The following is a 55,118-nucleotide window of genomic DNA, read 5'->3' as shown; positions in this document are numbered from 1 at the left end:
GGGCAATTCCGAACGGTGGAGTCGAGTGGTTCACAGCGGTGGTACCGACCTCGCATACTGCCAAGACCATAGGCGCGGCAAATGGCCCGCAGTGGAAGGCGACCTTCACCGGCGAAGTCGCCGTCAAGGCGCGCGCTGCCTATTCCACGGCAAACGGTCTCGTCTCCGCTGTCGGCATTAGCCAGGAAATCGGCTGGCCGGCGCTGGTCAACACCGGGTCGGACGTTCCGGGCAGCTACAGCGTCATCATGCAGACGCCAGCGCCGGCCGACGGCTATATTACAGCGGTCGAAGTTGGCGCTGGCGCCGGCGCTGCGCTCATTCATGTAGTGGACTATCTCGGCGGGTTGGTGGTCAACGTCCTAAGCACATATGCAGTGATGCTGATCAACGGGGTCGCCCATATTCCGCTGGGTATCCCAATCCCAGCCGGCAAATATCCGGCGATCAGCGGCGGCGCCTACAAGTTTCAAAACAGCGTCAACCCGCAAGGCATCCCGGCATGGATCAAGGCAGGCGCACTGTCGCTTGGCGCGACCGTAGCATCGTCCGCCCAGCATCGATATGAGCTTCGCTTTACGATCAAAACCGGTCTGCTCGCCGATGCCGACCGCGCCTTGACCCGGGGCGGCGGTAATGACGGCATGAATCTGCTGGCTGGCGCAGATCCGAATGGCGTCGTTGATGCGACCGCGCTGTTTGCGTCGGCGACCGCCGCTCATCCTAATCCCTATGTGCCGCCTGGGAATTTCGCTTTGACGGCCATTCCTGCATCTGGCGACGGTTTTTGGGGACCTGGTAAGCCGGCCGTCAACGGTAAGCGCTTCTTCATTCCGCGCCAGCCGTCGCTGCAAAATCTTTATGACGGCTTTCGCGCGAAGATGGCCGAACATATTGCCAACAACGATGTGTTCTGCCTGATCGCCGATAGCATCGGCCTTTGGGCACTTGCCAGCGACGGGCCGAAACACTGGTTCAACCTGGTTACCCGCTTTGCCAATATCGGCATTGCCGACGATGAACCGGGCATGACTGCTTTGCGGCCAAGCTCTACCTACGTTCCGACCTTCTATGGCGTCACTGTCGCCGGCAGCGTGTCGACAGGGTCGCGCGGGCCGATCGGCGAGAGCATCATCCTAGCGGCCGGCGCGACCCTGTCGTTCACCGGCGCCTATGAACAGGTCGACGTCCACTACACCCAGGACGCAGCCCAGGGCTCACTTGCCTTTGCCTTCGACGGCGGCGCGGCCTATAAAACCGTCAATTGCGCCGGCGCCCTGGCGCTTGACCGATATTCGGGGCCGTCGCTCACCGCGCAGGCGGCAAGCGGCAATTACACTCTTACGGCTGTCGGCGGTCCTGTCGAGATTACCGGGCTCATCAGGCTTGGCGTCAAGGCGGCCGGCTCGCGTCCGCGCCTGCGCACCTTGCGCGCGGCACACGGCAGCTATGCCTTCTCGTCATTCAACACTGCGCGTCTTACATCGGCCGCCGCTCAATGCGGCTACGCCGGCGGCAAGATCGTGCCCATCCTGGCGCTCGGCATCAATGACAGCTTTGGCACGCCGCCAGCCACGATATCGGCAAACATCGCAACAATCATCAACGCGCTGGAAGCGGCCGCTGCACCGCGTATCCTTGTCATGCCGCCGACGCGGCCTTCGGCGGCATGGGATGCAAGCTACACCGGCGGCCGAACTTATGACGCCGCTCTCGGCGCAATCCGACAGACCTACAGGTCCCGGAACGTGCTGACCATCCCGATCGACGGCTTCGATTACATCAACTCTGGGAACTACCAAGAGGGGTTGCATTTCAACGATGCCGGCCATGACGGCAATGCGCTGCGCTTCATCGAACAAGTTGCGGAGCGGGGATAGCCCAATGCCATCTGCTATTCAGCACAAGGGCGAAATCGGCACGCAGCCGCGAAATCCCGGTTCCTGACGGCGACATTGAGGGTCTCATTGAGGTCTGGGCAGGCGGCGCCGTAGTCGACGCTGGACGCCGTTCGCAGGCAATGGCAGGATGAGGTCGGCGGGGGCTATCCTTGGAGGATTGTCCCATGGCGCATGCCGGCAGCATCATCGACATCTATGATGACTATTACGCCGATGGAAAAGTAGCCGCAAAACGGGACATAGCTTCGAACCAGTCGGTCGGGCACATCGAAGCGATCATTCAAGGCCAGTTCTTCGACAGGATTCTTGACATCGGGGCGGGCGAAGGTGCGGTGCTGGATAAGCTGAACAGGAAGGGGCTCGGTAAGAAGCTTGGCGCCGTCGAGATTTCGAAGAGCGGCGTCGAGGCTATCAAGGCAAGAAAAATCGCCAAACTGGCCAGCATCGACGTATTCGACGGCTATCACATCCCTCATCCCGACAAGTCGTTCGATCTCGGGCTTGCCATTCACGTCGTCGAACACGTCGAACACGAACGGATGTTTCTCAGGGAGGCGGCTCGGGTCTGCAAGAAGCTGTATATCGAAGTGCCTTTGGAGCATACGCGAGATCTCAGCAAGGCCATTCGGATGTCAGGGCCGTATGGGCATATCAACTTCTACACAACCCAAACGTTTGAAAACCTTCTCAAAACGTCCGGGCTGAAGGTCGAACGGCTAAAGGTTTTTGCGCACGACCTCGCCTATGAACAGCACCTGGCTGGCGAAAAAAAAGGATGGGTAAAACACAGACTGCGGACCGAATTTCTCAGGTTTGCACCCAAGATGGCGATGCGCAGCATGGCCTACATGGCCGGAGCTCTGTGCTTAAGTCGCTGATCTAGCGGCAGCGCCGCCGATTTGCTTTGCAGGATTACCGCCAACCATACTAAAGGGCGGCACGTCTTTTGTGACGACAGACCCCGCACCAACGACCGATCCCTTGCCGATCGTTACGCCCTTGAGAATGATGACGTTGAAGCCGATAAAGACGCTGTCTTCAATCTTCACTGGCGCAATGGTGATCTTTGACCAGTCCTTTTTTCTCTGATGCCAGTCGGCGATATCTTCCTTGCGGTCTTGCCAACCCGTCGCGTGTGAGTTGTGATCGACGACTGTGGTACCCCAACTAATGATCACGTCATCCCCGATTTCGATCCTCTCAGCCGCGACGAGGTGGCTCTTGCCGATATAGGATCTTTTTCCCACGGTGATCTTTGCATCAGCGCGATCGAAGGAAAAGACGCCGTTGATGATGCATTCTTCGCCGATAGCATGCTTGCCTCGCCGCAAACTGCGGACGCTCCGCAAACTTAGCTTCGTCGCGGGACCGGAGTTGATGCCGGCTAGGCGGTAGAGGAATGATGGAACGAATGGCATATCAGTTACGGTCGAAGTGCGGCTTGGACAACCTCTCAGCGAAAGGCTGCGATTGCTCAAAGAATCTGAAATGCTTCCAATGTTGGTGTACCCCTTCGAAGAATGCCGGCGCCGCGTCTTCGAGGTCAGTATCAAGGATTATGGGTGGGATTAGTTGCCCTTCGGCTAACTGAACCGACAGCCGAAGTTGGCTGTTCGCAATAAGCAGGTCAGTCTCCATCATCCATGCGACTCCTCACGGCCTAGCTATTGCGACAAGCGGCGGCGGTTTGCAAGCTTGCAAACGCGCGTGTCCGCCAGTCTGGAGGCCATTTGAAAATCGCCGAAAAGTTCGTCAGAAGAATTGCTCTGCGAGGGCCGCTCGGGATGCTGTGCGCACCAACAATGGCACAGCAGGCCGACCAGAAATCCTACAACTGGGCGGTATTTCGGAATTGTCAGGGTTCATCGCCGACGCAGACCCACCGCGCCGGCGGGCTACCGTCTGCTGTCCTGCGGCTTCTGGTGAGGGTCCTGGCTTTTCGACCACCAGACAAAATACAGCGAGCCCATCTTCATCACAGGCACGCGGCGGTCGCGTTCCCTGGCCCGCAACTCACGATAGGTCTTCATCTTCAGAGTGCCGCCAGGCAACCTGATACGCACTGCCATCGGTTCAACTCCCGTTGTGCAACGCAGCAATTGTGTGCAATGCGGTAAGTAGAGACCTTCCGTTGCGGAAGAGTCAACAGCAGGATCATCAACTTATTTTGCGAGCTGCGGAGGCTTCGCGGTGCCAGGCGGGCAGGGCCGGCCGAAGGAGCTTCATCCTGGCGACTGATCATCAATCAGGCGCTGGCGGTTCGACCACCAGGTGAAATAGATCCGGCCGATCTTGACGACGGGTATGCGGCGGGCGCGTTCGCGGTCGCGCAATTCGCGGTACACCTTCACCTTCAGTGTGCCGCCAGGCATCCTGATACGCACCGCCATCGATTCCGCCACCCCATTGTGCAATGCAGCATCAGAGACCTTCCGCTGCGGAAGAGTCAATGCCTGCCCGCTGACTATTTCTGGGACTAGTCGAGCGGTCTTGAGGTTTGGGCGCACGCGGCGGTTCCCGATCCCGCACGGAGGCGTCCATTGCCCAGTCGGCATCGTCTGGTGCGCGGGCTATTTCCTGGGCGAGGATTTTCTGGGCGAGGATGGGCGATCGGACACGCCGCTCGGCCACCAGATAACGAAGTAATTGCCGACCTGCCAAACCGGCACCTCGCGGTTCTGCTCGCGGCGGCGCAGCTCGTCCCTTTTCTTGATCTTCAAAGTCCCGCCTGGAAGCCTGATTCTTATCGTCACGTGTCCTCCCGTACCCGCTACAGGTACGAACGATAGACGGGAACAGTTTCATCCCGGCTAAGCAATTTCATCCAGGTCGAGCAATTTCGGGCGCGGTAGACGCAGGAACCGGGACCGGAGTGAGATCGCCGGAACCGGCTTCATTTGAAGAAATCCGCAATGCCGTTGATGGCCAGCACCGCATAGACGATCGGTCCGGCGATAAACGCACAATAGAGACAAAGGATCGCCGCCAGCACCAGCAGCAACGGCTTGTCGCGAGCGACGGCGCGGAGCTCGGACTTCACCGACCAGCGCGCCGCAGCGGTTTGTTCATCATCAGACATGTGCACCATCCCGCGGCCATTTCACACGGCGGGTCGAAAACATCAACCTTCCTTGCCACATCGGCGCGGGCTGCCGCCAAATTCTGCTTTGCCGCCGCGCATCTGCTTTTTCAATCTCAAAACCTTGCCCGCGAGGGCGGAAAGGACTGCCCATGGACATGACGTTCAGGGGCGCCGCCAGGCGCCTCGATGATATAGACTTGCCGAAACTCGGTGCCCGGATCGGCGTCGGCGAGGACGAGATGCACGCGTTCCTCGATGTCGAGACCAGCGGGCATGGCTTCGACGCCGTTGGCCGGCCGGTCATCCTGTTCGAACCGCACGTCTTCTACCGCAACCTGTCGGGTGCCAAGCGGGCACAAGCGGTAGCCGCCGGCCTCGCTTATCCGAAGTGGGGCGCAAAGCCCTATCCCAGGGATAGCTACCCACGGCTCAGGGCAGCTTGTGCGATCGACGAAACCGCGGCGCTCAAATCCGCTTCGTGGGGCTTGGGCCAGGTTCTCGGCGAGAACTTCAAGGCCGCCGGCTTTCTTACCGTGCAGGCGATGGCCGAGGCGATGATGGCGGACGAGGCGCTGCAACTCGGCGCGGCGATCGACTTCATCGTCGAGAAGCGGCTCGACGACAATCTGCGCAATCATGACTGGTCGGGATTCGCCAAGGGCTACAACGGCGCCGGCTATCGCAAGAACGCCTACGATACCAGGCTTGCCGAGGCCTATCGCAAATGGTCGCGTATCAAGGACACGCCCTGGCCGTCTGCCGGTCCGGTGTCGTCCGCGGTCGTCCCTGCAGTCCCGCCAGAGCCCGCTAAGCCAATTGCCGTTGCACAAGCGACCGCTACGCCCTCCGTGCCTCCCGTGGCTGTCGCCAGGCCCGGCTTCTGGGCAGCGCTGATCGCCGCCATCCTCAAATTATCAGCCATCCTCAAACTGTCTGGAAGGAAATGACATGTGGACCCGGATCAAGAGCTTCTTCCGCGACAGCGAGACAATATTCTGGGCGCGGCTTCAGGCGGCCATCGGCGTCATCGCGACTATCGTCACCTATGTCGACCCGCAGGTTCTTTCGCCGGTCGTTCCGGGGGAATGGTTCCCCTGGTTTCTTGTGATCAACGGCGTTTTGACCGAGTTCCTGCGCCGCCGCCGCGCGGAGGACCTGTGATGACAGCGCTTCTCAGCATTCTCAGCGCCATCATCGGCAACAAGGTCGTCATGACGGTATTCGCTGCCGTGGCGGGCGGCATCGGCCTTTACGTTGCCGGCGGCATCAACCGGGCGAGGAAGGAGGCGGTCAAACAGGCAGAGGCAAAAGTCGCGGCCGCCGAGGATCGCCTGGAAATGAGGCGCGAGGCCGCCGCCGAAGAGCGCAAGGCCGCCGGCATGGCCGATGCGGCAGCAAGAGCGGAGGCTGAGAAATGGGCAAAGCGCTGATCCTCTGCGTGGTGCTCGCCGGCTGCACGACAACCGCGCCGGCCGGCAATCCGCGCCAGGTCTGGTGCGACCACAACCAGCCGCGCCGGCCATCCTCCCCGGTCGTTGCCGCCATGAGCCGGCCCGAGCTCGACGAGATGAACGCCTTCAACGGGCAGGGCGCCAGATGGTGCGGGTGGACGCCATGATGCACGAATTGCTCGACGTCCTGGGCATCAAGGCGCCGGTGTTGGTCGCCGGCCTGTCCGGCGGCATTTTGCGGGCCTTGTCGCGCCACCGCTACAAGGTCCGCGAAATGGTGGCCTCGCCGATCTGCGGCGCGCTGGCGGCGGCTTATCTGACGCTGCCGGTCGTGCATTATTTCCGCGCCGCCGGCCTGCCCATTCCTTCTCCGGACGACGACACCACGACGCTGGCCGCGGCTTTTCTGATCGGCGTCTCGGCGATGTGGATCTCGGACATCGTCTTCGAGGTTATCGTGCGCCGGTTCGGGCCGGTGAAGGAGGAATAAGCCGCCCAAGCCCGACGAAATAGTGACGTTCAGTTGGAGCCCGCCGCGCCGAAAGGTGCGGCGGGCTTTTTGCATTTTTGCTCGCATTCTGTACGATCTTTCTTTCGCGACAGGGCGGCTCGATCCGGCGCTGCCGACCAAGATGCGCGTTAAGCATGGGAGATGGTGTCATGCTTGCCAAGGTCCAGACACAAGCGGCAGTCCTGACAGCCGGGGCGCTTCTGTTTGCCGCAACGGCCGACGCGCGGCCGGACAGCCGCGCGATGACATGCGAACAGACGCAGCTTCTGATCCAGAGGCATCGCTCTGTCGTGCTCACCACCGGCCAGAACACCTACGACCGTTACGTCCGCCAATTCGGCAATGAATGCGACTGGCCGCAGGTGCCGCGCGCCGCGTATATCAAGACGCGTGACGGTCAATGTCTGGTCTATCGCTGCCAGGAGCCGCTCTTCGACCTCCCGAATTGAAAACAGGCGGCGGCTCATTCCTCGTCGAAAGGGCCACCTTCGCGTGCGAGATCGCGCGAAATGACACGTTCATCCGTATCGTCCGGCAAGGCCTCGTCGCTGTCCTGGTAAGCGTTATCGTCGTCCTCCTCCGGCAGTTCGCCGCTCTTCTCGACGTCATAGCGAATATCGCCGTTTTGCGGCACGCCGTCAGGGAGGATTCTCCCGCTCCGGATGGCATCCCAGTCCTGCTGCTGGATCGTCGGGCTCTCCGTCTCGTCGTCGGTTCGTTCTTTGCTGCGCGGTTCCATCGCCGGTTCTCCATAATGTCAGCGGCCCTGAATTGGCTCAGTGGTTGAACTCATAAGTCTGGCAGCCGGTTCCGGGCCGCTGCGGTCCGCGCGCATTGCCGCACGACGGAACCAATCGCGCCGGCCCGCCTTCACATTCAGAAGATACTGGCGCGAAAGGAGCTCGACATGAGACCGCTCATTTTCTTGCCGTACATGTTAGGTGCGCTGCTGCTGGCGGTGCCGGCGGCCGCGCAGCCGGGCGAACAGGCGCAATCCGACCGCTGCAAAGTCGAGCCGCCGGACCAGAACAGCCAGCAGCAGAAGCCGGCCGGCAACAATTTGTCCGATACGCTCGAGCCATGCGGTGGGGTCCTGAAGCCCCCGCCAACGGGCGATCAGGGCATGGCGGCGCCACCGCCGGATGAGGGCAAGACCCCGGTGATCAAGCCCGGCGAGGTGCCGCCACAGCCGCCAAAGCAGTAGCAGCGACGAGCGGCAACTTCGCGCCGCTCGCGCCGGCAGGTTTGTTGCACTCGCTGAGGAACATTAGCTTGTCCTAAATGTTATTTCAGACGCAGTAGATATCACCCCCCTCCGGTATCGCTGCTGATCGGGAAACCGATCGGCCCGCGTCTTGCGACGCGGGCCACCGCAAGCTCATTCGCAGTCCATTCGCCGCATCGCGCGGGCACTTCACCGCTGTTCGATTAGCCGCCACTTACGGAACAACAAGGTGGCGTGGGCGTTTGCCTAGAGGGTTCGCCGCTTCGACCGGAATGCCGCGTCGCAATTGTAAGGGCGAGGCCCGTAACAACAGGAGTAGACGATGAAAATCCACCTTGTTCCTGCTGCGGCGGGATTGGCGTTGCTTGCCGGCGTCGGCGTGGCCACCGCGGACCAGGTGATTGTCACGCCCAAACAGCAGACGGTCATCCGCGAATACGTCCACAAGCACCCGCTGGCGTCGATCAGTCTTCTGGGGGTGGAGCTCAATATCGGTTCCACGTTGCCCGATACGGTCGAGCTGCAACCGATCGATGTTCCAGACGTGCGGTACAGATACGTCGTCGTCGGCAATCGCACCGTGCTCGTCGACCCAGACACCCGCAAGATCGTGCAGGTCATCGAGTGATCGGCGTTGCCAAACCGCGAACCGGATTTGGAAGGTCATGGCCTAAATTATCAAATGAGAGCTCCATCCCGAGGGATCGGGATGGAGCCGCTGTCGTCTCGAAACAAGGAAAGGAGCCATTCCCATGCTGCCGCATGTCGAGCCGGTCAACGTGGCCGCAGCCGTCGACAAACTGCTTGCTGAACGAGGCGATGGCCTGCTGTCGATGAAGGCGGCGATAGCACTGTTGCGCGAACGCACCGGAACCGAGCGCTCGGACGCGGACCTTGAAGGGCTGATCATCAAGAAGGCGGCGCTCCTCGGGGTCGCCGTCCTGTGTGACAGAGAGGTTCAATGACGGTGTCGCCTGCCGCTCAAGACGCCGGTCGAAATTTCAGCTAGAACAAGGTTGCTTACGCATCAACCGAGCCGACGGAGGTATCAGTGACGGACAGGCAGGAACGGATTCGCCAGCGAGCACACGCGATCTGGGAACAGGCAGGCAGGCCCGACGGGGCGCATCAGCAGCATTGGGATCAGGCTACCGCCGAAATCGACGCAGAAACCGCCGCGCCGGAGACCGCCAGCCGACCGAAGCCGAAAGCACGCCAGCCTAAGCCGGCCGCCAGCAAGGACGGAAGCAAATCCAAGGCGCGACCACGTAAAGCGTGAACGCAAGCGGATTTGATTCCAACGCTGGATCTCGCGGGTGGTCGGCCCATACATCGTTCCATGATCGGCAGCAAAACCAGTCCTGACCGGTCCTGCTGCCGCAAGCCCGCGATGGCGAGCCCGATTGGCGCGGCTAACTACTTACCGCAATTGTTGTCGTTGACAGTCGGTGAAACCGTCCCGGCAGGCTTGTTGGATGCATCGGGTTGAGCTCCTTGCGGGGTTGCAGGGCAGTTTTCATCCGCATTGGAGTTCATGGTACCCGTCGTGCCCATCGTGCTGCGGGTCGTGCCAGGGTCAATACCGTTCGGCTTGGGCTGGACGACGATGCTCTTCTCGCTGCCAGGCGCATTGTTGTCCGACCCGGCGTTCTGGGCCATCGCCGCGGTCGCCAGACCGGCTGCAAGTATGGAAGCTGTCACGATTTTCGTAAGCATGTTGATCTCCATCATTGGGTTATCATCATGTGGCGACTACAGAAAAAACAACCCGGGTGATGGAAAGGTTCCGGCAAAAATGACGCAGCACAGTGAAGCAAACCCGCGCAGCGCGGATCTTCTCGGCCCCCCTTGTTCTATTACCGTAGGTAGGTTTGATGTTGTGGTTTGCTGATTAGGAATTCGCCTTCTTTGGCCGCCGACCGTCGCAACGTTCGTCTGTTGCGGCGCCATCAGCTGAGTCTCGCATCGCTTCAATCGGTAGAGGCCATCCCAAGTAAAACTTTCGGAAAATTTCACTACAAATTTCACGCGGCTGTTATTTGAAAATATACCATGAGGCCAGCGAGCTGATCGGCAACGAAACCGATCATCTTCTTGCAAATTAGTAGGTATGCAACCGGCGACGTCGCGGGCTGTTCAGCGCAACTACAGCAAGGAGAGTGTTATGACCACCTTAATCAAAACAATCACCGATGCGGTGGCAGGCAGCGCAGTTATTTTCATGCTCTCGATGCCCGTGAATGCCGCGGACGGAATTGCCGTTGGTGTTGGAACATCCATCGGCGGCAACGGCGGCATCAAAGCCGGCCTCGGCGCGACGGTTGGCGGTCGCGGCGGCATCAACGCCGGTGCCGGCGCGACGGTTGGCGGCAGCGGCGGCATCAAGGCAGGCCTCGGTGCGTCGTTGGGCGGCAGTAGCGGCATCAACGCCGGTGCCGGCGCGACGGTTGGCGGTTCCAGCGGAATCGCGGCGGGCGCCGGCGCATCGGTCGGGGGCAGAAGCGGCATCAACGCCGGTGCCGGCGCGACGATCGGCGGTTCCGGTGGCATTGCTGCCGGCGCGGGGGTAGGTATCGGCAGCGGCGTTAGGGCTGGCGCGGGGGTCGGGATCGGCAGCGGCATCAATGTCGGCGCCGGTGTCGGGATCGGTGGTGGCACCAATCCGAGCAATCCGTCCAACCCGGGCAGTCCGTCCAATCCCAGCAATCCCAGCAACCCCAGCAATCCCAGCTTGCCCCAGGTCGTTGCCGACATGTCGGGCGACAAGTTGGCCAGGATGAAGAAGCGCTGCGTTGACGTGCTCAGCAGCGAAGGCACTTACGACAGCGATCTGCGCCAATTGTGCCTGCTGATCGCCCGCCGCTAAGGCGAATACATCGGATGAATGTCGGACCGGGCCGAGAGGCCTTCGTCCACCAAAGCTCCAGCAGTCCAAAGCCCGCCATTGCGGCGGGCTTTTTTCCGAGCACGTGGCGGCAGCATGGCGGGGCTCACACGCGCTCAGTGTGTTTGACGGCCAGGATCCGGCGAAGCGGACGCTTCGTCTTCCAGGGAGTCCCAACCCGCGGCGGGGCTGCTTTGCATCAGCTGAGGGCACGCAAACTCCGCCAGATCGGTTTCCGCGAAGCCGTCGAACTCGATAGCCGCCCCGTAGAGCTGGGCTGCTTGCATGACGAGCCATTCGATGTCCTCGCGCGCAACATTCTCGGCGAGGTTCTGCAGTCGCGCGGCTTCGGCGACAGCAGTCAGATTGATGGCAATCCCGGACCGCAATACAGCCCGAACTCGGGAACTGACGTCCTCGTGCAGGCGAACCGAAAATCCGTAGCGCATGGAAAACCTTCCCTTCAGGAGCGGTTTGTCCCTCATGTTCCACGATGCGCCCAGGATTCGCGATTGGCAAGCGAAATTCCTTAAAAACTCATTTCATGTCAAATAGTTAGCGTATTTTGTTGATTGCCTATCTGACGCTTGATCCGCTTCATCTGACTTCTGCATGACTCGCTGATCCGAAGGCCTTGACGCATTCTGCTCACGTACCTAACTCTACAGAAAATTAGGAACACACTAACTCAGCTGCATTTAGGCTGGTGTGACAGGAGGCCGAGATGTCCGAACTGGAACGCCCGGAACGATTGCAGATCATGCTGACCGTCGATGAACTGGCGGCGTTGGAGAACTGGCGCTTCGACAAGCACATGCCGAGCCGGTCGGCCGCGGTACGTGAGCTTTTGAGGCGAGGTCTCACAGCCGATGGTTTCCTGACGGCGGCGCATGGGACCAAGTCGCGCGATTTCGGCATTCTGCCGCATTCTGCAGATGGTGACCGCAGCGCGGCCGACGGACCGTCCCAGAAGGAATAGCGCCGAAGGAATAGCGCCGTTTCCGCCGCGGATCGCCCGCTCTGCGACCGTGCTTCGCGTCTCTCTTGCTTCGCGATGAGCTGTGAACGTCTGGTCTGCTGACGGCTGCGAAGTAGAAGAGATCCAAAGCTCTGTCTTGCCAGACGCTCCGTAATCAGGGAGTGCTTGATCGGCATAGTGCGCGCTCGGGAATATTGCCGATGACGCTGGAATTGACGGCCGGCGACCAGTCGATGCTGCATGGCGAGCAAGGCTCGGCAGCGGCTGCCGCCATGACGATCCTGGTTGCCTTTTCGAAGGCGGTCGGCGCGCGCAAGTTGCTGGACATTGCCGGTGCCCATATCGACGGCTGCCTCTATCACGGCCAGGCCAGCCTCGATTTCGTCGAAAGGCTGATCGAGGGCAGCGGCCGCGTTCGGGTGCCGACGACGCTGAATGTCGGTTCGTTCGACCTCATCCATCCCGGATTGGTGAAGATGCCGGTGTCGCAAGAAACGCCGGCGCGACGCCTGATGAAGGCGCATCTGGAACTCGGCTGCCAGGCGACCTTCACCTGCGCACCCTATCAGACCCGGTTCCGGCCAAGATTCGGCGAGCAGATCGCCTGGGGTGAATCCAACGCCATCGTCTTTGCCAATTCGGTGATCGGCGCGCGGACCAACCGCTATGGCGATTTTATCGATTTGTGCTGCGCAATGACCGGGCGCGCGCCGGCATGGGGGCTGCATCTGAGTGAAAATCGACGAGGCCAGGTCCTGTTCGAGCTGACTGACGCTGCTTTCGAGCCAAGCGACGCTCTGTTTGTCGGCGTCGGGCTGATCATCGGGCAAAGGGCTGGCGACCGCATCCCTGTCATATCGGGCCTGCCGCAGCCGCGCGACGAGGACCAATTGAAGGCGCTGGGGGCGGCGGCGGCAACGACGGGTGCCGTGGCGCTGTTTCATGCCGTCGGCATCACGCCGGAGGCGGAGACGCCGGATGAGGCGTTGCACGGCCTGGCACCGGAGGAAAAAATCCGGATCTCTCGCGCTGACATCCACCATGCGCTGGCCAGGCTGTCGAGCGTCCCCGACGGCGTGCAACTTGCAGCCGTGTCGTTAGGCACGCCGCATTTCTCCCATGAAGAGTGGATGCGCCTGTTGCCGCTGCTGCGCGAAGTCGGTCCAGGCAAAGGTGTCCCAATCTATGTCAACACAGGGCGCGCGACGCTGACACGGCTGCAGGACGAAGGCGCACTGGCCGGCATGGAAGCCTTCGGCCTTGTCCCGGTCACCGACACCTGCACCTATGTCACGTCGATCCTCGAGCGTCTCGATGGCGTGGTGATGACCAATTCGGGCAAATGGGCGCATTACGCACCTGGCAATATCGGTGTCTCGGTGGCCTTCGGTGACATGGAAGACTGCGTCCGCTCGGCTGCGGCCGGCCGCGTCGTGCGAGGCGCGCCATGAAGACGCCGGCCAGAACCGGTACATTCCACCTTTCCGGCTCGGCACAAGGCCCAGCGCTGGTGCTTTCGCAGGCGCTCAGCTTCTGGGGCGGGATCGACGTCGAAACGGGCGACATCATCGACCATTCGCATCCGGACCTGGGCGGCAATATCGCCCGCAAGATCCTGGTGATGCCGAGCGGGCGAGGGTCGTCGTCCTCGTCTTCGGTTCTGGCCGAAGCGATCCGCAGAGGCACGGCGCCGGCCGGCATTATCCTGGAGCGGCCGGACCCGATCCTTGCCGTCGGCGCCATCGTTGCCGAATTCCTCTACGAAATCAGCATGCCGCTGGTTGTCTGCGACGTGTCAGGCATTGTCTCCGGCGACCGGATCGCAATCGGTCTGGGCGAAGATGCGCAAGCGATGGTGAGCAAGCTCTAGCCGGCCATCAGTCCCACCGCGCCCCGCCGCCAGTAGGCTGCCGCCAGTGTTTCGTTGCGGCCGAGCGCCAGCGTGCCGCGCCAGTGTTCGCGCACCGTCGTGGCGGCTGCCGCTTCGGCCGCAAACCAGCCGAATGCCGAACCGGTCGGCCATGCGACTGACCGGATGGCGCGCGCCAGCCTGTCGTCGAGTCCGGCTGGCACCCCATTTCTCGGCAGCCAGTGCACCTCTATTCCGGTTGCGTTGTCAACGACCTGCCGTTCGCCATCGTCGGCGATCTCTATGAAGGCCACGCCTTTGGTCTCGGCGGGCAGAGTCTCCAGCATGCGAGCCAGCGCCGGCAGGCCGGTTTCGTCGGCGCCCATGAGATACCAGGACGCCGGTCGCACCCGACGGCCGACCGGCCCCATCATGCCGATCTTCATGCCGGGCGCCGCCTGCATGGCCCAGCGGGCGCCGACGCTGTCGCCGGGGTGGATGAGGAAGTCGACCTCGATGATGCCCATTTCGACGTCGAGGGCCCGGATGGTGTAGACGCGCGCTGCCGGGCGCCTGTCGTCCGAGGGCCATCCCGGGAGGCCATTGCTGCCGAGCACGGGCCAGAGCGGATCGGGGACGTCCCTGGTCGGAAACAGCATGCGGATATGCATGCCGCCGAATTTCGCAAAACGAGAGAGATCCTCGCCGGCGAAGCGGATGCGGCGCATATGCCGCGTCAGGTCGCCGACCTGGGTGACGACCATCTCACGGAACTGCGCGAGGCGGGTTTCTTCGGCGAGATCGCCGGTCCAGACGATCTCGGGACTTTCTTCCTTGGCATATACCTCTACGGCGGTGGCCAGCAGGTCCTTGATGCGGGCCAGCCCATCGCGGTCGGCGGCGTTGGCCCGCATCACCAGCCGCTCCATGTCAAGGGACGCGTCGCCGAAGGCGAAGCGGAAGTCGAGCCGCTGCCCCTCCCGCGAGGCATCGGCATCGAAGCTCTGCAGCCTGTCGCTGATGCGGTCGATGTAATGCGGCAGGTTGCGCAGGTTCAAGCGCGCTTCGCAGGCCAGTCCGCTCACTGAAGCTTCCCTCATTCTCAACCTCCGATCCTGCCTGTGAGCGCCACCTTGAAGGTGCGGCCCTTGCCCTGTTCCGTCGCCGCCGTCGTCGACCAGGCGCTTTGCGGGTCGGTGTAGGCGGTGTTGAAGACGTTATCGACGCTGAAATCGAGCTTGGCGTAGTCGTTGATGCGCCAGTTGGCAAAGACGTTGACCAGGTCGAAGCCGTCATCGACCACGACCGGCGCGTCGGGATTGGTGCGGCTTGTCCGGGTGATCTTGCCGACGCCGAGATATTGCGCACCGACGGTGAGCTGGTCTTCCAGCATGTGGAAGCCGACGGTCGCCGAGAAGCGGTCGAGCGGCGTGTTGTTCAGCGTCTGGCCGGAATAGACGCCGCTGACGACCTTGGCGTCGATCAGGGCGCCGGCGAGGTTCGCGAACCCCCAGCCATAGTCGTAGACGGCTTCGGCCTCGACGCCCTTCAGCCGCGCGTCGCCGATGTTGATCGCCATGCGCGGCAAAACGGTGAGGTCGACGTCGATGTAGTCTTCGACGGCGGTGTGGAAGACGTTGACCTTGGCACGAAACAGGTCGCCCGCGGCCAGCACATCGTCATATCTCAGATTGATCCCGGCTTCCCAGTTCTTCGCCGTTTCGGGCTGCAGAAGCAGGTTAGGCTGGTAGCTGTCGCCGCCGCCATGCGCGCCGCCGCCGCGATAGACGTCCTGCAGGCCTGGTGCCCGGTAGCCTTCCGAATAGGTGCCGTAGAGCTGGAAGCCATCCAACGGCGTCACGCCGACGGTGAGGCGAGGCGACCAGCGATCGCCCGAAATCGAGGCTTCCGCCGGCGGCACGGTCTTCGTTTTGCCGTCGAGCTGGTAGCCGTCATAGCGCATGGCGGCGATGAGCTGCAGCCAGTCGCTGTAGTCGCCCTGCCATTGCAGGAAGCCGCCATAACCCTGCTGCTCGCCCGAAGCGAAATGCGCGGCCTCCGACGTGGCCTCCAGATAGTAGTAGTCGAGACCGTAGGTGAGGGTATGTACCAACTCCCAGGCGTCGAAACGCGAGGAGTTCTTCAGGTTGAAGCCGGTCGTGGCGACGTCGTAATAGCGGAAGTTGCCGATCGCCGTTGCCGGCCAGACCTGCGTCTGCTCGGCGCGCGTGCGGTTGTGGTATGCGTTGACACTGAGGTCGATCAGTTCGTTGTCGTCCGGCCTCCACATATAAGCAGCCGTGTAGGTCTGGTTGGTCGTGTCGGTGTCGTAGCGGCTCAGCGTTGGCGAGGTCGAGCCGCTCGATCCGGTGATCTGGTCATTGTAGCGCTGCAGGATCGCGCCGAGCTTGAGCTCGTGGCCGTCGGCCGGCCGCAGGGTCGCCTTCATATAGCCGCTGGTGATGCTCTCGCCGGTCCATGGCACGGCGTCGCCATTGCCATCGGTGTAGCTGTCGCGGTCGCGATGAATGAGATTGCCGATGATGTCGGCGTCGTCGCTGAAACGGTAGGCGCCGGTGGTGCTGGTGGTGAAGCCGTCGCCATTATCCTCATTGCCCAGCTTCTCGCTCAGCGCCCAGCGCTCCTCCTGCTTGAGGAAATCGCCGGCATCCCTGGTTTCGAAGGAGACAACGCCGCCGATGCCGCCCGAGCCATAGGCGTTCGAGACCGGGCCGCGAATGACGGTCGCTTCCTTGATTAGTTCCGGCTCGACATAGAACGAGCCCGAGCCGTGGCCGACGCGCCAGTAATCCTGGCGGGCGCCGTCGAGCGTCAGCACCACGCGGCCATATTGTTCGAGGCCGCGAATGTTGATGGCGGTTGCCGGATCGTCGCCGTTCATCGAAGCGGCAACGCCGGGCGCGGTGCGGAACATGTCGGCGGCGGTGTCAGGCTGGATGCGTTCGAGCTCTTCCTGATCGACGGCGCTGATGGCGGCCATCGATTCGATGATCGCCGTCTTGATCATCGTCGCCGAGATGGTGATCAGGTCGAGCACGGTCGGCTCGTTCTGCCCAGTTCTAGCCTGCTGGGCGACCTTGACCGGCCGATCGGCCTTGGCGGCGGCGCCGTTCTTCTCCGGCTCCTGCGCGGCGGCCAGCGGCGCGGCACACAGGCCGAGCGCGAAGGCGAGCGCGGTGCTCGCCATCAAGGTCTTGTTGCTTGTCTGTTTCATGCGTGCAGCCCCGGGAAAAGCAAAGATTGCTGGCGGCGGCCGTTGGCCCTGGCTGGCATGATGGAGAAGCCTCGACACACGGGCCGGGCAGGGATACTTATTAAAACATGACGATAATAGTCAATTTAATTTTGCAGGTCTGAGCCTGATCGAAGATTCTCGGTCGGACCCTTGATCTGGCCGCCAAAATCTCGCCCGAGCGATTATGAATTTGTGACGCACCCGTGCTTCTTCACCTGGTTCAGATCTCCGGGATGCTTTCCCTGAAGATCACTTGCAGCCGTGGCTGGTGCAGTTCGTAAGGCAAGCCCCTGACCGCATGGCTCAAGGTGTTGAGCGCCTCGCGGGCCTCTACGCGCGGGTTCTGGTCGATGACCGCGTCCAGCGTGCCGTCGAGCAGAAGCTCCTTGGTGCCTTCCGTCACCTCATGGCCGAGAAAGACCGTCGACAGCGCACGCCCGCGCTCCTTGAGGGCGCGGGCGATGCCGGTGTTGCCGGCACCGACATTGTAGATGGCGGCCAGGTCCGGGTGCCGGTCGAGCAGGGCGGAGGCCTCCGAATAGGCTTTTTCCCGGTCGTCGAGCATTTCGCGCATCTCGACGATCTGCAGATTGGGCGATTCTTCCGTCAGTATGTGGCGGAAGCCCATCTCGCGCTCCTCGTGGCCGCGATAGGAGAGCGAACCGGCGAACAGCGCGACCTTGCCCGGACGCCCGGCACCCATGAAGCGGTTGAGCAGATAGCCGGCGAGCCGGCCGGCGGCGCGGTTGTCGATGCCGATATAGGCAACCCTCGGCACATGCAGGATGTCGGAAGCGATGGTGACGACCTTGACGCCGCTGGCTGAAAGCGAGCGGATCGCCTCGCGGACCGTCGGATGGTCGAGCGCGATCACACCGACGCCCTGTGTCTGCCCGTGCAGTTCCTGCAGCAGACGCGCAAGCCGGTCCGGATTGAAGCCTTCGATAGTAGCGACACGGACGTCGAGGTCGGGCCGCGCCTGCGCCTGCGCCTCGATCTGGCGGTGCAGCATCTTGATGAAGGAATTGGTGCCGGCGGGCAGGGCGAAATCCAGCCGTATGACCTCGCCAGTAACCGCGTTGAGCGAGCTCGGATTCGAATTTTCAGCGATATAGCCAAGCCGCTGTGCCGTTTCGAGCACGACCTCACGGGTGCGCGCCCTGACCCCGGCGCGGTTGTTGAGCACACGGTCGACCGTGGCGGCCGAAACGCCGGCCTCCCGGGCTATGTCTGTCAGGGTGGACCGCACTGTCGATCACCTCATTCCAAAACGCGCCAGGGGCGCATCGAGATCACGCATTTCATGGGTCCACCGTCGGAGAGCGGCTTCATCGCCGTCCGCGATTCTGATGGGAAATGATGTAACCGGCCTTGGCCGATGCGCAAGCCGTTGCGCTACACCAGAGTGCCCAAGCAGACCAAAGCGGGGAGGTGGGCAGCCGGGCTCCCTCAAATTCAAGCACCGGCTTCAGTATGAGAGCCTTTACAAACGCCATTCTTCCCCTCCCGTGAGATGTTATGATGTATTTTGATTATTTATGATGTTGACAGGCTTCGTATAGTGCCGTCAATATCCATCATAAGGGCCGTGGAGGAAACAAGGCCCTGAGGGAGGAGTTCCAATGTCGAATTTGATCCGCGTGTCGCGGCGCCGTTTGCTGGCGTCCGGTGGAAAGGCGGCAGTCCTTGTTGCCGCCGCAGGTATTGCACCGAAATTCATTCGCCCGAGCCGTGCCTATGCGGCCGATGCCCTGGCGCCCGGCATGATCGGCGGCCCGACGGGTTTCGACGGTTCGGAGCGCTATCAATATGGTGCCGATACGCCGGAGGGCCGCGCCATCGAGGCGGCCAGGGCGATGAAGGGCGCCGGCAAGGCGCCGGCCAAGATCGTACTTGGCCTGTCCGACGGCTCGATCGGCCAGTTGACCCAGCCGTTTCCGGCCGGCGCGCCGTCGATCAAGGATCTCTGGGAGAAGGAAACCGGCATTCCGTTGGAAATCGTCGGTGTGCCAAACGGCCAGGAATTCACCAAGACGATGCAGGACATCTCCACCAAGGGTGGGGCGTATGACATCTACGCGGTCGAATGGAACCGTCTTGGCGACCTTGCCGAAACCGGCGGCATCCTCAAGCTCGACGACTTCGTCGCGCAATACAAGCCGGAATGGGACGATCCCGAGCGCGGCTATGTCGACGGCGCCAAGGGCGTCTCGCTGCTCAACCAGTATCGCGGCTCGACCTACGGCGTGTCGCTGGATGGCGATTTCCAGACCTGGGTCTACCGCACCGATCTGTTCGGCGACGGAGCCGAGAAGAAGGCTTTCTCCGACAAATACGGCTATGAACTGGCGGCGCCGAAGACCTGGAAGCAGCATGACGAGATCGCGGCTTTCTTCCAGCGCCCGGACAAGGGCCTGTTCGGCTCGACCGATCTGCGCAACCAGGGCTGGGGCTACACCAACTGGTATCAGCGTTATGTCTCAATGGCTTCGCCCAATCAGTTCTTGTTCGACGACACCGGCAAGCCGCTGATCAATTCGGAGCAAGGTATCGCGGCGACCAGCGAGTACATCGCGTCGCTTTCGCACCATTCGCCGGATGCGATCTCCTGGGGCTGGCCGGAGCAGTACGGCAATTTCGCCAAGGGCGGCGCGGCCATGACCTGTGCCTTCTCCAATCTGCCGAAATTCCTCGACAATGCCGGCAACAAGGATTCAGCTGTCACCGGCAAGATCGGCTCGATGCTGCCGCCCGGCCGCGAAATCGACGGCAAGCTGGTCAGCCGGTCGGTGCTGTGGCTCAATCTGTCGGCGTCGGTGTCCTCGCAAGCCAAGAATCCGGAGGCCTGCTACCTGTTCCTGCAGTGGCTGGGCTCAAGCCGCATCTACGCCTGGATGACTGCCAATCCGGGCGGCTACTTCGATCCGTTCCGGCTATCGGATTTCTCGGATCCGCTGGTTCGCCAGACCTACCACGCCTACCACATGGACGTGGTGCGCGAGACGGTCGCCCGCACCGTGCCCACCATCAACTATCCCGGCGCCACCGCCTTCCACAACGCGCTGGACGAGAACCTCGTCGCCGCGCTGACCAAGGCCAAGACAGCCGAGCAGGCGATGGCCGACACCGAGGCCGAGTGGAAGAAGATTGCCCGCCGCACCGGCGAGGAGAAGCTTCTCGAAGCGATCAAGACCAACAAGGAGGCCTGGCCGACCGTCCTCGATCCGATCGCCTGATCCTTCCAAGGATCCTACCAAGAAGGGGAGGAGCGGTCGCTCTTCCCCTCGGCAACGAAGGACCCAGCAAAGCCGCAAGATGAAGCGTTCAGTTCCTTTCGAGATATTCCGCTATGCCGCGATCCTTGCGGCGATGGCGGTGACGCTGGTGCCGATCCTGTGGATGGTGTCGATGGCGTTCAAGCCGATCGCCGAATGGTCGGCGACCGGCGCCGACCTGACATGGTGGCCGAAGAACCCGACACTCAGCAATTTCCGCTTCGTCTTCGGTGAATCGACCAACAATCTGATCGTCGCCCTCGACCGCACAGCTTTGAAGCCGATCCTGTCATCGCTGCTGTCAGCCACATTCGGTACGGCAATCGCCATGTCGGCGGGCACCGCGGCGGCCTACGGTCTGTCGCGCTTCGGCTCGGGCCAGAATCTGCCGCTGGCGCTGATCCAGCTTCGCCTGTTTCCGCCGATGGCGGTCATGACCCCGGTGATGATCATGTGGGCCTTCCTCAACTTCACCGACAGCTGGTGGGGGCTGTCGTTGATCTACGGCATCGTCACGCTGCCTTTCGCCTTCTGGCTGATGAAGACCTTCTTCGACGACATGCCGCGCGAGATCGAGGAGGCGGCACTGGTCGAGGGCTGTTCGCGGTGGCGCGTCTTCATCCGCATCACGCTGCCGATGATGCGCGCGCCGCTGGCCAGTGCCGCGTTGTTCGTCTTCATTCTCAACTGGTCGGACTATCTGATTGCGCTGCTTCTGACGACGCGCGAATGGGTGACGGTCCCTGTCTACATGGCCTCGCTGTCCTCCTCGATGACCGGCCAACTCTACGGCGCCAAGGCGGCGCTCGGCCTGATAGCCGCAGTGCCGCCTGTCATCATGGGCATCGCCATCCAGCGCCATCTGGTGCGCGGACTGACCTTCGGGGCGCTCAAGCAATGAGCGCGGTGACTGCGACGATTTCGGAGAGCGACATGCAAGCCTCCAAAGCGGCGTCGGTGCTGCCGGACGAGGGCGCAAAGCTCGGATTCCGGCTGACGCTGCCGGCGCAGATCCTGGTGCTGTTCATCGCCGTCTTCCCGCTCCTGATGCAGCTCTACATCAGCCTGACCGACTGGTCGCCGCTGTCGGGCACCGGCTGGTGGAACGCCTGGTCGATGTGGAACAGTTTCGCCAACTACACCGACCTTGCCGCCGATGCGCGCTTCTGGAGTGCGCTGAAGCGCACGGCCATCGTCATGATCGTCTGCGTGCCGGCGGAGTTCCTGCTCGGCTTGGCGCTCGCGACACTGTTTGCGGACGAGTTCCCCGGCAAGCGGATCTTCTACTCGATCCTCTTGATGCCGATGATGGTGGTGCCGGCGGTGGCCGGCTACATGTTCTTCATGCTGTTTCAGTCGGGCGGCCCGGTCAACGACATCCTGTCGGCGATCTCAGGCTTTCCCGTCACCATTGCCTGGCTGTCGGACCCGACGCTGGCGCTCATCGCCGTCATGGTCGCCGATATCTGGCAGTGGACGCCGCTGATGTTCCTGATCCTCCTTGCCGGCCTGGTCGGCGTGCCTGAGGACCAGATCAAGGCGGCGACGCTGCTCGGTGCCAACCCCTGGCAGCGATTCATCACCATCGTGCTGCCGAAGATGAAGACGATCATCATCATCGCGCTGGCGATCAGGGTGATCGAGAACTTCAAGATCTTCGACACGCTCTACATCATGACCGGCGGCGGTCCCGGCGTCGCTACCGAGACCATCTCCGTTTACATCTACAAGCTCACCACCCAGGACCTGATCTGGGGCTATGTGGCGGCAATCGCGCTGGCCATATTGATCGTGCTGTCCATCGCCGCGGTGTTTGCCATGAAACGCATGGCTCGGGTACGCGAGGTGGCGGCCTGATGAGCACCATCCATCTGCAGAACCTGGTCAAGAAATTTGGCGATTTCACCGCGCTGAAGACGATGGACCTGGCCATTGCCGACGGCGAGTTCATGGCGCTGCTGGGGCCGTCCGGCTGCGGCAAGTCGACGACGATGAACATGATCGCCGGCATGGAAGAGCCGACCAGCGGCAAGATCCTGTTCGGCGAGCGCGACATGGCCGGCGTGCCGATGGGGCGGCGCGGCGTCGGCTTCGTCTTCCAGAACTATGCGATCTTCACTCATATGAGCGTGCGGCAGAACCTCGCCTACGGGCCGAAAATACGCGGCGCACCAAAGGCCGAGATCGACCGCCGTGTCGGCGCCATTGCCGAGATGCTGCAACTGACGCCGCTGCTCGACCGCAAGGCCGACAGGCTGTCGGTAAACATATTGCAGCGGGTGGCGATCGGCCGTTCGGCGATCATGGAGCCGGCGATCTTCCTGCTCGACGAGCCGCTTTCCAATGTCGATGCCGCCTTCCGGGCGGTGATGCGGACCGAACTGAAGCAGCTGCAGCGGCAGTTCCGGCAGACCATGGTCTACGTCACCCACGACCAGCTCGAAGCGATGACCATGGCCGACCGCATCGCGGTGATGGACCATGGCGTGCTGCAGCAAGTCGGCACGCCGCTGGAAGTCTACAACGATCCGGCCAATGTCTTCGTCGCCCGCTTCATCGGCGCGCCGGGCATGAACCTGCTCAAGGGCTGGCCGGCGGAAAGCGACCGTGGCCTGGTCGTCGATCTCGGGCCACTCGGCGTGACACCGCCGCTGCCGGTCGAGATCGCCGATGCGGCACGCCTGATGCGCGGCGAGGTGTTTTATGGCTTTCGACCGGAGCAGGTGACGCTGGCTGAAGACGGCCGTGGCCTGTCGATGCCGGTGAGTTTCGTCGAGCGGATCGGCGCGCGCACCATCATCCACCTTGGCGACGGCGAGACCGCGGTTAAGGCGGTGTTCGACAATGATGTCGGGCTGGCGATCGGGCAGACAGCCGTCGTCGCACCTGCGGTGGAGGCGGTGCGCGTCTTCGACGCCGTCACCGGCCTTGCCTTGAGAGCGGGCTGAGACCATGGCCGATATCGCCTTCCGCAATGTGACCAAACGCTACGGCAACACGCTCGCCGTCGACGACGCCTCGTTCATTGTCAACGACAATGAGTTCTTCTGCTTCTTCGGGCCGCCGCTGTCGGGCAAGTCGACGATACTCCGTCTGGTGCTCGGGCTGGAAACCCCGGACGCGGGCGAGATCCTGATCGGCGGAAAGCCGGTGAACACAGTGTCGCCGGCCGACCGCAACGTCGCCATGGTGTTCCAGAATTTGGCGCTGTTTCCGCATATGAGCGCGCGCGACAACATCCGCTTTCCGCTGGTCGAACGCCGGGTCGCCGAAGCCGAGATCGAAAAGCGCGTCGCCGACGTCGCGGCCAAGCTGCATATCGGCCATATCCTGCACAAGCCGCCGGCACAGCTTTCAGGCGGTGAGCGGCAGCGCGTGGCGATCGCCCGTGCGCTGGTACGGGATCCCGCCGCCTATCTGATGGACGACCCGATTTCGGCGCTCGACGCCCGGCTGCGCGAGGAGACGCGGGTCGAGCTCAAGCGCATCCAGCGCGAGCTCGGCAAGACGCTGATCTATGTCACGCACGACCAGGAAGAAGCGATGTCGGTCGCCGACCGAATGGCCATTCTGGAGAACGGCAAGATCAGGCAGATCGGTGCGCCGGCCGAGATCTATGACCGGCCGGCCAGCACCTATGTGGCGCGGCTGCTCGGGTCGCCGGTGATGAACATATTGAAGTCGGTGCACGGCGCTGAAGGCGTGGAGGCGGCGGAAGGCACAGTCCGCATCGCGGACAAGGCTGCGCCGGCCGATGCCGTCGAGATCGGGCTCAGGCCGGAAGACATCAAGGTCAGGTCTTGGTCGGGTGGAATGCCGGAGGGGGGCGCGGGCCGCCCGGCGCGAGTGTTCGAGGTCGAGCCGCTCGGCGGCTACACCGTGGTGACGCTCGCCGCCGGAAAGACGCGTCTGCGGGCGCTGTTACGCGGCCAGCCAGACATCAGGCCGGACGCGATGGTGCTGATATCCTGCGAGCCGGGCAGGGTGCATTATTTCGGACAGAGCGGGCGAGCCTTGGCGCGATGACGGCGGCTGCAAGGAACGAGCTTCGGGAGGAACATATGGCAAGCCAAGAAATGGTGGGCAACGGCTTCGAGCCGGACGTTAAAGTCCGCACCAGAGAATACAGGATCGGCTGCGTTGGCGCCGGCATGATCATGGCCGAATGTCACCTTGCCGCCTACAAGGAAGCCGGTTTTCCGGTGGTGGCGATTGCCTCGCGGACCAAGGCCAGCGCCGACAAGGTCGCCAAACGCTGGGATATCCCAACCGTCCACGACACGTCGGAACAGCTCATCGAGGACAAGAACGTCGAGATCATCGACCTTGCCTTTCCGCCGGACCAGCAGCCGGCGCTGATCCGTCATGCGCTGAAGCAGAAGCATATCAAGGCGATCCTGGCGCAGAAGCCACTGGCGCTGTCGCTCAATGAAGCCGTCAAGCTGCGCGACGAGGCGGCCAAGGCCGGCAAGATCCTCTCGGTCAACCAGAACATGCGTTACGACCAGTCGATGCGCGTCTTGAAGCAGATCATCGACAGCGGCGCGCTCGGCGACATCGTTTTCGCCCAGATCGACATGCATGCGATCCCGCACTGGCAGAGCTTCCTCGAGGACTATGACCGGCTGACGCTCGCCAATATGAGCGTCCATCATCTCGACGTACTGCGCTTCCTGTTCGGCGATCCCCTGGAGATCACCACCCTGACCCGCAGGGACCCGCGCACCCGCTTCGACCATTCGGACGGCGTCACCGTGTCGACGATCAAGTTCCCGTCCGGCGTGCTCGCCGTATCGCTGGAGGATGTCTGGTCCGGGCCGCGCCAGGAGGGCTACAAGGACGACCAGCACATCAATTGGCGCGTCGACGGCACCAAGGGCGTCGCCAAGGGCACCATCGGCTGGCCGACTGGCGCTGCCTCGACGCTGACCTATGCCTCGACCGAGACCACCGGTGGTGAATGGGTGACACCCAGCTGGGACACGATGTGGTTCCCGCATGCTTTTATCGGCGTCATGGAGCAGCTCCAGCACGCGGTCAAGACGGGCGAGCCGCCGGCGCTGTCGGTCGCCGACAACGTCAAGACTATGGCGCTGGTCGAAGCCGGCTATCGTTCGATCGACAAGGGCCGGACAGTCAAACTTTCCGAAATATCAACTGACTGAATTACTTACAGGGAGGACTTCACACCATGATGCAGGCAGGTATTTTCACGGGTTATTTCCCGTATAGCCTCAAGGAAACCGCGCAGAAGATCCGTGCGCTCGATTTCAACACCGTGCAGCTCGACCTGCATTTCAAGGACATAGATCTGTCGGCCGGGCAGATCACCAGGGACAAGGCCAAGACCGTCCGCGATACGTTTCGCGATCACAATCTGCCGATCTGCTGCGTATCGGGCTACACCAACATCATCCATCCGGATATGGGCGAGCGCGAGAGGCGCGTCGGCTATTTGAAGGAGATCATCCGCAACGCACGCCATTTCGGCACCCCTTACGTGATCTCGGAAACCGGTACCTACAACACCGAGTCCGACTGGGTGCATCACCCGAAGAACAAGACCGAGGAAGGTTTTGAGGAATGCCGCAAGGTCATCGCCGACCTTGCCCAGACCGCCTATGACCACGGCGCGGTCTTCCTGCTCGAAACCTATGTCAACAATGTCGTCGGCTCGATCGAAGAGACGGTGAGGATGTTCGCGCAGGTCGACCACCCAGGCCTCGGCCTGCTGATGGACCCGACCAACTATTTCGAAACGCACAACATCGACAGGATGGACCAGATCCTGAACCAGGTGTTCGACACGTTGACCGACAAGATCAAGATAGCCCACGCCAAGGACGTCAAGCGTTCCGGCGGCGACAAGTCGGAAAAGCACGCAGATATCGGCGACGACGACGCGCTGGAGAGCCACACTTTCCGCGGCGTCGGCGAGATCGAGCTGCCGGCGCCCGGTCTCGGTTCGCTGAACTACGACCTCTATCTCAAGCGGCTGGCCGAAAAGCACCCGAACATCCCGGTCATCATCGAACATCTTTCGGAAGACGACGTGCCGCGCGCCAAGAAATTCCTCGACGGGAAATTCCGCGCCAACGGACTGTGATGGCGCGGTTCGGCTACGAAACAAGGGAGGAAGAGAAATGTTGAAATTCGCGTTGAAAATCGCTGCCGCGGCGACCGTTCTCGCCGGTGTTGCGCTGGGTACGCCGGCGCTGGCGCAGGACGCCCAGAAGACGTTCTATCTGCTGTCGCATGGCGGCCCGTCGGATGCCTTCTGGATCGACTGGAATGCCGGCGCCACCAAGGCCTGCGACCAGCTCAAGGTGACCTGCAAGATCTCGTTCAGCGGTGGCGACATGGCGGCGCAGAAGGAGGCCTTCAACTCCGCACTTGCCGCCAAGCCGGACGGCATCGCCACGACCTCGGCGCAGCCCGGCCTGTGGACCGAGGAGGTCAAGGCAGCGAAGGCGGCCGGTATCCCGATCGTGTTCTTCAACACCGACGATCCGGCAACCGGCCGTCAGGCCTATGTCGGCGCCGACCTTAAGGAAGCCGGTGTCATCTGGGCGAAATATCTGGTCGACCACAAGATGGTGAAGCAGGGCGACAAAGTGTTCCTGCCGGTCGAAGTGCCGGGCGCCAGCTACCAGCAGCTCGAGACCGAAGGCATAGCCAGCGTCTTCGATCCGCTCGGCATCAAATATGATGTGGTCGATTGCGGCACCGATCCGGCCGGCATCATCGCCAAGATGACCGACTACATGGTCGCCAACAACCCGCCGGCAATCATCGCGCTCGGCGATTCCGTCGCGGCCAGCGTCAAGCGGGTGTTCGACGGCGCCGGCGTGCCGGCCGGCAAGATCCCGGTCGTCGGCTGGGGCAATTCGAAGGAAACGGCCGAGTCAGTGAAGTCTGGGTTCATCAACGCGGCTGCCTGGCAGTTCCCATCGGCGCAGGGCTTCATGCCGGTGGCGCTGCTCGGGTTGGCCGCCGCTGGCGAACCGATCGGCTACGACATCCACACGTTCAGTCTCTACGACGCGTCGAGCGTCGAACCGATCCTGAAACTCTACAACAAGTGATTGGAACTGACGCTCGCCGCGCAGGCGGCGGGCGTCACCTTGAGATATGGTCGAAACAGTCATGACAATTGCCGCAGAAGAGGAAATGCCGCGTGCCAAACGCAGGTCGAGCCTGATGCGCTCGCCGCAGTTCTCTTCGCTCGTCATCCTGATTGTCCTGCTGGCGGTGTTCGCGATCGCCGACGCCAATTTCCTGTCGCCGCTCAACATCTCCAACATGATGGCGTTCCTGCCCGAGCTCGGCATCATCGCGCTCGGCATGACGCTGCTTCTGACGGCGGGCGAGTTCGACCTTTCGGTCGGTGCCGTGTTCGGGCTGGCGCCGGTCGTCGTCATGCTGCTGGTGCAGAACGGCGGCTTTGATATTGGCGTCGCGCTGCTGGCCGGCCTGCTGCTCTGCATAGCCATCGGCGCGATCAACGGGCTGATCGTCACCAAGATCGGCATTTCGTCCTTCCTGGTGACGCTGTCGATGTTGCTCGTCGTGCGCGGGGCAGCGCTTTACATCACGCAAGGATTTCCGCTGAAATCCTGGGACCGGCCGGGCTTCTTCGTGACGCTGCTGGCCGGCAGCTTCAATATCGGAACGTTCCGTTTCTATACCTCGCTGTGGTGGTTCATCGGCCTGTCGCTACTGGCGATCTATGTGCTGCGCTACGCCAAGCTCGGCAACTGGATCAGCGCTATCGGCTCGAACCGTAACGCTGCCGTGGCGCGTGGTGTGCCGGCCGATGCGGTCAAGATCTGGCTGTTCATCCTGACCTCGGTGCTTGCCGGTCTCGCCGGCATGATCAGCGCCTTCCGCATCTCTGCCGCCTCGCCGGTGGCCGGCACCGGCTACGAGCTCGAAGTGATCGCCATGGTGGTGGTTGGCGGCACCGCGCTGACCGGTGGACGCGGCACCATTTTAGGCACCATCGTCGGCGCGCTGATGCTGCGCAGCATCCGCAACGGCATCGTGCTGATCGGCGTGCCTGGGCTCGCCTACAACATCTTCGTCGGCGTCATCATCCTTGCCATGCTCATCCTGCACGCTTTGCTGCAGAAGAACGCCGCCAGGAGCTGATCATGGAAGTGCTTCGGCTGCAGAATTTGCAAAAATCCTTCGGCAGCGTCCGCGCCCTGAAGAACGCGTCCTTCGCGCTCAACGAGGGCGAAGTGGTGGCCTTGCTCGGTGACAACGGCGCCGGCAAATCGACGCTGATCAAGGCGATCTCGGGCGTGTTTCCGGTCGATCGCGGCGAGATCTATGTGCGCGGCCAGAAGGTCTCCATCCGCTCGACGCGCGACGCGATGGATCTCGGCATCGAGACCATCCACCAGGACACCTCGCTGGCGCCCGACCTCAGCATCGCGCGCAATCTTTTCCTCGGCCGCGAGCCAGTCAATCTCAAATGGCTGGGCGTGTTCGCGCCGCTCGACCTTGCCAAATTGCGCGATGCCGCCTCGGCGCTTTTGAAGCGCGTCGGCATCTCGAAGAAACTCGACGCCGATGCACTGGTCAGCACATTGTCGGGCGGCGAGCGCCAATCGATCGCCATTTCGCGTGCCATGCAATTTGCCGCCAAGGTCATCATCCTCGACGAGCCGACCAACAATCTCGGCGTCGAGGAAACGCACGGCGTGCTGCGCTTCGTCAAGGAAGTGCGTGACGCCGGTCACTCGGTGCTTTTGATCACCCACAACATCCATCACGTCTTCCAGGTCGCCGATCGCATCATCGTCATGCGCCGCGGCGAGATCGTCGCCGAGCAGACGGTCGCCGATACCGATCTGCTGACCGTGGAAAGCATCATCACCGGTGCCGACATGTCGGCCCTGCTCAAGGAGACGAGAGCGAAGTGAAGGACGGGAGCAAAGTGAAAGAACTGGCCGTCACATGGTAGAGCTTTACGGCAAGACGCTGTCGCGCCGGCAGGTCTCGGAACGCTCGGGCATGCTGTCGCAGTTCGCCGGCGTGCGGCTGATGACGCTTGGCGACGGCGTCGAGCGCGGCATCCGCATGCTCGAATTCCGCACCGGCTCCGGCCTGCGCTTCACCGCGCTGGTCGATCGGGCGCTCGATATCGCCGATTGCGACTTCAGGGGCCAGGCGATCGGCTGGCACTCGCCGAGCGGTTTTCGCCATCCCGGCCTGCACGAATATGAAGGCGAGGAGGGATTGGCGTGGGCGCGGTCGTTTTCCGGCCTTCTGCTGACCTGCGGCCTCGACCATATATTGTTCATGAACGAGGTACCCGCCGACACCTACAACTACCCGCCGAAGAAGACGGTACGCCATTCGCTGCACGGCCGTGTCAGCACCATTCCAGCGCGGCTGACCGGCTATGGCGAGACCTGGGACGGCGACCGCTGCGTGTTGTGGGCCGAAGGCATCGTCCAGCAATCGACTGTATTCGGCGAGGATCTGCACCTGCTGCGGCGGATCGAGGCCGATGTCGGCGGCAACGAGATCCGGCTTTCGGACCGTGTCGTCAATCACGGTTTCAACCGTACGCCGCATATGTATTTCTACCACATCAATGTCAGTCATCCGGTGCTCGACGAGGGATCGCGCTACCTGGCGCCGATCCGCGACGTCGTCTGGGCCGGGCATGCCGGCGAGCGCTATGAAGCGCAGAAGGTCGGCTACCGCACGGTGCCGGCGCCGCAACCGGGATTCAAGGAACAGGTCTGGCAGCATGAACTCGGCGCCGACAGCACCGGCGAAGTCCCGGTGGCGGTGGTCAACGACAGGCTCGGCCTTGGCTTCGAGGTGGTCACGCGCAAGGACCAGTTGCCTTGCGCCTATGAATGGCAGAATTTCCAGGCCGGGCAGTACGCGCTGGGCATCGAGCCGTCGACGCATCATGTGCTGGGCAATCTGGCGGCGCGCGAACGCGGCGAGATGATCTGGCTGGAGCATGGCGAGAGCCGCTCCTACGATGCGGCGTTCCGGGTCCTCGACGGCGCCGGCGAGATCGCCGCCGCCGAAAGCCGGATCGCTGCAATCGCCAGGCAGCCGCAGCAGGATTATCCCCAGCCGTCGGGCCGTTTTCCTGTTCTTGGAGGCAGGTCGTGATAATGGCGACGACGATACGGGACACCAGTTGGGAGGCTGGTTCCGGCTGGAGCGGGGAGGGCTCGCGGCCGATCGGGAATTGGAGGTCACAATGGCTGGCACGGTAAAGCGCGATTACAGCCTGGTCGGCGAAAGCACGCGCAGGGCGATCGAAACCGGGCTTGCCTCGGCGGAGTGGTACCACACGGATGTTCCCCGCAAGGCGATCAAGGAGTTGATGCAGCGCTCAGACGGCCCGGCGATCCGCGACACGATCATCTGGATCGTCGCCATCCTCGGCTCGGCCGCCGGCGCCATCTATTTCTGGGGTACCTGGTGGTGCGTGCCGTTCTTCTTCGTCTACGGCGTGCTCTACGGCTCGTCCAGCGACTCGCGCTGGCACGAATGCGGCCATGGCACTGCCTTCCGCACGCGCTGGATGAACGATGTCGTCTACCAGATCGCCAGCTTCATGCTGATGCGCAACCCGGTGACCTGGCGCTGGAGCCATGCCCGTCACCACACCGATACCATCATCGTCGGCCGCGACGCCGAGATCGCCGTGATGCGCCCGCCGGACCTTTTGCGTGCGGCGCTGGCTTTCACCGGCATCCTCGATTTTCGCTATTCGCTTCCGGCACTGGTACGCCAGGCGTTCGGCAAGCTGACGCCCGACGAGAAAAGCTACGTTCCCGAGATGGAACAGCACAAGGCCGTCATCGCGGCGCGCTGGCATATTGCCATCTACATCGCCACAATAGCACTCGCCCTTTTCATGCAGTCGTGGGTGCCGGTGGTGCTCATCGGCGTGCCGCGCCTCTACGGCACCTGGCACATGGTGATGACCGGCCTGCTGCAGCACATCGGTCTGGCCGACAACGTCGTCGATCACCGGCTCAACACCCGTACCGTGTACATGAACCCGATCAGCCGGTTCATCTACTGGAACATGAACTACCACGTCGAGCACCACATGTTTCCGATGGTGCCCTATCACGCGCTGCCCAGGCTGCATGAATTGATCAAGCACGATCTGCCGGAGCCGAACCCGTCGATATGGCATGCCTATCGCGAGGTCTGGCCTGTCCTGCTCAGGCAGCTCAAATACGAGGATTATTTCCTCAAGCGCGAACTGCCGCCAACCGCACGGCCCTATCGTGGCGAATTCCACGAAGTGAACATGTCGGCAGCGGCTGAGTAGGTACTGCGCACAAGCGCAACGCAGAAATTTCAGGAGAGATAGAGATGGCCGATTGGGTCGAAGCGTGCGCCGTGGACGATGTCGAAGAGGAAGATGTCATCCGCTTCGACCATGGCGGCCGCACCTTCGCGATCTACCGTTCGCCGGACGATGAATTCTTCGCCACCGATGGGTTTTGTACGCATGAGAAGGCGCATCTGGCCGATGGGCTTGTGATGGACGACATCATCGAATGCCCCAAGCACAATGGCCGCTTCAATTATAAGACCGGGCAGGCGAAGGGCGCTCCCGTTTGCGTCAATCTCGCGACCTATCCAGTCAAGGTCGAAGCTGGCAAGGTGATGATCCAGATCGCCTGACCGGCCTTCTGTCACGTAGCAAAGGGGACCAAAATCCATGAGCCGGAAAAGACCGACCGTCGCAGATCTGCGTGCCATGAAGGGCAAGCGGCAGCTGACGATGCTGCGCGTGCTGACGATGGACGAGGCCGAGGCCGCCGAACGCGCCGGCGTCGATATCGTCTCGGTGCCGCCGGAGCTGGTACTCAATCCGCAATACCGCGATGCGGCACCCAGCCTGTTCACCATGCCGGGCGAGAATTTCTTCGAAATCGGCACCGCCGATGATTTCGTCCGCTGGGCGTTCCGGCTCTACAAGGCCAGCGCCGATGCGGTCTATTGCAGCGCCGGGTACGCCACCATCAAGCGGATGGCCGACGACGCCATTCCGGTGATCGGCCATGTCGGCCTCATCCCGTCACGCGCCACCTGGACGGGCGGCTTCAAGGCTGTCGGCAAGACCGCCGATACCGCCATGCAGGTGTTCGAGGCGGTGAAGCAACTGGAGGCCGCCGGCGCGATCGGCGCCGAGATCGAGGTGGTGCCGGTCGAGGTGGCCAAGGCGATTTCGGAACGCACGTCGCTGATCATGCTGTCGATGGGAGCGGGCACCGGCTGTGACGCGCAGTATCTGTTCGCCGACGACATCCTCGGCCAGAACCGTGGCCACATGCCGCGCCATTCCAAGGTCTATCGCAATTTCGCCGCCGAATACGATCGCCTGCAGGCCGAACGAATCGCTGCCTTCTCCGAATATGTCGCCGATGTGAACAGCCTGGCCTATCCCGAAGACAGGCACGTCGTGCACATGGACCCGGACCAGCTCAGCCTGTTCCTGGAGAAGATCGAAGCCGCATAAGACGCCCCGGCAGCGGCACAAAGCGTCATCGCGGATCGTAAAAGGCCGGTTCGGCGCCAGCGCCAGGTCATCGCATGGCCGGCTGCGATGCCACACGAAAGTTTGTTGAACCCTGTCTGGACGGCACCGGCCAGATGCTGTTGAAACCGGTGCGTCATCGGTTTGTCGGACAATTGTGCGATTGCCGATGGAGCGGGTGAAAATTCCCCTTCGGACAGTTCTGTGCATGACCGCCATTCCCGAAAACAAAGCCTTGCCCGAAACCGCGCCGGCGGCGCGGCAAGCCCGGCGGGTGGCGCTGATCGTCGCCGTCGCCTTCTTCATGCAGCTTCTGGATTCGACCATCATCTCGACATCGCTGCCGCAGATGGGAGAATCCTTGGGCGTGCCGGCGGTGGCGATGAGCATCGGCATCACCGTCTATATGCTGACCATGGCGGTGTTCGTGCCGCTGTCCGGCTGGCTTGCCGACCGTTTTGGCGCGCGCAACATCTTCCTCGTGGCGATCGCCCTGTTCACATTGGCCTCGCTCGTTTGCGGCATCTCACAGAATCTGGCCGAGTTCGTCGCCGCACGCGCGGTTCAGGGCCTGGGCAGCGCACTGATGACGCCGGTCGGCCGCATCCTGGTGCTGCGCAATGCGCCGAAACCCGAGCTTCTCAACGCCACGGCGCTGATCACCTGGCCGGCGCTGTTTGCGCCGGTGGTCGGGCCGGTGCTTGGCGGCTTCATCACCACTTATCTCTCCTGGCACTGGAATTTCTTCATCAACATTCCGCTTGGGGTTGCCGGTTTGGCGCTGGTCGCCCGCTTTATTCCTGGGGACCGCGAAGCCGGAGCCAAGCCGCTCGACTGGCCGGGCTTCCTGCTGACCTCGGTGGGGCTCGCCGCGATGCTCTATGGCCTCGAGCGCATCGCGCATCCGGAAGAGGGTGTGTTGCCGACCGTGGCACTGCTCGGCACGGGCATTTTGGTCGGCTGGCTGGCGGTGCGGCATCTGCAACGCGCCAACCAATTGCGGATTTGACGCAGGAATCCAGCGGCAATCGCGGACATAAATTATGCCTGCTTCGCTCGTTCCGGAGCAAACCTTTGCCGGCGCTTCGATCGGCGCGATCAATTGCAAAACAGCTTGAGTTCCCGGCATTGCGCCAGCCTCGCCAATCGGTGCATCCAAGCGCGGAATTTCCTCGCAAGCCGGCCTGCAATGCGCGGATTCATTTGACGAATTGGTCTTGAGCCGATTAGCTTTCGTTCCGATGGCCGCAGAGGGAGCAGGGCGTAGCCATCGCGGGTGAAAGCGGGCAATGAACGCGACCGGCTGGCTAAACTGGAGAAGCCTTAACCAGGAGGGCATTGTCTTTGCCATCGCGGTTGTGCTGTTCATTGCCGCCGCCATCGGACTGCCCGGGTTTATCAATTCGAACAATCTCGTTGCCATCGTGCGCTCGGTCTCGGTGCTGGGCATATTGGCGCTCGGCATGGCGGTCGTCATCATCGGCAGGGGCATCGACCTGTCGGCGGTGGCGATCATGGCGATGTCGGTCGCGTGGTATCTGCAACTGCTGAATTCGGGGATGCCCGACGGGCTGGCCTTCGCCTATGTGCTCGCCGGTGTTCTCGCCATCGGGCTGTTGAACGGAATCCTGGTCGCCTACGCCGAGGTTCCGGCGATCTTCGTGACGCTGGCGACCGCGTCCTTCGTCTTCGGCTATGTGCGTTCACAATTGATCACGCAGGACGCCGTGCCGGTGCCGCCCGGCCATTGGGTCGAGCTTCTGGGCGGGCTGCGTTTCCTCGACATCCCGGTCGAGGTGTTTGTCTTCGCCGGGCTGGCTTTCGCCTTCTTCCTGTTCTTGCGCTACACCAAATGGGGCCGCTACGTCTATTTCGCCGGCGACAACCCGGTCGCGGCGCGCAACATCGGCATTCCAGTGCGCCCGATGCTGGTGCTGCGCTACGTGCTGTCGGCCCTGGTCTCGCTGGTGGCGGGCCTGCTCACCGCCGCCAGCCTGCATTCGATCAACACCCGCATCGTCAATTCCACGCTGCTCTACGACATCGTGCTGGTGGCGGTGATCGGCGGCATCGGTCTGTCTGGCGGGCGGGGCGGGGTGCGCAACGTGCTGGTGGGTGCCGCGCTGATCGGCATCCTGCTCAACGCCATGACCATCATCGATATTCCGCTGCTCTATCAGAACCTGATCAAGGCCGCGATCCTGCTGGCGGCGATCATCGTTGATGGGTTCATCAATCCGCGCGATGAGCAGACCGCGCAGCAGGGCGACATTTAGACTGACGCGAACGGTTGGGGCCGGCCGCGAACGACATACCAAACCAGAGGATGTGACATGAAAATCATCAGGACATTTATGGCTGCCGCGGCAGCGCTTGCCGTCTCCGCCTTCGTGGCGCCAGGCTTCGCCGCCGAAGATCCAGGTCCGGCCGCCTATTCGCAAGCGCTCAAGGGCAAGCGTGTGATGCTGGTGCCGATGGCGATGGGCTTCGACCTGGCACAGGGCTGGGCGCATTACCTGAAGACGGAGGTCGAGGCCTGGGGCGGCGTGTTCGAGACGCGTGACCCGAACTGGGTGGTCGATGCCGGTGCGCAGGCGATAACCGACGCAATCTCGTCGGACGCCAGGCCGGACGTGCTGATCATCCATTCGCCGGACCTCAATTCCTATGCCAAGCTGATGAAGAAGGCGCAGGCGGCCGGCACCTATGTGCTTTTGGTCGACAATCCGGCGAACTTCCCGGCCGATGCCTTTGTCGGCAGCGACTGGGATCGCCTCGGCCAGTTGGAAGCCGAAGCGGCGATCAAGGGTTGTGGGCCGAACTCCTCCAAGAAGATCGGGCTGGTGCAGGGCGACCAGGCCAACTCATCGAGCCTCTACCAGTATGCCGGCATCATGAAGGTGCTGGACAAGAACCCGGACTTCAAGGTCGTGGCCAAGCCGGACTCCAACTGGGATGCGACGACCTCGCGCAACGTGACGACGACAATGCTGCAGCAGAACCCCGACATCTGCGCCATCATCGATTTCTGGGATGGTGACGCGACCGGCGCATCGGCTGCGATCCGCGATGCCAAGCTCGAGGGCAAGGTGTTCCTGGTCACCACCGGTGGCGGCGAGAAAACCGCCGACTGCGACAAGCTGCAGGACGGCACCTATGGCGCGGTGGTGATGACCGACCTTGCCCGCCAGTCGGGTGACATGAACGCCGTCATAAAATTCCTGTTGCAGAGCGGCCAGCCGGCCGGCACCTCGCACACCTACATCTACACGCTGGAGAAGGCGACGACCAAGGCCGACCTCAAGCCGGACAGCTGCTGGGATTTGAAAGCACTGCAAGCCGAAGCTGCGGCCAAGTAGGCCGGCTTTCCTGAGCTTCGCGCTGCCCCTCATCCGCCTGCCGGCACCTTCTCCCCGTATAGTGACGGAGAGAAGGGATACGCTCCAACGCTGGCGACCCCCTCTCCCCGTCTCTATACGGGGAGAGGGTAAGGGTGAGGGGCAGCGCAAACCTGAGGCGATTGTTCTGCGGATAGCCCGGCCCCTTTTTCCCTTTTCTCTCGAATAGCAGCAACCGATGTCCTTTCGCGAACGCCTCCAGTCCTGGCGCTACAATCTCGTGCCCGACCATCTCGTCGGCGAGATATTGAGCAAACGCTGGACCGACAACGCCATTCCGTTCCTGGCGCTGGTGGCGACGCTCGGCGTGTTCGGTTCGATCATTCCCGGCTTCTTCAAGCCGATGTCGCTACAGGAATCGACCCGCCAGCTCGGCGAGTTCTCGCTGGTCGTCACCGGCATGACGGTGGTCATGCTTGGCGGCGGCATCGACCTTTCGGTCGGCTCGATCTTCGCGCTGTCCTGCTTTTCCGCCGTCTTCGTCTTCTTCATCCTCGAACAATCGGTGTGGCTGGCGCTGGTCGCCTCGATCGCCACCGGCCTGCTGTTCGGCGCGATCAACGGTTACCTGATCGGCTATTTCAGGCTGCGCGCTTTCCTGACGACACTGGTCACCTTCATCTTCGGGCGGGCGCTGTTCGACATACTGGTCACCACCTATGCCGCCGACGTCCAGCTTTCCGATGCCACATCGGATGTGCTGGACTTCATCGGCGACGATACCTTCTGGGGCCTGTCGGTCGCAGTGTGGGCGGCGATTATCCTGGCGATTATTACGCATGTCGCGCTGACGCGCTCGCGGCCCGGCTGGCATGTGCAGGCGGTGGGCGGGTCGCGGCGATCGGCTCACAATGCCGGCATCCGCGTACGTCGCACCGTGTTCATGACCTATGTGTTCTCCGGCTTCTGCGCCTCGCTCGGCGGCTTCCTCATCGCCTGCCGGCTGAGCGGGGCAGGGCCGGGCACAGGCCTCAACCTCGAGGTCATGGCACTGACAGCGGCGGTCGTCGGCGGCGTCAGCCTGGGCGGCGGTCGCGGTTCGGTGATCAAGGGGCTGATGGGCGCGATCATCGTGCTGACGATGACCAACGGGCTGATCCGGCTGGGCTATGGTACCGGCACCAACCAGATGGTACTGGGCATCATGCTGGCCGTCGCCGTCACCATCGACATTCGCTGGCTGAAGAACCGCCACAAGGTTCTGGACGAGGTCTATGTCGCACCGGTCTACCTGAAGATGGGGGCAACGCAGTCGGCGGCACCGGGCTCCGGCACGCCTTACGAACTCGACAACCGGCTGTCGGAGGCTGACCATATCGGGCTCGGCGAGCTGGAAGGCCCGGAAGACGTCATCCTCGACCGCGACGATCATCTCTATTGCGGCACCAGGCATGGCGAGATCGTCCGCTTCTTCGCACCGGACTACAAACGCTCGGAGGTCTTTGCCCATATTGGCGGCTTTCCACTCGGCCTGGCCTTCGACAAGACAGGCAATCTGATCAGCTGTGTTGGCGCGATGGGCCTCTATTCGGTCTCGCCGCAGCGCGAGGTGAAGCGGCTTTCGGCGGAAACGTCGCGCTCCTGGACCTCGATCGTCGACGATGCGCGGCTGCGCGACCCCAATGATTGCGACATCGCGCCGGACGGCCGCATCTATTTCACCGATTCCACCAAGCGCTATGACGCGCACGACTGGGCGCTGGATTCGATCGAGAACCGCGCCACCGGGCGGCTGCTAGTCTATGACCCGAAGGACGGTTCGACCAAGACATTGCTCGACGGCTACCGTTACACCAATGGCGTGTGCATGGCGCATGACGGCAAGTCGCTGTTCTTCGCCGAGAGCTGGGCCTGCCGCGTGCACCGCTACTGGCTGGAAGGGCCGAAGGCGGGCGTTGCCGAATGCGTCATCCGCGACATGCCTGGCTACCCCGACAACATCAACCGTGCCTCCGACGGCAATTACTGGATGGCCTGGCTCGGCATGCGCACGCCGAGCTTCGACCTGTCGCTGCGCCATCCCGACATGCGCAAGCGCATGACGCGCCGGCTGCCGCAGGACGAATGGCTGTTCCCCAACATCAACACCGGCGGTGTGGTAAAATTCAACGAGAAGGGCGGCATCGTCGAGGCGATGGGCGACCTGTCGGGCGCCGCGCATCCGATGGTGACTTCGATGCGCGAGCACAAGGGTTTTCTGTTCGTCGGCGGCATCCTCAACAACCGCATCGGCCGCTACAGGATTGCCGGCGCCGACCCGAACTGGACCAGCCCCGCTTCCTACTGGGGGGCGAAGGCATGATGCTGGACCCGATCCTCGACATCTTCCGCGGCAAGGCGGTTACGATCCCACCGCTTGACGGTGCCTTCAGGCCGAACACGCTGCTGGACGATGTTGCGGCCTTCGCCGAACTGCTAGAGCCCGATAATCTGCTGGTCGCCGACGGCCGGCTGCTGGTTTCCAGCGGCAATGCCATCTACACGGTCGCCGCCGGTGACGCGCCTGTTCTGGTCGAGACATTTCCGGCCGCCGTCATCGCGCTCGCGCGCTCGCCCGCCGGCGAACTGACGGTCGGGCTCGAAAGCGGCAGGCTGCTGATTGCAGGCAAGGAGGCCGCCCTGCCGGCCGAGATCCGCTGCATAACGGCACTCGCATACGCAGAAGATGGCACGCTTTGGCTGGCCAATGGCTCGGCCGAACACGCGCCGTCGCAATGGGCCGCCGATCTGATGAAGAAGGGTGCGTCGGGTTCGCTGTGGAAGCGCGATCCGGCAGGCAGCGAATTCCGCAAGCTCGCCGGTGACATCGCCTTTCCCTATGGGCTGCATCCTGCCGGCAAGGATGTGCTGGTCAGCGAGAGCTGGCGGCACCAACTTGTCCGCTTCGACAGCGCGACAGGCAGCCGCTCGACCACGCTGGCGCATCTGCCCGGCTATCCCGCGCGGCTATCGCCCGCCGCCGATGGCGGTGCCTGGCTGGCGCTGTTTGCGCCCCGCAACCGTCTGATCGAATTCGTGCTGCAGGAAACGCACTATCGGAACGACATGCTGGCGCAAGTGTCGCCGCAACACTGGATCGCGCCGGCACTCGCCTCCAACCGCAGCTTCCTCGAGCCGCTGCAATGCGGCGGCATCCGCACCATGGGCATCCACAAGCCGTGGTCGCCGAGCCGCTCCTACGGGCTGGTGGTCAGGCTCGATCGGGAGATGCGGCCGCAATTCAGCCTGCACAGCCGCGCCAACGGCACACGCCACGGCATCTGCAGCGTGGCGGAGACAGACGGTCGCCTTTTCATTGCCTCGAAAGGCGGCGATTGCCTGCTGGCCATTGATCTGGCTTCAGGAGGGCATCGCTGATGGAACCGATCGTCCGACTGGAGAACGTGACCAAGACCTATCGCGGCGTGCCCGCGGTGAAGAATGTCAGCTTCGAACTGCGCAAAGGCGAGATCCACGCGCTGCTCGGCGAGAATGGTGCTGGAAAATCGACGCTGACCAAGATCATCGCCGGCGTCGTCGACGCGACATCGGGAAAGATGTTCCACAAGGGGCAGGAGATCGCCTACGCCTCGCCGCATGCGGCACTTGAAGCCGGCATCGCCATGGTGTTCCAGGAGACCAGCCTGGTGCCGTCGATGACGGTGGCGCAGAACCTCTATCTCGGCACCGAGCGCTTTCTCAACCGGCTGCGCGGCACCTACATCTCGGCGCAGCAGTTCCTGCAGTCGCTGAATTTTCCCGTCGACCCCAATGCCATGGTAGCGACGCTGGGCGCCGCCAAGCGGCAGATGGTCGAAATTGCACGCGCCGTCCACCACAATGCCGAGATCATCATCTTCGACGAGCCGACGGCGACGCTGACGCCTGAGGAGAAGCGGCACTTCTTCGCACTGATCCGCCGGCTCAAGGGAAGGGGTGTGTCGATCGTCTTCATCAGCCATGCGCTCGAAGAGGCGCTTGATATCGCCGACCGCATCACCATCCTGCGCGACGGCGAGCTGGTGATCACCGACGATACCGCCGCTTTCGATCGCGACAGGATCGTCGCCGCCATGGTCGGGCGCACGCTGTCGGGACAGCTCTACAGCCAGCGCGACGAGGCCAGGCTGCGCAGGGCCGGCAGGAAGGTGCTGTCGGTACAGGACATCTCGATGAGCAATGTCGTGCGCAACAATTCCTTCTCGATCTTCGAGGGCCAGATCACCGGCGTGTTCGGGCTGATCGGCTCGGGCCGCACCGAGACATTCAAGATCGTCTCCGGCATCTACAAGCGCGACTTCCTGCGCGGCGGCACCATCGAGCTGGACGACCGGCCGGTGCGCTATCTCGTGCCGAGCGAGGCGGTGGCGGACGGCATCGTCTATGTCACCGAAGATCGCAAGAGCGAGGGGATTTTCGAGACGATGGACGTCGCCGAGAACCTGTTCGGCGGCTTTTTGGCGGCGGGGCGGGAAAAGAGCTGGGTAATCAACGCGCAGGAGATGCGGGCGCTGTCTGCCGAATGGACCAGGACGCTGAACGTCAAGGCGATCAACGATAATGCGCGCGTGATCGAGCTTTCCGGAGGCAACCAGCAGAAGGTGGTGATCGGCAAGGGGCTGGTGCAAAAGCCGCGCATCGTCATCTTCGACGAACCGACGCGCGGCGTCGATGTCGGCGCCATCGCCGAGATCCACCAGATCATCAACCGGCTGGCCGATGAGGGCCTGGCCGTCGTCGTCATCTCGTCCTACCTGCCGGAGATCATGAACCTGTCCGACCGCATCCTGGTCTGCCGGCAAGGCCGCATCGTCGAGGAGTTCTCGCCTGCCGAGGCGACGGAGGAGAAGATCATGTACGCGGCGGTGCATTAGGTTCCCGGGCGCGGAAGGTCGACATTTGGACGGTTTTTGCGCCGGCGGATCGTACACTTTGGAGATTGGCCGAGGCGCCCGTCGTTTTGTCATCCTGGGGCGAAGCAAGGAGCGAAGCGACGCGGCGCAGACCCCCAGGATCCATGCCGCTACATCAGAGCGCTGCAGCGGTGCAGCATCCTGCTCCGCTGCACCCTTCGGCTAAGGTCCCGGGATGGATCCCAGGGTCTCCGCGACGGAGCTTTGCTCCTGCTTCGCCCAGGGATGACGAAGGTGAGGGGCCTCGGCCAGCCTTACGGTCTTGCCTCAGCGCGTCAATTGCTGATTCATCCAAGGCGGTTAGCCGCCTTTTCTCCCGACCTGATTCAACGACCTCGCGTAACGATCCAAACGAAAGGACCAAGCCATGGCCACGACGAAACTTCTGAGCGATGCCGAGGTGGAAAAAATCCCGGCGGTCAAGGCGGTATTCGACGACATCCGCGCGACGCGCAAATCCGACTTCGTCAACAATTTCTGGCGCGGGCTGGCCAATGATCCGGCGTCGCTGAAGCGGGTCTGGGAACAGCTCAAGGCGGTGATGGTCGCCGACAGCGCCATCGATCCGCTGACCAAGGAGATGATCTACATCGCCGTCTCGACCGCCAATGGCTGCTCCTATTGCGTCCATTCGCATACGGCTGCCGCCCGCGCCAAGGGCATGACCGACGCGCAGCATGGCGAGCTGGTCTCGATCATCGGGCTGGCCGGGCAGACCAACCAGATGGTCACCGCGCTGCAGATCCCGGTCGATCCGCAGTTCGAGGTGCGATGAGGTGAGGCGCGGCGCCTTCCCTTCTCCCCTTGTGGGAGAAGGTGGCCGAGCGAAGCTCGGTCGGATGAGGGGTGCTGGACGGATCGCGGCCTTGGAGACGTAAGTGCTTCAAATCGCTGGGATTTTCTCCGCCTAGTTTCTTCCAGCACCCTCATCCGTCTCGGCGCTACGCGCCGATCCACATTCTCCCACAAGGGGAGAAGGGACGCGCGCTACACCGGCCGATAAACCTTCTCCGCCGTGTTCCAGAAAATATCGGCCTCGGCCGCCGCGCCGTGTTTCGCCACCGCCTCCCGGTGCGCCCTGATCAGCTCGGCGTGGCTGGTCCACAGCTTCTCGATCGGGAAGTTCGAGCCGAACATCAGGTGGTCGCTGCCGAGGATGTCGATGGTGTTGTCGACGATATAGCCGATCAGCGCCGGGTCGTTGTGGTGGACGAAGGTGCCGAGGCCGGACAGCTTTGCATAGAGGTTGGGCGCCGCTGACAGCGTGCGCAGGCCTGCCTTCCAGGCCTCGGTGGTTTCGGGCTCCATGTCGGTCAGCATGCCGGCATGGGTGAGGATGAAATTGGTCTCGGGGTTCTCGCCGACGAGCGTCAGCCCATCCTTCATCTGGGCGGGGAAAAGCTGCAGGTCGAAGGACAGGCCGTAATGCTTGAGCCGCGCGACATTGGCCCGCACCTTCGGGTCGATGACCTGATCGGCCGAGGCGGCGAAGCGGAAGGCCGGCGTTTGGTGCCAGTGCAGCTGCGTGCGCACGCCGCGCAGCAGCGGATACTTGATCAGCCGGTCGATCTGGGAACGCACGTCGTCCACGGTCATGTCGGCATAGCCGACGATGGCGTGCGGCCAGCCGGTTTCTTCCGCGGTCTTCTGCAGGAACGCGACCTCGTTCTCGAAATCCTCCTTGGCCCAGTTGGTCTGGACATAGACCGCCTTCTCGACGCCCGAGCCTTGCTCGTCGGCGAGGAATTCCTCGATCGGATAGTCGCGGCGGATCGGCTCGTAAGGGCCAAAGATGCGCGGCACCATCGGCCCGACCAGCCATGGCTGGTCCTTTTGGCGCCAGATGTGGAAATGCGCGTCGATCGCCTTCTGCATCACGAAACCCTCTTCCAGATTGCCGCGGCCGCCGGGGCGGGGCGGGCGAGCGACAGGATGAACTCGGTGACGCCCGCGATGGACGAGCCGTCGACCAGGTCGTCGAGCACCGGCAGGATGGCGCGAAGTGCTGCCGTGGCCGGCCGGAAGCGCGGATCGCCGGCCAACGGCGTCGCCAGCGAAAGCCGAAAGGCGCGGGCGCTCAGCCGGCGCATCGCCGTCTCCAGCTCGGCATGATCGCCGCGCTCCAGCGCATCCGACAGGATGACGATCGCCGCCCCGCGTGCAAAGGCGGAGAAGCGCGGCACCGATAGAAACGCGAGCAGCGTCGGTCCCATACGGGTGCCGCCGTCCCAGTCGTCGACCTGGGCAGCGGCGCGGGCCAGCGCCTGGTCGCGGTCGCGAATGCGCAGCGGCGAGGTGATGCGGGTCAGCCGTGTGCCGAAAGTGAAGACCTCCGCCCGGTCGGCGCCTTGCACCGCCGCATGCGCCAGCTTGAGATAGTCTGATGTGTAGAGTTTCATCGAGCCGGATACATCGATGAGGATGAGAAGCTTGCGCGGCACCGCCTGCCGCCGGCGCAGCAGCGGCGAGGGGATATCGCCGTCGGCGCTGACGATCTCCCTAAGCGAACGGCGCAGATCGAGCTTGCCGCGCGCATGGGTGCGTACGGTGCGGAAGGAGCGGCGCGCGGGCAAAGCGGTGGCGAGCTTGCGGCGGAAGGCGGCAAGCCCGTCGCTGTCGCGATGGAACTCGCGGACGCTCAACTGTTCGCTGGCCGAAGACAGTTCGCCGCCTTGCTCCTGGCGGACCACTTCGATTTCTTCTTCGCCCGTTGCACCATCGTCCTTGATGCGGGTTTCCTCGTCGGCCTCGCCTTCGACCAGCGCCGCGGCATCCCCATAGAAATGGCTCCGGAAATGCGCCTCGAATTCGTCGCGGCGGTCGGGCGGCGGCGCCAGCGTGGCAAGGGCCGCCTCGTGGATGTCGGCCATCGAACGTGGGCCGAGCAGGGTTACTGCCTGCATGAAGCCGGAGACCTGCTCCGGCGTGACAGCAAAGCCATAGCGGCGGAGCAGCCGGGCGAAGCCGAGGAACGGCGTGGTCGCACGGGGCAAGCTTTCCGGACGCATCATTCCTTCGCGCCCCCCTCTGTCCTGCCGGACATCTCCCCCTCAAGGGGGGAGATCAGACATCTCGCCGGCTTTCGCCAATCTTCAACGTTGCAGAATTGAGCGGAGCGCCCAAGCTGCCAATCTCCCCCCTTGAGGGGGAGATGTCCGGCAGGACAGAAGGGAGCGCTGTCCCGCCAGCGTCGCGCACTAGCCCTGGGGTATCGCGCTAGCGCGCTTCGATCGTGCATCACGCCAGCGCCTCCTCGACAATCTTGCCGAGCTCGGGCGCGATGCAGGAAAGGTCCTCCTCGTCCTTGATCAGCACGCCGATGGCGCGGCGGAAGGCTTCCGGCCAGGGGCTGCCGCCCTTTTCGAGGATGGTGGCGGCGTTGGCCCATTCGACCGCCTCGGCGATGCCTGGCGGCTTGGCCAGCGGACGCGCGCGGATGTCGCGCACGGCGGAAGCCACGGCGCGGGCCGTGGCCTCGGCGACGTCGCCGGCGCGCAGCATGATGATCTCGGCCTCGCGAATGGCGTCGGGATAGGTGATCCAGTGATAGACGCAGCGCCGCCGCAGCGCTTCTGCCAGTTCACGGGTGCGGTTCGAGGTCAGGATGACGATCGGCTGCGCCGTCGCGCGAATGGTGCCGCGCTCGGGAATACTGATTTGGAAATCGGACAGGAATTCCAACAGCAGCGCTTCGAATTCATGGTCGGAGCGGTCGATTTCGTCGACCAGCAGCACGCGCTTTTCCGGCGCCTTCAGCACCTGCAGCAGCGGCCGCGCGATCAGGAAACGGTCGTCATAGATGTCGACCTCGTGCTCGCCGGCATGGCGGATGGCGAGCAGCTGGCGCTGGTAGTTCCACTCGTATAGCGCATGTGCGGCGTCGATGCCTTCATAGCATTGCAGCCGCACCAGATCGCGCCCGAGCAGTTCGGCTATCGCCTTCGCCGCTTCGGTCTTGCCGACGCCGGGCGCGCCTTCGAGCAGCAGCGGCTTACCCAGCCTGATTGCCAGGAAGATTGCGGTGGCCAGGCTTTCATCGGCGAGATAGCGCGAGGTGGCGAGCCGGGACGCCACCGCCTCCGGCGAGGTCGCGACTGTCTCTGCGCTTGAAGTCCGGGCGCTTCTCTTGGGCATTTCCGGCACTCAGTTCGGGGCTTGCGCCTTCAGCGCCCGCAGAATGCGCTCCGGCGTGATCGGCAGTGTATCGATGCGCACACCGACGGCGTCGAAGACGGCATTGGCGACCGCCGGGATCTGCGGGTTGGCGCACATTTCGCCCGGCCCCTTGGCGCCATACGGCCCGTCCGCCGAGGGCCTCTCCAGCACGATGATATCGGTTTGAGCGAGATCCCCAGGACCCGGCATCAGATATTGGTTGAAGTCGGTGCCGCCATGGTCGCGATTGGGATAATAGGGTTCGGTCGTTTCGTAGAGCGCATGGCTGATGCCCATCCACGAGCCTCCGACGAGCTGCTGCTCGACCATTTTCGGGTTCAGCGCGCGGCCGATCTCAAAGACGTTCTTCACGGTCAGCACGGTGACCTCGCCGGTCTCGTCGTCGACCTCGACCTCGGCCACTGTGCAGGCGTGCGCGTAGCAGGTCGAGGGCTTCATCGCGCCGGTTTCCTTTTCGGGATAGGAGCGCGGGATCAAAAACATGCCGCGGCCGGAAATCGAACGGCCGCGCTTGAAATGCGCCGACAGCGCGACATCGAAGATCGAGATCGATTTCTGCGGCGCGCCCTTGACCAGGATGTTGCCCTGGCCATCGGTCTCGAGGTCCGAGGCATTCACCTCCAGCTCCTCGGCCGCCACTTCCAGCATCACCTGGCGGGCTTCCCTGGCCGCCTGGATGACGGCGTTGCCGGCGCGGTGCGTGCCGCGCGAGGCGAAGGTGCCCATGCAATGCGGGCCGGTGTCGGTGTCGGCGGTGTCGACGACGACGCGGTCGGTCGGCACGCCGATCGTCTCGGCGCAGATCTGCGCCATGATCTGCTTCATGCCCTGGCCGAGGTCGACGCTCGACAGCGTGACCATGAAATTGCCGGTCGGCGTCGAATGGACCAGCGCCTGGGTCGGGTCGCCGCCGAGATTCATGCCGGTCGGATAATTGATCGCGGCGACGCCGCGTCCGCGCCTGATCGCCATCTCAAGCTCCCTTCGCGTAAGACGACATCGCCATGAATTTTTCCGCTACCGGCCAGTTGGCGGCGCGCGAGGCTTCCTGCATGCACTCGATCAGCGCAGCACCCTCGGTCGGCTGCCGATGTGCTTTCATGTCGCCATCGCGATAGGCGTTGATGAAACGGAATTCGAGCGGGTCCATGCCGATCAGCCGGGCGAGCTTGTCCATCTGTACCTCTAGCGCGAAATCGCCAATGGTGACGCCGAAGCCACGCATCGCCGAGGACGGGGTGCGGTTGGTGTAGACGCAGTAGGTGTCGATCCAGACATTCGGGATCGTATACGGGCCGGGATAATGCCCGGCGCCCTTCTGCGCGCCGTAGGGCGAATGGCGCGAATAGGCGCCGGCGTCGGTGTAGCCGGTCACTTTGCGCGCGACGATGCGGCCGTCGTTCATGACGCCGTCCTTGATGACGACTTTCTCGGCGGCGCGCGGCGAGGAAATCTGCATCTCTTCCTCGCGGCTGTAGATAAAACAGACCGGTCGTCCTGTTATTTTGGCGCCAAGGATGGCAATCGGCTCGACGATGACGTCGACCTTGCCGCCAAAGCCGCCGCCGACAGTGCCGCCGACGAAATGCAGCTTGTTACCGGGCATCTGCAGGATGATCGAGGCGTTATCGAGGGTGAAGAACATCGCCTGCGTGTTGGTGTAGCAGGTGAAGCGGTCGTTACCCTCGGGTGCGACGATGCAGCCTGTCGTCTCGGTCGGCGCATGCTCGATCGGTGAAGACTGGTAGGTCTGTTCGAGCACGTGGTCGGCTCCTGTAAAGCCTGCCTCGACATCGCCGAAGCGCACCTTGCGGCATTCGCCGCTGTCGTAGAGGTAATAATTCCGGCCGTGATATTCGTTGACGATCGGCGCGCCGGGCTTCAGCGCTTCGTCCATGTCGAAGACGGCCGGCAGCACCTCGTAATCGACCTTGACCTTGGCGGCGGCTTCCTGCGCAGCGCGCTCGGTCTCGGCCAGCACCGCCACCACGGCCTCGCCCTTCCAGCGCACCTTGCCGTCGGCCAGCACCGTCTCGTCCTCCGGCCCGATCTGGATCAGGATCAGGATGGTGTAGACATTGTGCGGCACATCCTTGGCGGTCAGCACCTTGACGACGCCGGGGTGCTTTTCCGCCTCTGACGTATCGATGCTGCGGATGCGGGCGTGATGATGCGGGCTGCGCACCATCTTCAGGTGCAGCATGCCGGGAAAATTGCGGTCGGCGAAATAGGCGGTCTTGCCGGTGACATGGCCGGGCGAATCCGAACGCGGCCGCGGCTGGCCGATCTCGTGCAGATCGTCCTTGCGCTGGTCGGCAAAGTAGCTCTTGCGGAGTTCCATCTTTTTGACTCCCTCAAGCCGCGTTCTGCGAATTGGAGCGCGCGGCGCTCAGCACCGCCTGGATGATCGGTTCGTAGCCGGTGCAGCGGCAAATATTGCCGGACAGTGCCTCGACCACATCCTCGCGGCTGGGGTTCGGCGTGTGATCCAGCAGCACCTTGGCGGCCATGATCATGCCCGGCGTGCAGAAACCGCATTGGGTGGCGAAAGCATCGAGGAAAGCGCGTTGCAGCGGATGCAGCACGCCGCCTTCCGCCAGTCCCGAGGTGGTGGTGACGGTTGCGCCATTGCAGGTCTCGGCCAGCGTCAGGCAGGACAGCCTGAGCTCGCCGTCGATGATGACCGAGCAGGCGCCGCAAGTGCCTTGATGGCAGCCGCCCTTCGGCGAGGTGTCGCCGATCTTGTCGCGCAACGCATGAAGCAGCGTCGTGCCGCTGTCGATGAACTCGGCTTTCTCCGCACCATTGAGCGTGAACTGAATCGGGACCTTTGCCATCTTTTTACTCCTTGCGCCGCAGCCAGGCGGACATATGCGCCACGGTCTTTCAGGCGAGCAGCAGCCGGCCGAGATGGACCGGCAGGACTTCGTTGCGATACCAGGCGCTGGCGATCGGATCGGTTGGCGGCGAAGTGCCGTCGCGGGCAACGGCCAGTGCCGGTGCGATGCCCTCGCTGGTGAGTTTCCGGCCAATCAGGGCCTTCTCCGCCGCCCTGGCACGGATCGGCCGGTCGGCCATGCAGCCGAGCGCGATCCGAGCTGACGTGACAGTGCCGTCCGGCGCCTGTTCCAGCACGGTGGCGATGCTCAGCACCGAAATGCCCTTTGGCTTGACCCGCGACACTTTCAGGAAGCGAAAGCCGCCTTCGGTCGGAAGCGTGAAGCCGACCGCGGTGACGATAGCGTCATTGCTCTCGCGCCTTGCCAGGAATGTCTCGATCGGCAGCTCGCCGTCGCTGGTGCTGACCGTTGCGTCCAGAGCCAGCAGCGCAACGGTGAAATCGCCGTAAGGCGTTGGCGCGAAGAGATTGCCGCCGACGCTCGCCATGTTGCGGATCGCCGGGCCGCCGACGGCGCGCGCGGCGTGGGCCAGCGGGGCGAGATCCGGATGGCGGGCGATCGCCGCCATGGTCACCGAAGCGCCGATGCGGACCTCGCCGCCGGAAATGTGGATAACCGACAGCGCCGGTTCGGTCGACCTGACGAAACCGGAGATCGACACGTCGCCTTCATTGGCGGCGCGCACGACCAACGTGCCGCCACCGAGGTAGCGGGTGCCGGCGGCTTTCAGCGCCGCGCCGGCGTCCTTCACCGTCGCGAAAGTCTGCAATGCAAGCGTCATGGAACGCTCCCTTTACGCCTGGCTCTGGCCGGCAAAATGGGCCTTCAGGGCGTTGAAGCCGCCCTGGAAGACGTTGGCGCCCATGCCTTCGGCCAGCTTGTCGGCTTCCTCTGGGGGCGCGTCGAAGCTGGCGGTCCATTCGGCATAGGTGCGGTCGCCGTCGGTCACCCGCCGCAACTGCAGCGTCGCCTTGTGGTTGGTCAGCGGCTGCGGCGTCTCCAGGATGGCGTAGCTGACGAGGAAGTTCTCGTCGGAGAAATCGAGCAGCTTTTCGCGCAGGCGGGCGCCGCTGGCGAGCTGGAAATTGCGCACGCAGCCGATCGTGCCGGCATCCTTGCCGTCCTCGATATGGCTTTCGACCATGCGCGGGTGCCAGGTCGGCAGGCCGTTGAAGTCGCGTATGCGCGCCCAGACCTTTTCGACCGGTGCGTCGATGACGCTGGAGATGGTGACTTTCGCCATATGATCGTTCCCTTGCAAATCAGCTGCTTGGGAGGGTAGGGCGGCAGGCTCGGCAGCGCTTATCAATGCGTCTTGAACGCCTATCAAATAGTCTGAAAAACGGGCGCTCAGCTGATCGCCCGCGCCGCTTCGCGGTAAAGCGTCGGCGGGACGCCGACATGGTCGCGGAAGAAGCGCGAGAAATTGCCTTGCGTGGTGAAGCCGAGATTGCAGGCGACCGAGATCAGCGGCTCCTGCGACCACTGTAACTGCCGCACCGCTTCCTCCATGCGCAGCGTGTTCCAATAGACGTTGGGCGTCAGATTGGTCTGTTCCTTGAACAGTGCGAAGAAATGCGGCCGCGACAGGCCGACGCTGCGCGCCACGTCGTCGAAGCAGATGCGCTCGCAGACATTGGCTTTCATCAGCTGGATCGCCTTGCGGACGCGGAAATCCTGCATGGTGCTGACGCGGGCACGCACGGTCTGCGGTGCGGACGCGTCGGCGGCATCGAGCACGCTGTCGATGAAGCGCTCGATCTCGTAATTGGCGATGTCGTCGATGCTCTCATTGTCGCTGAGATGGTCGAGAAGGTTGGCCGCTGCCTTGTGCAGCCAAGGCTCGAGCGTGATTGCCGGAGTGGAGAACAGCGGCGCGGCGGAAGGCAGCTCGCGGCGCCTTCGAGCCCAGTCCGGATCGATGTAAAAGGCGAGGAACAGGCCGGGCGTGCCGTCGCGGGACAGAGCGTGGCTGTGCGGCTGGAAGGAATTGATGCCGGCGGCGGTGCCCGGTCCAAGCCGCACCGTCTCGCGGCCGATGGTCATCTCGCCGGCGGTGCCTTCCAGCCAGATGATGATATGCGCCTCGACGTGGGCATGGGTGACGAAGTCGCTGGCGACGTTCAGGACAGAAACATGTCCGAACCGGCCCCAGTAGAGCCTGATCGCTTCCGTCATGGGTATATCCTCCCGCAGGCGACTGGCCTCCCTTCGCCTGCTGCGAGCGATTGTGCGGCGCAGTTCGGGCTTGCGTCAAGACGCATGTGCACGTCCGGGCGCCGGCCATGCGCCGCAGCGGCGGATTATCAGACCCGGCGATAGGAGCGCGTCCCCTTCTCCCCCTGTGGGAGAAGGTGGATCGGCGCGCTACCGCCGAGACGGTTGAGGGGTGTTGGAAGAAATGAGGCGATGCCAAACTGGAGCACCCCTCATCCGTCGCCTTCGGCGACACCTTCTCCCACAAGGGGAGAAGGGGGAGGCTGCGCTTGAACGTCAGTCGTTGCGCCTGAAATTGCGGATGCGGTCGAACAGCACGGCGAGCAGGATGGCGCCGCCGATGAACACGCCTTGCCAGAAGGCATTGATGCCGAGCAGGCCGAGGCTGTTGCGGATGACCTCGATCAGCGCCGCGCCGACGACCGCGCCGAAGGCGGTGCCCATGCCGCCGGCCAGGTTGGCGCCGCCGATGACGGTGGCGGCGATCACCTGAAGCTCCATGCCGTTGCCGAGATTGGTGGTGACCGCGCCCAGCCAGCCGGTCTGGATGATGCCGGCAAGGCCAGCCGCCAGTGCCGAGATCATGTAGACGACGACCTTGATCTGGCGCACCGGAACGCCGGTCAGCGTTGCCGCATGCTCGTTGCCGCCAATGGCGAAGATGTGCCGGCCGAATTTCGTCCAGCGCAGTACAAAGCCGGTGATCAACGCCAGCACGATCATGTAAAGCACCGGATTGGCGATGCCGAACACCCAGGCGCCGCCGCCCAGCGCCAGCAGCTTGTCGTGATCCGGCCCGAACTGGAAGACGACGGTGTTGTTGGAGGCGACCATGGCTAGGCTGCGCGCAATCGACAGCATGCCGAGCGTCACCACGAAGGGCGGGAAGCCGAGATAGGCGATCAGAACCCCGTTGAAGGCGCCGATGATCAGCGCCGTCGCGATCGCAGCGCCAATGCCGATCTCGATGCCGTAGCCGGCATGCATGGTGACGGCCAGCACCATCGAGCACAGGCAAAGCACCGAGCCGACCGACAGGTCGATACCGCCGGTGATGATGACGAAGGTCATGCCGAGCGCCACGATGGCGACGAAGGTAACGTTGCGGGTGATGTTGTAGAGGTTCTTGGTCGTGGCGAAGGAATCCGTGGCCACCGACAGGAACAGGCAGGCGAGGATGACCGCGATCACCACCCAGAAGGTCTGGCTGGCAAACACCTTGCTCAGCAAGGTGTGCTGCTTGTGCGCGATCGTCTGATCAAGGGTGACTGCCATTATCGACCTTTTTTACTCATGGTTGAGGCGTCAATCATACCTGTTCGATGGCGCCGGTGATGAGTCCGGTGACTTCTTCCGGCGAACTCGATGCGATCGTCTTGTCGGCGACCTTGCGGCCGCGCCGCATGACGATGACGCGGTCGGCGACGTCAAAGACGTCGGGCATGCGGTGGCTGATCAGCACGACGGCGATGCCCTGGTCGCGCAAATGGCGGATCAGGTTCAGCACCTCGGCGACCTGGCGCACCGAGATCGCCGCGGTCGGCTCGTCCATCAGCACGATCTTGGCCTGCGAAAGCATGGTGCGGGCGATCGCCACCGCCTGCCGCTGGCCGCCCGACATTTGTTTGACCAGGTCGCGCGGGCGCGTTTCGGATTTCAGCTCGGCGAAGATCTGGCCGGCACGCTTGTACATCGCGGCATAGTCGAGGATGCGAAGCGGCCCGAGGCCGCGGCGCAATTCACGGCCGAGATAGACATTGGCGGCGGCCGTCAGATTGTTGCACAGTGCCAGGTCCTGATGGACGATTTCGATGCCGTGCTGGCGCGCCTCGACCGGCTTGTGCAGGATCAGCTCCTTGCCGTCCATCTGCATCGTGCCATGGCTCGGCGGGAAATTGCCGGCGATCATCTTGACCAGCGTCGACTTGCCGGCGCCGTTGTCGCCCATCAGGCCGACAACCTGTCCGGCCTCGATCGACAACGAAACGTCGTTGACCGCCTGGATGGCGCCAAAATGCTTCGAGATGTTGGTGAGTTCGAGAACCGCCACCAGCCTTCTTGCCTCCCCGTGCTTTGCGGCCTGCGGTTCTGCCGCGGCCATTCGCTCTCCCCAGTTCCTCCCGGAAGCAGCGATTTTGCCCATTTACGCATAAGCCTCCTTGGCGTCAACCACGGCTTCTTTCGAAAAATCAGTTTTGTAGGACAAATAGCATTGACGTCGGTGACAAGGCGATATTAGCTAAGTGTCGGAGGAGCTTGCGCCGAGCCACCGGGTTGCCGGAAGGAATCGGTGAGGGTTTGTCGGTCAGGGATCTGGTAACCAGCGATATCTGTCGGTGCCGGTCTGAGACTGAATATGAAAATGCTTATCGACCTGGCTTGGCGACACGAGTGCGACGTCCTCTGTCATCTTGCTCCGGGTCGATCTGTGTGTGGCGGGCACGCCGTGTCCGTTTGTTTCAAAGGGAGGACTGACATGAGGAAATCACTATTGCTCGCTGCCGCCGCCGTCATGGCGTTGGGTGCCGGGCCGGCTATGGCCAAGAAACAGCTCGTCATCGTCGTGAAGGGGCTCGACAATCCATTCTTCGAGGCCATCCACCAGGGTTGCGAGAAATGGAACAAGGAAAACGCCAGCTCGGAATATGAGTGCTTCTACACCGGACCGGCGTCGACCTCGGATGAGGCCGGTGAAGCCCAGATCGTCCAGGACATGCTGAGCAAGCCCGATACAGTGGCGATGGCGATTTCGCCGTCGAACGCGCCATTGATCGCGCAGACGATCAAAAGCGCCAATCCGTCGATCCCGATCATGACCCTCGACGCCGACCTCAGCAAGGAAGACGCGGCGCTGCGCAAGACCTATCTCGGCACCGACAATTACCTGATGGGTCACAAGATCGGCGAATACATCAAGAAGGCCAAGCCGAATGGCGGCAAGATCTGCACCATCGAAGGCAATCCGGCGGCCGACAACATCCTGCGCCGCGCGCAGGGCATGCGTGACGCGCTTTCGGGCAAGGACGGCCTCGCGGCGCTGGCAGGGGAAGGCGGCTGGACGGAAGTTGCCGGCTGCCCGGTATTCACCAATGACGACGGCGCCAAGGGCGTGCAGGCGATGACCGACATCCTCGCCGCCAATCCCGATCTCGATGCCTTCGGCATCATGGGCGGCTGGCCGCTGTTCGGCGCTCCGCAGCCCTACCGCGACCTGTTCAAGCCGATGGCCGACAAGATCGCCAGCAACGCCTTCGTCATCGGCGCCGCCGACACGATCGGCGACGAGGTGGCGATTGCCCGTGACGGACTGGTGACCGCGCTGGTTGGCCAGCGGCCGTTCGAGATGGGCTACAAGGCGCCCTCGGTGATGATCGACCTGGTCGACGGCAAGCCGGTCGCCGATCCGGTGTTCACCGGTCTCGACGAATGCACCAAGGACACCGTCGACACCTGCATCCAGAAGTAGGTTCGCAGTTTCGGGGCGCCCGTCGGGCGCCCCGTTACGCATCGTCCATACAAACGCACGAGGCGACGCTGCTTTGGAGCGTAGGCCGCTGCTTTGTCGTGCCCTGGATTCAGGCTTTCGACAAGAAGCTGCCGGGGAATACGAATGCCGGACGCGACATCAAAAAAGCGACCCGCCAAGTTGAAGGCAGAGCCTGGGCGGCCGGCCGGCGTTCGGCGTGCGGACGCCGCACATTTTCCCGGCTCGAGCGTGCATGCCTCGCTCGCCAACGAAATCGGGCTGAGGATCGTGCGCGGCGACTATCCGCCGGGAACCATCCTGCCCAACGAAGCCAAATGGTCCGAGACCTTCGACGTCAGCCGCTCGGCGGTGCGCGAAGCCATCAAAATGCTGATGGCGAAGAGCCTATTGGCGTCACGCCCGAAAATCGGCAGCTGGGTCGAGCCGAAGGAACGCTGGAACCTGCTCGATCGCGACGTGCTGGCCTGGTACGCGACCTCGCCGGACCGCGAGGTGTTCCTCAGGACCGTGCAGGAATTCCGCCACATCATCGAGCCGGAGGCCAGCGCCTTTGCCGCGATGCGGCGCACCGACGAGCAGATGGCCGAGATCAGCCAGGCCTGCCGCGAGATGGGCGAGGCGACCAACCTGCAGGAGCGCACGCGCGCCGACACGCGGTTTCATCTCGCCATCCTGCGGGCCTCGGGCAACGATCTGCTGGTGCCGCTCGGCGTGCTGATCGAATCGGCGCTCGACCATTTGTTCCAGTTCGTCACCCGCGAGACCAGCGATCAGCGGCGGGCGCAGGCACTGCACGAGGCGATCGAGAAGAACATCCGCCTGCAGCGGCCGGCTGCAGCCCGTGCCGCGGTGCACAGGCTTCTCGCCAACACCGACGACGTTATCGGCCGGTCGCGGCGGTGATGGTTGCACAGGCGGTGTTGCTCCAAACGATTGCAAAACTCGCATTCCTTCGCGCCCCCTCTGTCCTGCCGGACATCTCGCCCACGAGGGGGCCATCGCAGATAGCAAGCCGAGGCTTTCGCTCTACGACGTACCCCCACCCCTAACCCCTCCCCACAAGGGGGAGGGAGACTTCCGTTGGCGCTGACCTC

General features: G+C 62.9%; 60 protein-coding genes and 1 pseudogene (1 of these 61 running past the window's edge). 39 read left to right on the top strand and 22 right to left on the bottom strand.

Going from position 1 to position 55,118, the window contains the following annotated elements:
• Both NKH99_RS23785 and NKH99_RS23780 read left to right on the top strand, forming a co-directional pair.
• Window positions 1-1,880: the 3' portion of an SGNH/GDSL hydrolase family protein gene (locus NKH99_RS23785; RefSeq protein ID WP_353015851.1), read on the top strand. The gene continues 1,318 nt to the left of window position 1, outside the view; 1,880 of the gene's 3,198 nt are visible here — the last part of the coding sequence; its start codon lies off the left edge, out of view; it ends in the stop codon at window positions 1,878-1,880.
• 185 nt (window positions 1,881-2,065) lie between these two features.
• Window positions 2,066-2,779, top strand: coding sequence for a class I SAM-dependent methyltransferase (locus NKH99_RS23780; protein ID WP_352819314.1), 714 nt, complete (start codon window positions 2,066-2,068; stop codon window positions 2,777-2,779).
• On the opposite strand, the gene NKH99_RS23775 is transcribed toward NKH99_RS23780, so the two are convergent.
• From NKH99_RS23775 to NKH99_RS23755, 5 genes are all read right to left on the bottom strand, one after another.
• Complete coding sequence (locus NKH99_RS23775) at window positions 2,768-3,379, bottom strand: acyltransferase (RefSeq protein ID WP_353015848.1); 612 nt, start codon at window positions 3,377-3,379, stop codon at window positions 2,768-2,770. The genes NKH99_RS23780 and NKH99_RS23775 overlap by 12 nt on opposite strands.
• Window positions 3,380-3,796: 417 nt before the next feature.
• A complete protein-coding gene (locus NKH99_RS23770) occupies window positions 3,797-3,970 on the bottom strand; it encodes a hypothetical protein (protein ID WP_352452704.1) in 174 nt (57 codons plus the stop codon).
• 153 nt (window positions 3,971-4,123) lie between these two features.
• Entirely contained in the window at window positions 4,124-4,291 is a 168-nt protein-coding gene (locus tag NKH99_RS23765) for a hypothetical protein (protein ID WP_023675755.1), read from the bottom strand.
• A 180-nt stretch (window positions 4,292-4,471) separates the two neighbouring features.
• Complete coding sequence (locus tag NKH99_RS23760) at window positions 4,472-4,621, bottom strand: hypothetical protein (RefSeq protein WP_352458143.1); 150 nt, start codon at window positions 4,619-4,621, stop codon at window positions 4,472-4,474.
• 173 nt (window positions 4,622-4,794) lie between these two features.
• On the bottom strand, window positions 4,795-4,980 hold the full coding sequence (locus NKH99_RS23755) for a hypothetical protein (protein WP_352452706.1): 186 nt from the start codon (window positions 4,978-4,980) through the stop codon (window positions 4,795-4,797).
• 152 nt (window positions 4,981-5,132) lie between these two features.
• On the opposite strand from NKH99_RS23755, the gene NKH99_RS23750 reads away from it, so the two are divergent.
• From NKH99_RS23750 to NKH99_RS23725, 6 genes are all read left to right on the top strand, one after another.
• On the top strand, window positions 5,133-5,930 hold the full coding sequence (locus tag NKH99_RS23750; RefSeq protein ID WP_353015846.1) for an N-acetylmuramidase family protein: 798 nt from the start codon (window positions 5,133-5,135) through the stop codon (window positions 5,928-5,930).
• A 1-nt stretch (window position 5,931) separates the two neighbouring features.
• A complete protein-coding gene (locus tag NKH99_RS23745; protein ID WP_352474200.1) occupies window positions 5,932-6,144 on the top strand; it encodes a hypothetical protein in 213 nt (70 codons plus the stop codon).
• A complete protein-coding gene (locus NKH99_RS23740; RefSeq protein ID WP_353015844.1) occupies window positions 6,144-6,413 on the top strand; it encodes a hypothetical protein in 270 nt (89 codons plus the stop codon). Before NKH99_RS23745 ends, NKH99_RS23740 begins: the two co-directional genes overlap by 1 nt.
• Entirely contained in the window at window positions 6,398-6,601 is a 204-nt protein-coding gene (locus tag NKH99_RS23735; protein WP_352491004.1) for a hypothetical protein, read from the top strand. Before NKH99_RS23740 ends, NKH99_RS23735 begins: the two co-directional genes overlap by 16 nt.
• Window positions 6,601-6,924, top strand: a complete 324-nt coding sequence (locus NKH99_RS23730) for a hypothetical protein (protein ID WP_036245970.1) — start codon at window positions 6,601-6,603, stop codon at window positions 6,922-6,924. The genes NKH99_RS23735 and NKH99_RS23730 overlap by 1 nt, the downstream gene beginning before the upstream one ends.
• 170 nt (window positions 6,925-7,094) lie before the next feature.
• Window positions 7,095-7,394, top strand: a complete 300-nt coding sequence (locus tag NKH99_RS23725) for a hypothetical protein (RefSeq protein ID WP_352474206.1) — start codon at window positions 7,095-7,097, stop codon at window positions 7,392-7,394.
• Between the two features lie 14 nt (window positions 7,395-7,408).
• On the opposite strand, the gene NKH99_RS23720 is transcribed toward NKH99_RS23725, so the two are convergent.
• Window positions 7,409-7,684 carry a hypothetical protein gene (locus NKH99_RS23720; protein ID WP_352474207.1) on the bottom strand — a complete coding sequence of 92 codons (276 nt, stop codon included), beginning with the start codon at window positions 7,682-7,684 and terminating at the stop codon, window positions 7,409-7,411.
• A gap of 168 nt (window positions 7,685-7,852) precedes the next feature.
• Here NKH99_RS23720 and NKH99_RS23715 point away from each other — a divergent pair, with 168 nt between their 5' ends.
• The 4 genes from NKH99_RS23715 (at window position 7,853) to NKH99_RS23700 (ending at window position 9,449) form a co-directional block, all read left to right on the top strand.
• On the top strand, window positions 7,853-8,149 hold the full coding sequence (locus NKH99_RS23715; RefSeq protein ID WP_352474209.1) for a hypothetical protein: 297 nt from the start codon (window positions 7,853-7,855) through the stop codon (window positions 8,147-8,149).
• Between the two features lie 343 nt (window positions 8,150-8,492).
• On the top strand, window positions 8,493-8,798 hold the full coding sequence (locus NKH99_RS23710) for a DUF1236 domain-containing protein (RefSeq protein ID WP_352474210.1): 306 nt from the start codon (window positions 8,493-8,495) through the stop codon (window positions 8,796-8,798).
• A 124-nt stretch (window positions 8,799-8,922) separates the two neighbouring features.
• Window positions 8,923-9,135, top strand: coding sequence for a hypothetical protein (locus NKH99_RS23705; RefSeq protein ID WP_352452715.1), 213 nt, complete (start codon window positions 8,923-8,925; stop codon window positions 9,133-9,135).
• An 86-nt stretch (window positions 9,136-9,221) separates the two neighbouring features.
• Window positions 9,222-9,449 carry a DUF2934 domain-containing protein gene (locus tag NKH99_RS23700; protein ID WP_352474214.1) on the top strand — a complete coding sequence of 76 codons (228 nt, stop codon included), beginning with the start codon at window positions 9,222-9,224 and terminating at the stop codon, window positions 9,447-9,449.
• A 137-nt stretch (window positions 9,450-9,586) separates the two neighbouring features.
• On the opposite strand, the gene NKH99_RS23695 is transcribed toward NKH99_RS23700, so the two are convergent.
• Window positions 9,587-9,901, bottom strand: a complete 315-nt coding sequence (locus NKH99_RS23695; protein ID WP_352474216.1) for a hypothetical protein — start codon at window positions 9,899-9,901, stop codon at window positions 9,587-9,589.
• Between the two features lie 433 nt (window positions 9,902-10,334).
• Between NKH99_RS23695 and NKH99_RS23690 the strand changes: the two genes are divergently transcribed.
• Window positions 10,335-11,036, top strand: coding sequence for a hypothetical protein (locus NKH99_RS23690; RefSeq protein WP_352980896.1), 702 nt, complete (start codon window positions 10,335-10,337; stop codon window positions 11,034-11,036).
• Window positions 11,037-11,170: 134 nt separating this feature from the next.
• Here the strand turns inward: NKH99_RS23690 and NKH99_RS23685 are convergent, their stop codons facing one another.
• Window positions 11,171-11,503: a hypothetical protein gene (locus NKH99_RS23685; protein WP_352474220.1), complete on the bottom strand. Its 333-nt coding sequence runs from the start codon at window positions 11,501-11,503 to the stop codon at window positions 11,171-11,173.
• Window positions 11,504-11,778: 275 nt separating this feature from the next.
• Here NKH99_RS23685 and NKH99_RS23680 point away from each other — a divergent pair, with 275 nt between their 5' ends.
• From NKH99_RS23680 to NKH99_RS23670, 3 genes are all read left to right on the top strand, one after another.
• The gene (locus tag NKH99_RS23680) at window positions 11,779-12,033 is read left to right on the top strand and encodes a hypothetical protein (RefSeq protein WP_352474222.1); all 255 of its coding nucleotides are present in this window, start codon (window positions 11,779-11,781) and stop codon (window positions 12,031-12,033) included.
• Window positions 12,034-12,233: 200 nt separating this feature from the next.
• Window positions 12,234-13,484 (top strand): aconitase X, encoded by a 1,251-nt coding sequence (locus tag NKH99_RS23675; protein WP_353015843.1) that lies wholly within the window; start codon window positions 12,234-12,236, stop codon window positions 13,482-13,484.
• Window positions 13,481-13,903, top strand: a complete 423-nt coding sequence (locus NKH99_RS23670) for an aconitase X swivel domain-containing protein (RefSeq protein WP_352474226.1) — start codon at window positions 13,481-13,483, stop codon at window positions 13,901-13,903. The genes NKH99_RS23675 and NKH99_RS23670 overlap by 4 nt, the downstream gene beginning before the upstream one ends.
• Here NKH99_RS23670 and NKH99_RS23665 read toward each other — a convergent pair.
• From NKH99_RS23665 to NKH99_RS23655, 3 genes are all read right to left on the bottom strand, one after another.
• Entirely contained in the window at window positions 13,900-14,982 is a 1,083-nt protein-coding gene (locus tag NKH99_RS23665) for an SIP domain-containing protein (protein ID WP_353015841.1), read from the bottom strand. The genes NKH99_RS23670 and NKH99_RS23665 overlap by 4 nt on opposite strands.
• 2 nt (window positions 14,983-14,984) lie before the next feature.
• On the bottom strand, window positions 14,985-17,117 hold the full coding sequence (locus NKH99_RS23660) for a TonB-dependent hemoglobin/transferrin/lactoferrin family receptor (protein ID WP_353015839.1): 2,133 nt from the start codon (window positions 17,115-17,117) through the stop codon (window positions 14,985-14,987).
• Window positions 17,118-17,358: 241 nt separating this feature from the next.
• Window positions 17,359-18,387 (bottom strand): LacI family DNA-binding transcriptional regulator, encoded by a 1,029-nt coding sequence (locus NKH99_RS23655; RefSeq protein ID WP_353015837.1) that lies wholly within the window; start codon window positions 18,385-18,387, stop codon window positions 17,359-17,361.
• A gap of 373 nt (window positions 18,388-18,760) precedes the next feature.
• Between NKH99_RS23655 and NKH99_RS23650 the strand changes: the two genes are divergently transcribed.
• The 21 genes and pseudogenes from NKH99_RS23650 to NKH99_RS23550 all read left to right on the top strand — a co-directional run bounded on the left by NKH99_RS23650 (window position 18,761) and on the right by NKH99_RS23550 (window position 42,019).
• On the top strand, window positions 18,761-20,374 hold the full coding sequence (locus NKH99_RS23650; RefSeq protein ID WP_353015835.1) for an extracellular solute-binding protein: 1,614 nt from the start codon (window positions 18,761-18,763) through the stop codon (window positions 20,372-20,374).
• A gap of 79 nt (window positions 20,375-20,453) precedes the next feature.
• Window positions 20,454-21,314 (top strand): carbohydrate ABC transporter permease, encoded by an 861-nt coding sequence (locus NKH99_RS23645; protein WP_352541114.1) that lies wholly within the window; start codon window positions 20,454-20,456, stop codon window positions 21,312-21,314.
• Window positions 21,311-22,270, top strand: a complete 960-nt coding sequence (locus tag NKH99_RS23640; RefSeq protein ID WP_353015832.1) for a carbohydrate ABC transporter permease — start codon at window positions 21,311-21,313, stop codon at window positions 22,268-22,270. The genes NKH99_RS23645 and NKH99_RS23640 overlap by 4 nt, the downstream gene beginning before the upstream one ends.
• The gene (locus NKH99_RS23635) at window positions 22,270-23,361 is read left to right on the top strand and encodes an ABC transporter ATP-binding protein (RefSeq protein ID WP_352819328.1); all 1,092 of its coding nucleotides are present in this window, start codon (window positions 22,270-22,272) and stop codon (window positions 23,359-23,361) included. The genes NKH99_RS23640 and NKH99_RS23635 overlap by 1 nt, the downstream gene beginning before the upstream one ends.
• 4 nt (window positions 23,362-23,365) lie before the next feature.
• On the top strand, window positions 23,366-24,439 hold the full coding sequence (locus tag NKH99_RS23630; protein ID WP_353015829.1) for an ABC transporter ATP-binding protein: 1,074 nt from the start codon (window positions 23,366-23,368) through the stop codon (window positions 24,437-24,439).
• 50 nt (window positions 24,440-24,489) lie between these two features.
• On the top strand, window positions 24,490-25,578 hold the full coding sequence (locus NKH99_RS23625; protein ID WP_353015895.1) for a Gfo/Idh/MocA family protein: 1,089 nt from the start codon (window positions 24,490-24,492) through the stop codon (window positions 25,576-25,578).
• A 26-nt stretch (window positions 25,579-25,604) separates the two neighbouring features.
• Entirely contained in the window at window positions 25,605-26,519 is a 915-nt protein-coding gene (locus tag NKH99_RS23620; RefSeq protein ID WP_353015826.1) for a sugar phosphate isomerase/epimerase family protein, read from the top strand.
• A gap of 37 nt (window positions 26,520-26,556) precedes the next feature.
• Entirely contained in the window at window positions 26,557-27,498 is a 942-nt protein-coding gene (locus NKH99_RS23615) for a sugar ABC transporter substrate-binding protein (RefSeq protein ID WP_023675781.1), read from the top strand.
• 61 nt (window positions 27,499-27,559) lie between these two features.
• Window positions 27,560-28,564, top strand: coding sequence for an ABC transporter permease (locus NKH99_RS23610; RefSeq protein ID WP_352474237.1), 1,005 nt, complete (start codon window positions 27,560-27,562; stop codon window positions 28,562-28,564).
• On the top strand, window positions 28,561-29,343 hold the full coding sequence (locus tag NKH99_RS23605; RefSeq protein ID WP_352474248.1) for an ATP-binding cassette domain-containing protein: 783 nt from the start codon (window positions 28,561-28,563) through the stop codon (window positions 29,341-29,343). Before NKH99_RS23610 ends, NKH99_RS23605 begins: the two co-directional genes overlap by 4 nt.
• 34 nt (window positions 29,344-29,377) lie before the next feature.
• A complete protein-coding gene (locus NKH99_RS23600) occupies window positions 29,378-30,559 on the top strand; it encodes an aldose 1-epimerase family protein (RefSeq protein ID WP_352686245.1) in 1,182 nt (393 codons plus the stop codon).
• Between the two features lie 91 nt (window positions 30,560-30,650).
• Window positions 30,651-31,739 carry a fatty acid desaturase family protein gene (locus tag NKH99_RS23595; protein WP_352452737.1) on the top strand — a complete coding sequence of 363 codons (1,089 nt, stop codon included), beginning with the start codon at window positions 30,651-30,653 and terminating at the stop codon, window positions 31,737-31,739.
• A gap of 44 nt (window positions 31,740-31,783) precedes the next feature.
• Complete coding sequence (locus NKH99_RS23590; RefSeq protein WP_023675786.1) at window positions 31,784-32,098, top strand: MocE family 2Fe-2S type ferredoxin; 315 nt, start codon at window positions 31,784-31,786, stop codon at window positions 32,096-32,098.
• Between the two features lie 37 nt (window positions 32,099-32,135).
• Window positions 32,136-32,936, top strand: coding sequence for a 3-methyl-2-oxobutanoate hydroxymethyltransferase (locus NKH99_RS23585; RefSeq protein ID WP_023675787.1), 801 nt, complete (start codon window positions 32,136-32,138; stop codon window positions 32,934-32,936).
• Window positions 32,937-33,162: 226 nt separating this feature from the next.
• A pseudogene (locus NKH99_RS23580) lies at window positions 33,163-33,945 on the top strand (MFS transporter); the annotation flags it as partial.
• A 298-nt stretch (window positions 33,946-34,243) separates the two neighbouring features.
• Window positions 34,244-35,230: an ABC transporter permease gene (locus NKH99_RS23575; protein WP_352452739.1), complete on the top strand. Its 987-nt coding sequence runs from the start codon at window positions 34,244-34,246 to the stop codon at window positions 35,228-35,230.
• 57 nt (window positions 35,231-35,287) lie between these two features.
• Window positions 35,288-36,313: a sugar ABC transporter substrate-binding protein gene (locus tag NKH99_RS23570; protein ID WP_352541107.1), complete on the top strand. Its 1,026-nt coding sequence runs from the start codon at window positions 35,288-35,290 to the stop codon at window positions 36,311-36,313.
• 217 nt (window positions 36,314-36,530) lie between these two features.
• Complete coding sequence (locus tag NKH99_RS23565; protein ID WP_353015824.1) at window positions 36,531-38,654, top strand: ABC transporter permease; 2,124 nt, start codon at window positions 36,531-36,533, stop codon at window positions 38,652-38,654.
• Window positions 38,651-39,709: an SMP-30/gluconolactonase/LRE family protein gene (locus NKH99_RS23560; RefSeq protein ID WP_353015822.1), complete on the top strand. Its 1,059-nt coding sequence runs from the start codon at window positions 38,651-38,653 to the stop codon at window positions 39,707-39,709. Before NKH99_RS23565 ends, NKH99_RS23560 begins: the two co-directional genes overlap by 4 nt.
• The gene (locus NKH99_RS23555; RefSeq protein WP_353015821.1) at window positions 39,709-41,205 is read left to right on the top strand and encodes a sugar ABC transporter ATP-binding protein; all 1,497 of its coding nucleotides are present in this window, start codon (window positions 39,709-39,711) and stop codon (window positions 41,203-41,205) included. Before NKH99_RS23560 ends, NKH99_RS23555 begins: the two co-directional genes overlap by 1 nt.
• Window positions 41,206-41,611: 406 nt before the next feature.
• Window positions 41,612-42,019 carry a carboxymuconolactone decarboxylase family protein gene (locus NKH99_RS23550; RefSeq protein ID WP_353015819.1) on the top strand — a complete coding sequence of 136 codons (408 nt, stop codon included), beginning with the start codon at window positions 41,612-41,614 and terminating at the stop codon, window positions 42,017-42,019.
• Window positions 42,020-42,231: 212 nt separating this feature from the next.
• On the opposite strand, the gene NKH99_RS23545 is transcribed toward NKH99_RS23550, so the two are convergent.
• From NKH99_RS23545 to NKH99_RS23495, 11 genes are all read right to left on the bottom strand, one after another.
• Complete coding sequence (locus NKH99_RS23545) at window positions 42,232-43,119, bottom strand: amidohydrolase family protein (protein WP_353015892.1); 888 nt, start codon at window positions 43,117-43,119, stop codon at window positions 42,232-42,234.
• Entirely contained in the window at window positions 43,119-44,255 is a 1,137-nt protein-coding gene (locus tag NKH99_RS23540) for a vWA domain-containing protein (protein ID WP_353015818.1), read from the bottom strand. Before NKH99_RS23540 ends, NKH99_RS23545 begins: the two co-directional genes overlap by 1 nt.
• Before the next feature lie 226 nt (window positions 44,256-44,481).
• Window positions 44,482-45,378, bottom strand: a complete 897-nt coding sequence (locus NKH99_RS23535; RefSeq protein ID WP_352474967.1) for an AAA family ATPase — start codon at window positions 45,376-45,378, stop codon at window positions 44,482-44,484.
• 9 nt (window positions 45,379-45,387) lie between these two features.
• Window positions 45,388-46,392 carry a xanthine dehydrogenase family protein molybdopterin-binding subunit gene (locus tag NKH99_RS23530; RefSeq protein ID WP_352503852.1) on the bottom strand — a complete coding sequence of 335 codons (1,005 nt, stop codon included), beginning with the start codon at window positions 46,390-46,392 and terminating at the stop codon, window positions 45,388-45,390.
• A gap of 1 nt (window position 46,393) precedes the next feature.
• Window positions 46,394-47,761 (bottom strand): xanthine dehydrogenase family protein molybdopterin-binding subunit, encoded by a 1,368-nt coding sequence (locus NKH99_RS23525; RefSeq protein WP_352774448.1) that lies wholly within the window; start codon window positions 47,759-47,761, stop codon window positions 46,394-46,396.
• Between the two features lie 13 nt (window positions 47,762-47,774).
• On the bottom strand, window positions 47,775-48,257 hold the full coding sequence (locus NKH99_RS23520) for a (2Fe-2S)-binding protein (RefSeq protein ID WP_352852009.1): 483 nt from the start codon (window positions 48,255-48,257) through the stop codon (window positions 47,775-47,777).
• A 49-nt stretch (window positions 48,258-48,306) separates the two neighbouring features.
• A complete protein-coding gene (locus NKH99_RS23515; protein ID WP_352684797.1) occupies window positions 48,307-49,101 on the bottom strand; it encodes an FAD binding domain-containing protein in 795 nt (264 codons plus the stop codon).
• A 12-nt stretch (window positions 49,102-49,113) separates the two neighbouring features.
• Window positions 49,114-49,563, bottom strand: a complete 450-nt coding sequence (locus NKH99_RS23510) for an SRPBCC family protein (protein ID WP_352684795.1) — start codon at window positions 49,561-49,563, stop codon at window positions 49,114-49,116.
• Between the two features lie 107 nt (window positions 49,564-49,670).
• Window positions 49,671-50,498: an AraC family transcriptional regulator gene (locus tag NKH99_RS23505; protein ID WP_352922127.1), complete on the bottom strand. Its 828-nt coding sequence runs from the start codon at window positions 50,496-50,498 to the stop codon at window positions 49,671-49,673.
• Window positions 50,499-50,813: 315 nt separating this feature from the next.
• Window positions 50,814-51,812 (bottom strand): ABC transporter permease, encoded by a 999-nt coding sequence (locus tag NKH99_RS23500; RefSeq protein WP_254820532.1) that lies wholly within the window; start codon window positions 51,810-51,812, stop codon window positions 50,814-50,816.
• Between the two features lie 34 nt (window positions 51,813-51,846).
• Complete coding sequence (locus NKH99_RS23495) at window positions 51,847-52,587, bottom strand: ATP-binding cassette domain-containing protein (RefSeq protein ID WP_023675804.1); 741 nt, start codon at window positions 52,585-52,587, stop codon at window positions 51,847-51,849.
• A gap of 426 nt (window positions 52,588-53,013) precedes the next feature.
• On the opposite strand from NKH99_RS23495, the gene NKH99_RS23490 reads away from it, so the two are divergent.
• Entirely contained in the window at window positions 53,014-54,003 is a 990-nt protein-coding gene (locus NKH99_RS23490; RefSeq protein WP_023675805.1) for a sugar-binding protein, read from the top strand.
• A gap of 144 nt (window positions 54,004-54,147) precedes the next feature.
• Window positions 54,148-54,927: a FadR/GntR family transcriptional regulator gene (locus NKH99_RS23485; protein ID WP_352774458.1), complete on the top strand. Its 780-nt coding sequence runs from the start codon at window positions 54,148-54,150 to the stop codon at window positions 54,925-54,927.
• Window positions 54,928-55,118 lie beyond the last annotated feature (191 nt).

Origin of the sequence: Mesorhizobium sp. M0854 (genome assembly GCF_040319815.1) — a bacterium.
GTDB lineage: Bacteria > Pseudomonadota > Alphaproteobacteria > Rhizobiales > Rhizobiaceae > Mesorhizobium.
This window is presented reverse-complemented; position numbering and strand designations above follow the sequence as displayed.

Excerpts from the sequence above, each read along its gene's own strand:
- NKH99_RS23780 (WP_352819314.1), top strand. The coding sequence starts at position 2,066 with ATGGCGCATGCCGGCAGCATCATCGACATCTATGATGACTATTACGCC.
- NKH99_RS23770 (WP_352452704.1), bottom strand. The coding sequence starts at position 3,970 with ATGGCAGTGCGTATCAGGTTGCCTGGCGGCACTCTGAAGATGAAGACC.
- NKH99_RS23765 (WP_023675755.1), bottom strand. The coding sequence starts at position 4,291 with ATGGCGGTGCGTATCAGGATGCCTGGCGGCACACTGAAGGTGAAGGTG.
- NKH99_RS23755 (WP_352452706.1), bottom strand. The coding sequence starts at position 4,980 with ATGTCTGATGATGAACAAACCGCTGCGGCGCGCTGGTCGGTGAAGTCC.
- NKH99_RS23750 (WP_353015846.1), top strand. The coding sequence starts at position 5,133 with ATGGACATGACGTTCAGGGGCGCCGCCAGGCGCCTCGATGATATAGAC.
- NKH99_RS23745 (WP_352474200.1), top strand. The coding sequence starts at position 5,932 with ATGTGGACCCGGATCAAGAGCTTCTTCCGCGACAGCGAGACAATATTC.
- NKH99_RS23740 (WP_353015844.1), top strand. The coding sequence starts at position 6,144 with ATGACAGCGCTTCTCAGCATTCTCAGCGCCATCATCGGCAACAAGGTC.
- NKH99_RS23735 (WP_352491004.1), top strand. The coding sequence starts at position 6,398 with ATGGGCAAAGCGCTGATCCTCTGCGTGGTGCTCGCCGGCTGCACGACA.
- NKH99_RS23730 (WP_036245970.1), top strand. The coding sequence starts at position 6,601 with ATGCACGAATTGCTCGACGTCCTGGGCATCAAGGCGCCGGTGTTGGTC.
- NKH99_RS23725 (WP_352474206.1), top strand. The coding sequence starts at position 7,095 with ATGCTTGCCAAGGTCCAGACACAAGCGGCAGTCCTGACAGCCGGGGCG.
- NKH99_RS23720 (WP_352474207.1), bottom strand. The coding sequence starts at position 7,684 with ATGGAACCGCGCAGCAAAGAACGAACCGACGACGAGACGGAGAGCCCG.
- NKH99_RS23715 (WP_352474209.1), top strand. The coding sequence starts at position 7,853 with ATGAGACCGCTCATTTTCTTGCCGTACATGTTAGGTGCGCTGCTGCTG.
- NKH99_RS23710 (WP_352474210.1), top strand. The coding sequence starts at position 8,493 with ATGAAAATCCACCTTGTTCCTGCTGCGGCGGGATTGGCGTTGCTTGCC.
- NKH99_RS23705 (WP_352452715.1), top strand. The coding sequence starts at position 8,923 with ATGCTGCCGCATGTCGAGCCGGTCAACGTGGCCGCAGCCGTCGACAAA.
- NKH99_RS23695 (WP_352474216.1), bottom strand. The coding sequence starts at position 9,901 with ATGATGGAGATCAACATGCTTACGAAAATCGTGACAGCTTCCATACTT.
- NKH99_RS23690 (WP_352980896.1), top strand. The coding sequence starts at position 10,335 with ATGACCACCTTAATCAAAACAATCACCGATGCGGTGGCAGGCAGCGCA.
- NKH99_RS23685 (WP_352474220.1), bottom strand. The coding sequence starts at position 11,503 with ATGCGCTACGGATTTTCGGTTCGCCTGCACGAGGACGTCAGTTCCCGA.
- NKH99_RS23680 (WP_352474222.1), top strand. The coding sequence starts at position 11,779 with ATGTCCGAACTGGAACGCCCGGAACGATTGCAGATCATGCTGACCGTC.
- NKH99_RS23675 (WP_353015843.1), top strand. The coding sequence starts at position 12,234 with ATGACGCTGGAATTGACGGCCGGCGACCAGTCGATGCTGCATGGCGAG.
- NKH99_RS23670 (WP_352474226.1), top strand. The coding sequence starts at position 13,481 with ATGAAGACGCCGGCCAGAACCGGTACATTCCACCTTTCCGGCTCGGCA.
- NKH99_RS23665 (WP_353015841.1), bottom strand. The coding sequence starts at position 14,982 with ATGAGGGAAGCTTCAGTGAGCGGACTGGCCTGCGAAGCGCGCTTGAAC.
- NKH99_RS23660 (WP_353015839.1), bottom strand. The coding sequence starts at position 17,117 with ATGAAACAGACAAGCAACAAGACCTTGATGGCGAGCACCGCGCTCGCC.
- NKH99_RS23650 (WP_353015835.1), top strand. The coding sequence starts at position 18,761 with ATGTCGAATTTGATCCGCGTGTCGCGGCGCCGTTTGCTGGCGTCCGGT.
- NKH99_RS23645 (WP_352541114.1), top strand. The coding sequence starts at position 20,454 with ATGAAGCGTTCAGTTCCTTTCGAGATATTCCGCTATGCCGCGATCCTT.
- NKH99_RS23640 (WP_353015832.1), top strand. The coding sequence starts at position 21,311 with ATGAGCGCGGTGACTGCGACGATTTCGGAGAGCGACATGCAAGCCTCC.
- NKH99_RS23635 (WP_352819328.1), top strand. The coding sequence starts at position 22,270 with ATGAGCACCATCCATCTGCAGAACCTGGTCAAGAAATTTGGCGATTTC.
- NKH99_RS23630 (WP_353015829.1), top strand. The coding sequence starts at position 23,366 with ATGGCCGATATCGCCTTCCGCAATGTGACCAAACGCTACGGCAACACG.
- NKH99_RS23625 (WP_353015895.1), top strand. The coding sequence starts at position 24,490 with ATGGTGGGCAACGGCTTCGAGCCGGACGTTAAAGTCCGCACCAGAGAA.
- NKH99_RS23620 (WP_353015826.1), top strand. The coding sequence starts at position 25,605 with ATGATGCAGGCAGGTATTTTCACGGGTTATTTCCCGTATAGCCTCAAG.
- NKH99_RS23615 (WP_023675781.1), top strand. The coding sequence starts at position 26,557 with ATGTTGAAATTCGCGTTGAAAATCGCTGCCGCGGCGACCGTTCTCGCC.
- NKH99_RS23610 (WP_352474237.1), top strand. The coding sequence starts at position 27,560 with ATGACAATTGCCGCAGAAGAGGAAATGCCGCGTGCCAAACGCAGGTCG.
- NKH99_RS23600 (WP_352686245.1), top strand. The coding sequence starts at position 29,378 with ATGGTAGAGCTTTACGGCAAGACGCTGTCGCGCCGGCAGGTCTCGGAA.
- NKH99_RS23595 (WP_352452737.1), top strand. The coding sequence starts at position 30,651 with ATGGCTGGCACGGTAAAGCGCGATTACAGCCTGGTCGGCGAAAGCACG.
- NKH99_RS23590 (WP_023675786.1), top strand. The coding sequence starts at position 31,784 with ATGGCCGATTGGGTCGAAGCGTGCGCCGTGGACGATGTCGAAGAGGAA.
- NKH99_RS23585 (WP_023675787.1), top strand. The coding sequence starts at position 32,136 with ATGAGCCGGAAAAGACCGACCGTCGCAGATCTGCGTGCCATGAAGGGC.
- NKH99_RS23575 (WP_352452739.1), top strand. The coding sequence starts at position 34,244 with ATGAACGCGACCGGCTGGCTAAACTGGAGAAGCCTTAACCAGGAGGGC.
- NKH99_RS23570 (WP_352541107.1), top strand. The coding sequence starts at position 35,288 with ATGAAAATCATCAGGACATTTATGGCTGCCGCGGCAGCGCTTGCCGTC.
- NKH99_RS23565 (WP_353015824.1), top strand. The coding sequence starts at position 36,531 with ATGTCCTTTCGCGAACGCCTCCAGTCCTGGCGCTACAATCTCGTGCCC.
- NKH99_RS23560 (WP_353015822.1), top strand. The coding sequence starts at position 38,651 with ATGATGCTGGACCCGATCCTCGACATCTTCCGCGGCAAGGCGGTTACG.
- NKH99_RS23555 (WP_353015821.1), top strand. The coding sequence starts at position 39,709 with ATGGAACCGATCGTCCGACTGGAGAACGTGACCAAGACCTATCGCGGC.
- NKH99_RS23550 (WP_353015819.1), top strand. The coding sequence starts at position 41,612 with ATGGCCACGACGAAACTTCTGAGCGATGCCGAGGTGGAAAAAATCCCG.
- NKH99_RS23545 (WP_353015892.1), bottom strand. The coding sequence starts at position 43,119 with ATGCAGAAGGCGATCGACGCGCATTTCCACATCTGGCGCCAAAAGGAC.
- NKH99_RS23540 (WP_353015818.1), bottom strand. The coding sequence starts at position 44,255 with ATGATGCGTCCGGAAAGCTTGCCCCGTGCGACCACGCCGTTCCTCGGC.
- NKH99_RS23535 (WP_352474967.1), bottom strand. The coding sequence starts at position 45,378 with ATGCCCAAGAGAAGCGCCCGGACTTCAAGCGCAGAGACAGTCGCGACC.
- NKH99_RS23530 (WP_352503852.1), bottom strand. The coding sequence starts at position 46,392 with ATGGCGATCAGGCGCGGACGCGGCGTCGCCGCGATCAATTATCCGACC.
- NKH99_RS23525 (WP_352774448.1), bottom strand. The coding sequence starts at position 47,761 with ATGGAACTCCGCAAGAGCTACTTTGCCGACCAGCGCAAGGACGATCTG.
- NKH99_RS23520 (WP_352852009.1), bottom strand. The coding sequence starts at position 48,257 with ATGGCAAAGGTCCCGATTCAGTTCACGCTCAATGGTGCGGAGAAAGCC.
- NKH99_RS23515 (WP_352684797.1), bottom strand. The coding sequence starts at position 49,101 with ATGACGCTTGCATTGCAGACTTTCGCGACGGTGAAGGACGCCGGCGCG.
- NKH99_RS23510 (WP_352684795.1), bottom strand. The coding sequence starts at position 49,563 with ATGGCGAAAGTCACCATCTCCAGCGTCATCGACGCACCGGTCGAAAAG.
- NKH99_RS23505 (WP_352922127.1), bottom strand. The coding sequence starts at position 50,498 with ATGACGGAAGCGATCAGGCTCTACTGGGGCCGGTTCGGACATGTTTCT.
- NKH99_RS23500 (WP_254820532.1), bottom strand. The coding sequence starts at position 51,812 with ATGGCAGTCACCCTTGATCAGACGATCGCGCACAAGCAGCACACCTTG.
- NKH99_RS23490 (WP_023675805.1), top strand. The coding sequence starts at position 53,014 with ATGAGGAAATCACTATTGCTCGCTGCCGCCGCCGTCATGGCGTTGGGT.
- NKH99_RS23485 (WP_352774458.1), top strand. The coding sequence starts at position 54,148 with ATGCCGGACGCGACATCAAAAAAGCGACCCGCCAAGTTGAAGGCAGAG.